Raw genomic sequence first — 50,350 nt, forward strand, 5'->3', positions numbered from 1 at the left:
CGACGCCGCTGTGGCTGTTGCTGATGGTGTTGCCGTTCGCGTTTCTGCTGATCCGCCACCCTGATTCGATCGATTCGTTCTTCGCCTACGGCGGTAAGGACGGTGCGGGAGTGAGCCTTTCCGGTGCGCTGCTGGCCGCCGGCGTCTGTCTCTCACTGATCGCCCAGATCGCCGAGCAGATCGATTATCTGCGGTTCATGCCGCCGAAAACCCCGGAGAACGCGCGCAGATGGTGGGGCTGGATGCTGCTGGCGGGGCCGGGCTGGGTGATCTTCGGTGCCGTCAAACAGGTCGTCGGCCTGTTCCTCGCGGTCTATCTGATCGCGAATCTGCCGGGGGCGCAGGACATCGCGAATCAGCCGGTGCATCAGTTCCTGGAAATCTACCGCGATATGGTTCCGTCCTGGCTGGCGATGACGCTCGCGGTGGTGCTGGTGGTCATCTCACAGATCAAAATCAATGTGACCAACGCGTATTCGGGTTCGCTGGCGTGGACCAACTCGTTCACCCGCGTGACGAAGACCTATCCGGGCCGGCTGGTATTCCTCGGCGTGAACCTGGCGATCGCGCTGATCCTGATGGAAGCCAATATGTTCGACTTCCTCAACGACATCCTCGGCTTCTACGCCAACTGCGGTATCGCCTGGATCGTCACCGTCGCAACGGATATCGCGGTCAACAAGTATCTGCTGAAGCTCTCGCCGAAACAGCCCGAATTCCGGCGCGGCATGCTCTACAACTTCAACCCCGTCGGCCTGGTCGGTTTCGGACTGTCGGCGGTGCTGTCGATCATGACATTCTTCGGTGTGTTCGGCGCGGCGTTGAAACCGTATTCGCCGATCGTCGCCGTCGTGATCGCCTTCGTCGCCACCCCGCTCACCGCCGTCCTCACCAAGGGCAAGTACTACCTGCGCCGGGGCGACGACGGAATCGAGCTGGACATGTTCGACGAACACGGCAACCCCTCGGGTGAAACCCTCACCTGCCACGTCACCGGAATGGACTTCGAACGCCCCGACATGATCGCCTCCGCGGTTCCGGGGCCGGAGGGCGAAATCCGATACATCAGCTCACTGGCGCTGTCGACGGACAAGTCGGGCGCGCACGTGCTGCCGCCGGGCTGACCTACCTCGGGTCGGCGACATGCGCGGCGGCCGGTTCGGAATATCAGGACTCCGCGGGCTGCGGAATCGAATCCTGCGGCAGGGGGAAATTCATATACGCCCGCGAGGGCGTGGGCCCGCGCTGACCCTGATATTTCGAGCCGGCCGCCGCGCTGCCGTACGGATGTTCCGAGGGACTGCTCAGGCGGAACAGGCACAGCTGGCCGATCTTCATCCCCGGCCACAGCGTGATCGGCAGATTCGCCACATTCGACAACTCCAGCGTGATGTGCCCGCTGAAACCCGGATCGATGAATCCCGCCGTGGAATGGGTGAGCAGCCCGAGCCGCCCCAGGCTCGATTTACCCTCCAGGCGTCCGGCCAGATCATCGGGCAGGGTGCAGACCTCGAGCGTGGAGCCGAGGACGAATTCACCCGGATGCAGGACGAACGGCTCGCCTTGATCGGGTTCGACCAGAGTGGTCAGCTCGTCCTGGCGTTGCGCGGGATCGATATGGGTGTAGCGGGTGTTGTTGAACACCCGGAACATTCGATCCAGACGCACATCGATACTCGACGGCTGAACCAATTTCTCGTCGAACGGTTCCAGCCCGAGCCGCCCGGCGGCCAGCTCGGCACGAATGTCGCGATCGGAAAGCAGCACGGCGGTCAGCCTAGTAACCCGTGTTCGCGGGCTCGCAGCCGCACAGCGAGCCGGGACGAAATTCGTCCCATCCGCCGGACCGGTCGACGCGAACTCCTTGTCGCCAACGACGAGATATGCGACCGCCGGGTCGTCCGAGAGAAAGCGATGAACCGATGAGAAGTATGAAGCGCGCCGTTGTCACCGCAGCGCTGGTTTCGACCACGGCCCTGCTGGGAGTGTCGGCCTGTTCTTCCGACGACAACTCCGGTTCGGGATCGACGCCGACCACGATGAACGGTAACGCGACGACCAGCCCCATGATGTCGCCGAGCGGTTCGGCCGCCGATGCCATGGCCGGCCTGGTCGGCCCCGGCTGCAAGGCCTACGCCGAGCAGGTGCCCACGGGCCCGGGGTCGGTCGAGGGGATGGCACAGGATCCGGTGGCGACCGCCGCCTCACACAATCCGATGCTGACCACGCTCACCGCGGCGGTGTCCGGAAAGCTGAATCCTCAGGTCAACCTGGTCGACACCCTGAACGGCGGCCAGTTCACCGTGTTCGCGCCCACCGACGACGCGTTCGCGAAACTGCCGCCGGCCACGGTCGACAGCCTGAAGACCGACAGCGCCACCCTCACCAAGATCCTCACCTACCACGTGGTGCCGGGGCAGATCGCGCCCGACGCCATCGCGGGTGAGCACAAGACGGTCGAGGGCGGCATGGTGAACGTGACCCGATCCGGCGACACGATCAAGGTCAACGACGCGTCGGTCGTCTGCGGAGGTGTGAAGACCGCCAATGCGACGGTCTATCTGATCGATACCGTCCTGATGCCGCCCGCCTGAGTTGTCACGACTGCCGTTCGCGCTGGTCGGAGAACGTCCTGGTCGGAGAATGTATCGGCGCGGTTCGGTCGATGTAGCGCACCCGGGCGAAAACGTTCCGAAATCCGCACCCATCCGGCACGCTGGTCATGTCGAACCTCTTCCCATGTATGCAGGGACGCGCTCATGACCGGCGATCCGGAGTTCACCTCGATCCGCCTGGCAGACACCTCCGACACCCCGTCGTGTCCGCCGGGTGGAGGCGAGCGAGCGGAAACACAACGTGAGCTCGCCACCCTGCTCGCGGCCGCCGCCACCGGAAACCGCGAGGCGTTCACGCGCTTCTATCGGGCGACCAGCGCGAGGGTGTTCGGTCTGGCCCTGCGCATCCTGCGCAATCACACCGCCGCCGAGGAGGTCACGCAGGAGGTGTACCTGCAGGCCTGGACGGCCGCCGAACGCTACGACCCCGCGCTGGCCAGCCCGATCGGCTGGCTGATGATGCTCACCCATCGGCGTGCCGTGGACCGCGTGCGCCTCGAGGAATCGGCGACGGTGCGCGATCGTGTCTACGGCCACGCCCACCTCGGGCGCGACCACGACACGGTCGCCGAGACGGTCGGTCAGCGACTGGAGGAGCAGGCGGTGCTGCACTGCCTGGACACTCTCACCGCGACCCAGCGGGAGGCGATCGCGCTGGCCTACTACAGCGGACGCACCTATCGAGAAGTCGCCGAACATCTCGATGCGCCACTGCCCACCGTCAAGAGCCGTATCCGGGATGCGCTGAAACGGCTTCAGACCTGCCTCTCGGGGGTGGCCGCCCATGCCTGACACATCCGACCACGAGTTGCTCGACCTGGCCTACCCCTACGCACTGGACGCGGTCGGTGATTCCGAGCGCGACGAGATCGAACAGCGCGTCGCCGATGCCGGACCGGACACGAGCCAGGCCTTCTCGGTGGTGGTTCGCGCGGTCCGCGAGACGATGGGTGCTTTGTCGGTGCTCGATGCGCAGGAGCCCGCGCCGGAATTGGAAGCGCGCATACTCGCCGCACTCGACCGGGCGCGGCCCACCGATCCGTCCGCTGCGGTTCCGCTCACCCGACCGTCCAGGAGGCCTCGGCTACGGTGGCTGGCCGCGGCGGCCGCGGTAGTGGTGGCGGCCGGAATCGGCGGCGGTATCGTCGCCCAGCAATACGCCGGGCAGACCGCGAATCCCCCGATGGCGGAACAGATCATGCGGCAACCGGATGCACACACCGCGAGCGCGCCGCTCAGTACCGGCGGTGTGGTGACGGTGCACGCGTCCACCGAAATGGGTGCGGCCACAGTGGCTTTCGACAGCGTGCCGCCGGCGCCGCAGGGCCATGTGTACCAGCTGTGGGTGGTACCGCCGACCGGTGCGCCACGCTCGGAAGGGGTGATGGACCGCATGCCGAGTGCGTCCGCGCCGATGGTGGCCACTTATTCCGGCGGCGACGCACTGGCCATCACCGTCGAACCCGCGGGCGGCTCCCCGGCCCCGACCACGGCCCCGATCGCCTCCATGTCGATGAGCTGACGATCGGCGCCGTCCGCGCGGACCGGCGTCACGAATTCCTCATCCCACCTGGGAATCGAGGAGATCATGATCGATACGGGTACGCGCGAGCCCACCGCGCACCGCGGCACGCTCGGATTCGCCGCCGCCGCGCTCGCCGGAATACTGGCCGGTGCGGCGGTGCTGGGCATCGGCGAACTCGTGGGTGCGATCCTGGATCCACGCTCCTCGCCGTTCTTCGCCGCCGGGGCGACGGTCGTCGATCACACGCCGCAGCAACTGCGCGAGGAGGCGATCCGGCGGTTCGGCAGTCACGACAAGGACGTGCTGTTCGCCGCCATGGGCGCGGCGATGGTGGTGCTTGCCGCACTGTGCGGTGTGCTCGAACGTCGCCGTCGCATCGGCAGTGCGGTATTCGCCGTTCTGGGTGTCGCGATCATCGCTGCGGCACTGCATCGCCCGAATGCGCAGTGGTGGTTCGCGATTCCGACCGCGGCGGGTGTGGCGGCGGGGCTGATCGTCTTACGGCTACTGCTCCCACACGGCGGCCGACACGACGAGTTGCGGGGCCGCGAAGGGGCTCGGGACCGCGTCCCGGACCACGGCGATATCCCGAGTGCCACTCGATTGGCCCGGCGGCGTTTTCTGGCGATGGCGGCCGGGGCCGGCGCGATCGCGGTCGGTGCCGCGGCGGCAGGACGATTCGTGGCGCAACGGCTGCGGGACGTGGCCGCGGACCGGGCGCGATTCATCGTGCCCGGAACAGTTTCGGAGGCCGCGCCGATCACCCCGGCCATGACCCGCTCGGTGCCGGGACTTACCGCATTCGTCACGCCCGGCGCCGACTTCTACCGGGTCGACACCGCGCTGCAGGTGCCGGCCGTCAGCAGTACCGAGTGGAGCCTGCGCATCCACGGAATGGTCGACCGCACAGTGGAATTCACGATGGACGAGTTGCGTCGGCGCCCCGCGATCGCGCGCATGATCACGCTGACCTGTGTGTCCAACGAAGTGGGTGGCGATCTCGCGGGCAATGCGGTGTGGACCGGCTACCGGCTGGCCGATCTGCTACACGAGGCGGGTGTGCGTCCGGATGCCGATATGGTGCTGTCCCGCAGCGCCGACGGATTCACCGCCGGGACGCCGATCCAGGCGATGACCGACGGGCGCGACGCCCTGCTCGCCGTCGGCATGAACGGCGCGCCGCTGCCGCTCGAACACGGCTACCCGGCGCGGCTCGTGGTTCCCGGCCTCTACGGCTACGTCTCCGCCACCAAATGGGTGGTCGACCTCGAAGTGACCAGATTCGATCGCGCACAGGCGTATTGGACGACCCGGGGGTGGGCGGACCGGGCTCCGATCAAGACCGCGTCCCGGATCGATGTCCCCGCCGCCTTCGCCACCCTGTCCGCCGGCCCGGTCACAGTCGCCGGAGTCGCCTGGGCTCAGCATCGCGGTATCGCGTCGGTGGAGGTGCGGGTCGACGACGGCCCCTGGCTCGCCGCCGACCTGACCACCGAATACTCCCCCGACACCTGGCGCCAATGGACCTACCGCTGGCAGGCCACCCCGGGCACCCACACCCTGCACGTCCGCGCCACCGACACCACCGGAACCACCCAGCCCGCACAGCGCCGCCCCCCGATGCCGGACGGCGCGACGGGGTGGCATTCCCGGACGGTCGGTGTGCGGTGAGATGTTTCGTGCGCCGTGGGCGGGTAGCCACCCTGTGACACCGACCGACCGACACCGACCGAGTCGGATTCCGTCGTACGAGGAGTGGTGACCGATGACATCGACCAACATCCAGCCGATGAGCGCCTCGGGTCCCGACGCCGAACCGTTCGAGACGGTCGACGCCTATACCGGCGAAACCCTCGCCGAACTGCCCTATCTGGCGACCGAACAACTCGATGCCCTGCTCGAACGTGCGGACGACGCCTATCGGTCATGGCGTGCCACGCCGGTCGAGCAGCGTGCGCGGGTGGTGTCCGCCGCAGCCGATCTGATGCGCGAACGCAAGGACGACCTCGCCCGGCTCATCACCCGCGAAATGGGCAAACGCATCTCCGAGAGCGAGTTCGAAGTCGACCTCGCGGCGAGCATCCTGCAGTACTACGGCGAGAACGGCCCGCGCATTCTGGAGCCCACCGCGCTGCCGGTCGAGGAGGGTGAAGCTCAGGTCGTCAACGCACCACTGGGGGTGCTGCTCGGCATCGAGCCGTGGAACTTCCCGCTCTATCAGGTGGTGCGGTTCGCGGCGCCGAATCTGGTGCTGGGCAACACGATTCTGCTCAAGCACGCCAAGATCTGCGCGCTCACCGCGCTCGAACTGCAGAAGATCTTCACCGACGCCGGCGCGCCCGAAGGGGTGTACACCAACGTCTTCCTGCGGATCTCGGACGTCGAGCACGTCCTGGCGCACCCCGCTGTCCAGGGCGTATCCCTCACCGGCAGCGACGCCGCCGGTGCGTCGGTGGCCGAGATCGCCGGGCGGCACGTGAAGAAATGCGTGCTGGAACTCGGCGGCAGCGACCCCTTCATCGTGCTCGACGCCGACGATCTGGACGACACGATCGATGCGGCGACCACCGGGCGGCTGGCGAACACCGGTCAAAGTTGTGTCGCCGCAAAACGTTTCATCGTCCCGGACGAACTGTGCGACCGCTTCGTGGCCGGTCTGGCCGAGCGGTTCGGCGCACTGCGCCCCGGCGACCCGTCGGATCCGGAGACCACACTCGGGCCGCTCTCCTCCCCGAAGGCCGCCGACGACCTGCTGGAACAGGTTCGAGATGCCCGCGAGAAGGGCGCCACGGTGGTCACCGGTGGCGGCCGCCCCGACGTACCCGCACCGGGACGCCGCGACGCATTCGTCGACGCGACGGTGCTGACCGATGTCACCCCCGAGATGCGGGCCTATTCCGAGGAGCTGTTCGGGCCGGTCGCGGTGGTGTACCGCGTCGGCGACGAACGCGAGGCGATCGAGTTGGCGAACACCTCGAAGTTCGGACTCGGCGCCACGGTGTACAGCAGCGACCCGGACCGCGCGCGAGCGGTGGCCGAGCAGATCGACAGCGGCATGGTGTGGATCAACCACCCGACCTCCTCGCAGGCCGATCTGCCCTTCGGCGGGGTGAAGCAGTCCGGTTTCGGTCGCGAACTGTCCGAACTCGGCATGTTCGGTTTCGCCAATCGCAAGCTGATTCGCTCGCTGCCCCGCAAGACCGCATCCGCCGGTGTCGCGGGCTGACCGTTCGAAGGAGGAGATGCGCATGCGTGCAGCGGTGCTGCGGGAATTCGGTGGTCCGGAAGCACTCACGGTTCGAGACGTCGATACGCCACGTCCCGGCCCGGGTGAGGTGCTGGTGCGAGTCCGGGCGTCGAGCGCGAACCCGGTGGACGGAATCATCCGCCGGGGACTGGCGAATCCGAACCTGGCGCTGCCCGCCGTGATCGGCAGCGATGTCGCCGGAGAGGTGGAACAGGTCGGTGACGGTGTCACCGACGTGGCGGTCGGCGATGCCGTGTACTACACCTCGGAACTGGCCTCGGGTGGGGGCGCCTATGCCCAGTACCACGTGGCGGCCGCCTCGATCGTCGCGCCGAAACCCACGAGCCTGTCGTTCGCGGAGGCCGCCGCGATTCCGCTGGCCGGCGGAACCGCGTGGGAGGCGATCGTGCGCCGGCTCGCCGTGCGGCCGGGACAGACCGTGCTGGTACACGGTGGATCCGGCGGTGTCGGCACGTTCGCGGTGCAGTTCGCCCGCGCGGCCGGCGCCTCGGTGCTGGCCACCGCCGGGGCGGACCATCAGCAGCTGCTGCGGGATCTCGGCGCGACCCCGATCGACTACAAGAGCGAGGACTTCGTCGAGGTGGCCCGCACGCACACCGACGGCACCGGCGTCGACGCGGTGCTCGACACCGTAGGCGGTGAGAATGTCGGCCGGAGCTGCGCGGCCACTCGCGACGGCGGACGCATCGCCACCATCCTCGGACCGGAGGGCCGGCTCGACGATCTCTACCAGCGCAACCAGACGCTCTACGGCATCTTCCTCAGCCGCGAACGCCGCCGGCTCACCGAGATGACCCCGCTGTTCGAGCGCGGACTCGTCCATCCGCGGATCGCGAAGACCATGCCGCTCGACGACATCGTCGCGATCCACGAACGGCTGGACGAGGGGCACAACGCGGGCAAGCTCGTCATCGACGTGCCCTGATACCCCGCCTCAGTTCTGCCGCGGCAGCAGTTCGGTGACGAACCGGTCCACGAATTCCGCCGATATCGCGCCGTCGGCCGGCACCACGACGAATTTGCTCAGACCGGCCGCGAGGTACCCGTCCACCAGCCGGTGCAGGTCCGCCCAGCTCCCGGCGATCACGTCGTTCGGATCGGCACCCGCTCGCTGCGCGCCGATCCGTGCCGCCAGCTGGGCGGGGATGCCGTTCTCCGCGAGCAACAGCGTGATGCCGAAGTGATCGGCTTCGATCTCCCGGCCCGCCGCGGCGGCCGCCGCGTTGATCGCCGACACCCCGGCCGCCGCCTCGGCCGGGGTCACGAAACTCCCGAGCCAGCCGTCGCCGTATCGGCCGATGCGGCGGAAGGCGCCCGCTACGCGACCACCGAGCCAGATGTCGAGCGGGCGAGCCGGCCGCTTGCCCACCGTCGCCCCGCGAACGGTGAAGTAGTCGCCGTCGAAATCGACATCGTCGGCGCGCAGCACCGCCCGCAGCAGGCGCAGCGATTCGTCGAAGACCGCGCCGCGCGGTCCCGGCACCGGAAACAGGTCCTGTTCGCCGGGCCCCGCGGGTCGCAGTCCGAATACCGGCAGCACCCGCTTCGGAGCCAAGGCCGCCAAGGACGCCAGCTGCTTGGCGACCAGCACGGGATGGCGCCCCGGCAGAATCGCGACCGAGGTGCCGACTTTCAGACGGCTGGTGCGGGCCAGCGCGAACGCCATCCCCACCGTCGGATCCACGGCCGGTGCGAAGACCAGTTCGGAGAACCACAGCGAATCGACCCGCGCGGCCTCGAGCCGATCCACCAGCGCCGCCAGACCTGCCGGATCGGCCGCCGAACCCGTACCCACCCCGAACCGGATCTTCACCTCGCCATTGCTCACAAGCCTGCACAACAGCCGCGTCGGGATCGATATTTCGGCCGAGTCCGGCGCCTTCACCCGCGGCGGGTGATCCGGTTGTGCCCTGCGCGACGGCACAGTCGGTCGGATGAGGACTTCGTCGCGGTCGCGCTGTGCCCGCATGCTGGGCGTGCTCCTCGCGGTATGGGCCGGGGTCTGGTCGGCGCCGTCGGCCGGTGCTCAGGCCGCGCCCGATTCACCGCTGTGCGCCTGGCGGTTCATGTCGAACAGCACGGTGCTCAATGTGGCGTTCCCGGATGCCAACGCCACCTACTGGGTGCTGCCGTATGCGCTCGGTCCGGGCGACTCCATCGAATTGTCGGGCAGCTACCCCGCCGCGCGCTACTTCTCGCTCAATACCTACGGCACGAACTTCGATACCGTGGATACGTTGCGGGACAACCAGATTGCCCCCGATCCGGGCAGTGCCAATCCGTTCGCCGCACCGACGGCAGCGCCGGAAACGCAGCGGCGCTGGCACGCTCGACTGGTCACCGGAGCAGCAGACCACGGCCGCAACGAAATTCGGGCGTTGCCCGCCGCGCAGAACGCGCCCATCGGATTCCTGATCATCCGGGTCTATGTGCCGACCGACCCGACTTCGGCCGGCGGTGGGGTACCACTGCCCGATGCGACGCTGACCGTCGCCGGCGCGACCGTCACCAGGCAACCGTGCAGCCGGGTCTTCGACCCCAGCGCCTATCCCGGCCCCCTCGCCCAGGCCGCAACCGCCGGATTCGACCAGGTCATCGCCGGGGCGGCGGCGGGCGCGTTCCCGGGCAACGTGCCCGAGGCCACGTTCGTGAATCCGGCGAGCACCTCGGGGCTGTTCCCGAACGGCGACAACAAATACCTCGGGGCGGGACTCACCTATCAGCCGGGCCGCCTGGTCGTGGTGCGCGGTAAGGCGCCGAATTTTCCGGATTCGCGAGCCGGACAGCCTCCGACCGACCCGGCTCAGCAGGTCCGATATTGGTCGATGTGCCAGAACGACCTGGTGACGCCCTATCCGGTCGTGGCCTGCGCGGCCGACTTCCAGACCCGGCTCGACGCCGACGGCTACTACACCTACGTCGTCGCGGCGCCGGAAGACCTACCGGCACAGATGGATTCGAGTGTCACCGTGCTGCCCTGGGGCAGCACGCAGGTGGCGAAGAAGGTTCTCTTCCTGCGGAACATGCTGCCGAGCGAGAGCTTCTACCCGCAGTCGATCCAGGCTTCGCAGGATCGCGGCGGCGATCCGGCCACCACGATGGGCCCCTATTACCCGGTGGCCACCTACTGCACCACCGCCGTATTCGCCGCCACGGGAGCGGCCGGATGCTTCGGAGCGGGCCGCTGAATCGCCGGTCAGTTCTTGTCGTCGAGGCTGTCCAAGGTGGTCAGGATCGCCTCGACCGGGATGCGGCCGGCGGCGACGGTTTCGGCGCCGTTGCGCCGCAGAGCCACCGACAGTGGTGCGGCCCAGGTGTTTTCGTAGATCAGAACGGCGGCCGAACGCCCGGGGTGCAGGGCGGCGCCCGCCTCCCGCAGATCACCGTCGTCGAGTACGCCCGTCGTCTCCTCGGCGAACAAGGCCACGCTCGCTTCGCACTCGAGCCCGATATCGGCGATATCGATGCCGGTCAGCGACCCGTCGCCCTCTTTCCGGAGGAACGCCAGATTCAGCACGCGGATGATGCCCCGGCCGACCAGATCGCGCAGCACCGGCAGGGCCGAACCGTCCGGGGGGCGGCCCGCGGGGAACTCGATGACGAGATAGTCGATCGGACCCATCTCATCGATACCGGCAGCACTGGTCATCCGAGCACCTCATCCCTGGCCGGATCACCGGCGTGATTCGGCGAGACAGCAGCTGACGCCACGCGGTAAACGACGAGCACATCGGCCACCGGCGTGACACCTAATGATTCGAAGCCGGGCCGCTCGCGGATAAACCGGAATCTATTCCTGCACGCAAGCCGGTCGGACACGGTGTCTCATCCACGTCCCGAATCGCAAGTCCGCCCGGTGAATCCGCCGGGCGGACGCCGCCCGTTCACCCGGCTCGGCGACACCGCGGAATTTCGCTCACGGTGAGTCTGGATGGTGGCAAACCGCGTGTGGCGGCGAAGAATTCGCGTGACCGTAGTGTGGAAGGGGTAGTGGTGACGACGTCCGTGCCTGTGCGACTCGAGCACGCCGAAGACATACATCCGGGCGTCGACGTGCCGCTGCTCCGCGACGCCGTGGTGGCCGAGCGCATGCTGTGGACACCGGCCGAACTACACGAGCTCACCGCGGTGGTGGCGAGCGAACTGGCGACACCGCTGCTGGATATCGTGCGGTTCGACACCTCGCGGCGCTGGTGGACCCGGCTCGCGCTGACGATGGGCGTGGAACTGTGGCTGCTGTCGTGGGCGCCCGGGCAGGGCACCGAACCGCACGACCACGGGGGCGCGTCGGGGTCGTTCACCGTCTCGATCGGCGAACTGGACGAGGACTACCGCTACCCCACCGGCCCGGTACGCTCGGCCGGGCGCCGCGCCGGCGACACGATCGCGTTCGGGCCCGAACGCGCCCACCAGCTGCACAACCGCAGCGCCCGGCCGGCCACCACGGTGCACGCCTACTCGCCACCGCTGCGACCGGTCCGCGAATACCGGTCGCTGCGGGATTTCACCGGTGTGTGACCATGCCGGTAGCCCCCATCGCCCGATCGCCGAGGAGTGACGGTATGAGCGCCGAGGATCTGCTCACACAGGCACGCGCCGGATTGAACCGCGTCGAGCCCGTCACCGCCGCGCACCGGTTGGCCGAGGGCGCGCTCGTGGTCGATATCCGCCCGCACGCCGACCGCCTCGCCGAGGGCGAGATACCCGGCGCGGTCGTCGTCGAACGGATCGTGCTCGAATGGCGGCTCGACCCCGGCGGTTCGCATCGGCTCCCGGATCTGACGCCCGACACCGAGGTGATCATCGTCTGCAACGAGGGCTACGCCTCCAGCCTGGCCGCCGCCGACGCACAGCGTCTCGGACTGGCTCGCGCCACCGATCTGGTCGGCGGGTTCCGGGCGTGGAAGGCGGCCGGCCTGCCCGTGGCTCCCGGCGGCACCCCCGCCGTTCCGTAGCACCACCGACCGCCCCCCGCCTCGCCCGCACGGTTGCCACGACAACCACACGTCCGCAGCACCGCGTCTACCTCCCGGTTCCCGGAATTCTTTCACCTGCAAACGATCTGGCTGAGAATGTAGAGGGGCAAACGGAATTACGAGGAGTGCGATGACCAGGTGTGCGCATTATGTCGGAAGTGTTCCAGCCGAGTTGATGACCGGGGATGCTGCGGTGCTGCAGTGGTTCGCCGACCGCAGTGCGGGCCATCCCGTGACCGGACTGCCGTGTGACCTGGATCCGGACTGGATCCTCGACTACCTCCGCCGGCGCAGAGAGCACGAGGACGTCTTCGATGTCGTCCGCACCGGCGATTACTCCGACTACAGCGATTTCCCGAGCTACGGCCTCCGACCGGGGGCGAAGCTGGAACCGCGGCACGTGGCGATGGACCGGCTCGACCGCATCGGTGCCGTGGTAGCCGCCTTCGACGAGGTGCGTGCCGCGCGGCCCGAGCTGGACGGGACGAGATTGCAACTGAGCCAACCCAATCCGCTGGATCTTGCGATGTTCGTCTTCGCCGGTGCGGCGGTGTCGAACGGCTTCCCGCTCGGCCCGGCACTGCGCCGCTCCGATCTCATCGTGGCCGCGCTGCGGCATCTGCCGGTCTTCACCGAGGCCGCACTGCAAGAGATCGCGGAGGTGAACGCGCGCTACGGCGATCGCGTGGTCTGGCAGGTCGAATCACCGTTCGCGCTGCTGGGCATGGTCAAGGCCGACCAGCTGGGCGCGAAATGGGCGGCGGCGCCGCTGCTGGCCCGCCAGCTGGCCGGGGTACTCACCGGCATACACGAGATCGGGGCACAGGCCGTGGTCCACCTGTGCTACGGCGATTACCAGCACAAGGCGCTGCTCAGCCCGCGTTCGCTGGCGCCCGCGGTCACCCTTCTGAAGCACACCGCACGCCGGCTGCGCGCAGACGGCACTCCCCTTCCGGCAGTGCACATTCCGTGTGCGTTCGGTGCCGAACCCGCGCCCCAGGACGCCGCGTTCTACGCGCCCCTGCGCCGGCTGGACCCGGACTGGAACGTCATCGCGGGGGTGGTGTCACCGGATTCCGCCGAAGACAGCGCACACGCCCTGCGACTGTTCGAGCAGGCGGCCGGTCGTACCGCGTTCGGTGTCGCGACCGCGTGCGGTCTCGGCCGCTGCAGTGTTGCGGACGCCCAGCGGGCTGCCGAGACGACCGCGGCACTGACCGCGGAGACGACCACCGGATAGCGCCCACGGCACGAGTCGCGGTGCCTGCGTCAGGGCCCTGACGCCGGCACCGCGGCCTCGCGTGGACGCCCGTCGCATCGCCGGTGTGCCGCAATATCGTTCGGCCCCAAGGATTCTCCCGCACATGCCCGGCGACCAGGGCATACCCCGAAGGAGCCGTCGGAATCCGGCGGATGCCACGCGGGAACCGGACAAAGGCCTTACTCTGATTGAGTCGGTGGAAGTGGGGTGATGCCGGGCGTGACCAACCGGGACTGCGAACCCGCATCGGTCCGTCGTCACCGTGTCTATGGCTTTGCTCGCCGAAAACGGCACTCACGTAACGCAACGTCGCGTCCCCTGTCGTGACCCCAGCCGCGCATCACAGACAGCGGCATTTTCGTACCTATAGCAGCTATCTTCTAGCTACGCTCTGTCTGTATGAACTTGCGTCGAAACTTACTGTTTCCCTTGATGATTCAAGTACTACTGATAAACTGATTCCCCGTGCGCCGAGTTCGAGTTAACAAGCGGCTACGGAGGTTTCGGAGTTTGTCGTAGGGCATGCCATCCCGACTCGGTCCGGCAGCCGATCAGGCGCACCGTCCGTTCGTACGCAGTTCCAGGGAGTTGCTATGGGGAACAACGAAATTCCGCGCGTTCTGGTGGTAGGCGGCGGCCCGGCGGGGTCGACCGCAGCCGCACTGCTCGCACGGTCCGGAGTGCAGGTGACCCTCCTGGAGCGGGATACGTTCCCGCGCTATCACATCGGAGAATCACTGCTGGCCTCGTGCCTGTCCACGCTGCGGGTTTCCGGCGCCTACGACAGGGTCGCCGCGCACGGCTTCCAGATCAAACGCGGCGGCTACTTCCAATGGCAGAACGACACCTGGCTGCTGGACTGGTCCAAGCTCGTCGATGCCGAGGCATGGTCCTGGCAGGTCGACCGGGCCACCTTCGACGATCTCCTGCTGCGCAATGCCGCCGACCAGGGCGCGGAGGTCATCGAACAGGCGACCGTCAAGAACATCCTGTTCGACGGTGAGCGTCCGACCGCGGCGGAGTGGGTCAAGGCCGGCGACGACACCGTCCACACCGCCGAGTTCGATTTCCTCGTCGATGCCACCGGCCGAGACGGGTTGCTGGCCAAGCACTTCGGCATGCGTCGCCAACATCCGGCCTTCCGCAACGTGGCGATCTGGTCCTACTGGAAGGGCGCACACCTGCACCCGGACAGCCCGGAGGGCGCGATCAACGTGGTGTCGACCCAGGAGGGCGGCTGGTTCTGGAACATTCCGCTCGCCGACGGCCGTACCAGCGTCGGTTATGTGGTCTCGGCGCGGCTGGCCGCGGAAAAGCTGCGCGCGCACGATTCGCGCCAGTCGTACTACCTGGAGACCATCCGGGAGAGCAAGCCGATGTGCGAGATGCTCGAGGGCGCCGAGCAGATCGCCGACGTACGGGCCGAACAGGACTACTCCTACGTCGCCGACCGGTTCTGCGGACCCGGCTACGTCCTCGTCGGCGACGCGGCCTGCTTCCTGGATCCGTTGCTGTCCACCGGAGTTCACCTGGCGACCTATTCCGGGCTCGTGTCCGCGGCGGCGATCGCTACCACACTGCGCGGTGAGATGTCCGAAACCGATGCGCTGGCGTACTACGAGTACACCTACCGCCGCGGCTACACCCGGTTCCTCTCGCTGGTCTCACGGATGTACGAGCACTACATCGGCTCCGAGGAATACTTCGCGCACGCGCACAAGCTCACCGACGTCCACGACGGCGATTCGCCCGAGCAGTCGTTCACCCGGATCATGGCCGGCCTGACCGATGTCAGCGAGACCACGGGCGATCAGGACCGCACCGGCACCGAGGTCATCGTCGCCGAGGCGGAGCGTCTGCACACCGCCCCGGAGACCGACGGGGTCAACATCAAGTACATGGGCGGCCTGGATATGTCGCCGGTCTGGGACCACTGGCGCGATCCGCTGTCCGACACCACGATGGGCGAGATTCGCATCACCACGGAACCGGTGTTCGGCCTGACCACCCGCCCGCGCTCCGACGCCGAGCGCGAGGCTATGACTCTCCCGGTCCAACCGCCCCGCAAGGGTGCCGGCGCCGCTCTCTAGCGGTGACGTCACCAGGACTCCCGGTGCGAACCGAGACGTGGAGTCGACAGTGACCGTCACAGGATCCGTCCCAGGCCCGCTGAGCGAACCCACGCCCAGCGGGCCGGGTCCCCGGACGAACCCGGCCACGCAGATCGAGCGATTCCACCACCCCACGACCCGAACCCTGCTGTCGGGCACCGGCTTCACGACCACGGCGCTCGAACATATCCTCGAGACGACGCTGAGCGTGCACGTCCTGCGCCAGCAGCAGGTTCCGCCCCGAACACTGCCCACATTCATCGTCGACGAACTCCGGCTGCAGGATGCCGACGGCGCGCTGGTTCGGCGCTCCCGCCTGGTCACCCCCGCGCTGGCGACCGTCTCGCTCAATTACGTAGTGGCCGTGCCACAATCGGCTGCCGCCAGCGGCATCGACGATGTCCGGATGCCGATCGGCCACGGCTTGCTCACCCGCGGCCTACCCCAGCACCGCCGCCTGCTCTGGGCGGGCATCAGGCGGTGGCCGGACGGCCGGCCCAGTGCGTCCAGGGCGTACATCATGACGCTCGGCCGCCGCCCCGTGTGCTACATCCGCGAAGTCTTCCATCCCGCGGTCGTCCCGCCCGCACACACGACGGGTCCGCTGCCGGAACCGGCTCTGCCGGATGATGTTTTCGAGGAGAACTGAGTGCCTGCTCCCACCATCACGGTCCTACTCGACTTGGTTCTCATCATGGCGGCCGCGCACCTGCTCGGATGGCTGGCCGAAAAGATCGGGCAGCCACCGGTCATCGGTGAGATCGCCGCCGGGATCCTGGCCGGTCCCACCGTCATCGGACACCACCTGTCCGCCACCCTGTTTCCCGAAGCCGGACGCTCGTATCTGACGCTGCTCGCCAATATCGGTGTGGCAGTGTTCATGTTCGTCGCCGGACTGGAACTCGATCGGGAGATATTCCGCGGCGCCCGGCGCTCGATCCCCGCGGTTTCCGCGGCGGCCTACGCGATTCCCTTCGCACTGGGCAGCGCGGTCGCGATCACCGTCCTGGCACGTCACACCACCGGGAATCGGTTGCACTTCGCGCTGTTCGTCGGCTGCGCGATGGCCGTGACCGCTTTTCCGGTACTGGCCCGAATCCTGCACGACCGCAATCTCGTTCGCACCGAGATCGGACAGCTCAGTCTGGCCTGCGCGGCGCTGGTCGACGTCGTGGCGTGGTCGGTCCTCGCCGTCGTCCTCGCCCTCGCGCACCCCGGTGGTGTCCAGTGGCGGCTCGTTCTGCTCCTACCGCTGGTCGGTCTGCTGTGGTGGTTCATCCGACCGTTGCTGGCCCGGATCTCGGAATCCGGCACCCAGCAGACGATGATCGTGCTCGGCGTGGGTGGGGCGCTCGGGCTCGCCGCGATCACCGAATGGATCGGATTGCATCTGATCTTCGGCGCTTTCGCCTTCGGTGTCATATTCCCGCGCGAACGCCGCCGGACGGTCGAGGCCGGTGTGCGAATCCTGTGCATCCTGCTGATGCCCGGCTTCTTCGTGATCGCCGGGCTGGCCGTGGATCTCGGCTCGGTCGACGCGACATCGATCGGCGAACTGATCGCGGTCATCGGGGTCGCGGTGGTGGGCAAAGTCGGCAGCGTCTATCTCGCAGGGCGGTTGACCGGGATGCAGTCGCGAGCGGCCGCCGCGGTGGCAGCGCTGCTCAACACCCGAGGTCTGACCGAGCTGGTGATTCTGAACGTGGGCCTGACCACCGGACTCATCGGCACCCAGTTGTATTCACTGCTGGTGATAATGGCCCTGGTGACCACCGCGTCGACGGCGCCGATGCTCCGTCTGCTCGGCATATCTCGCGGCGACCGGCCGTCCCGTCCGCCGCACACACCGGACTCGGAGCGCGATCCGGACGCGGGCGCCGTGGCCGCGGCTGCGTCGCCCGATATGAGCGGAAAGCTCTGACCCACAAGCACATCCGATCGACTCCGGATGCGGGTGGCGGCACCCTACTCCCACGTTCGCAGACACCGTCGCCGCGTCGCTGCTATGTTGCTTGCGTGGGCGAACCGCCAGGCACCGTGAGCGCGACATGTGCCGCGCCCGCCGAGCTGTCGTCGAATTCCTGTTCCACCCGTCTGGAGTCCCGTCTTTGACCACACCACAGTCACCCCTTCCCGAGCCCTACATCACGGCGACCGGAATATGTCCCGTCCAGCACGGCTCGCCCTTCGATGCCGACGACGACCGATTCCCGATGTACACAGCCGAATTCGTCGCCGATCCACATGCCGCCTATCGAGAGATGCGACGGCAGTACCCCTCCCTCGTTCCCGTCGAGCTCGCCCCCGGTGTGCCTGCCACCCTGGTCATCGACTACGCCGTCGCGGTTCGCATCCTCAACGATCCGGACCACTTTCCCTCCGATCCGCGCACCTGGCAGAAAACCATTCCGCAGGATTCACCGGTGCGCCCGATGATGGAGTGGTATCCGGCAGCCCGGTACAACACCGGTGCGCCGCATGCCCGTTACCGCGCTCCGTCGGTCGCCGCGATCGACCACATCGACCTCCACAGCGTGCCCGCGATCGTGGAAAGGGTTGCCGTTCCGCTGGTCAACTCCTTCTGTGAGCAGGGATCCGCCGATCTCGTCATGCAGTACTCGTTCCCGCTGGTCCTCGAGGTCCTCAACCGGATGGTCGGCTGCCCGGCCGATATCGGGACCCGCGTCGCCAACGGCATGGCCGCCCGGTTCGACACCGTCAGAGGTCAACAGGGCATGGACATGCTCAAGGAAGCGCTGATGGAACTGATCGCGTTCCGGCGCGAGCAGCCGGGCGACGACGTCACCTCGCACCTGGCTCATCACCCGAACGGCCTCAACGACGTCGAGGTGTTCGCCCAGCTGATGTCCTTCTACGGCGCCGGCTTCGAGGCCCAGCGCAATCTCATCAACAACGCGCTGATGCTCATCCTCACCGATGAGCGATTCCGGTTCGGCGACATCCTCGGCCGCAACCTGTCCACCACCGACGCCCTCGACGAAATCCTGTTCAACGACCCGCCGATGGCCAACTTCTGCACCACCTATCCACGGCAGCCGATCATGATCGACGGTGTGTGGCTGCCCGCCGATCAGCCGGTCCTGATCAGCCTCGCGGCGTGCAACAACGATCCGAAGATCCGCGGCGAAGCCTCGAGCAGTATCGGCAACCGTTCGCATCTGGCCTGGAGCACCGGCCCGCACAGCTGCCCCGCCAAATCGGTGGCCTACCTGACGGTCCAGAACGCCATCGACCAACTCTTCGACGCGCTGCCGGAAATTCAGTTGGCCGTCCCGGCCGCACAACTGGAATGGCGGCCCGGCCCGTTCCACCGGGCCCTGACCTCGTTGCCGGTCGTCTTCCCCAAATCGCCGCCCCTGCCCGTGATGTAGCCACCCTCATCGCCCGGCTCGGGCGACCGCCGCGACGGTCGCCCGGTCGGGTGGCGACTCGCCCATTCGGGTCGGGTCGTTCTAGATGGGAAGTTGTGATCTCCGGGACGGGCTCTGCTATCTTCTCTGCAGTGCCTCACGCACCGGCCGGTGTAGTTTAGTGGTAGAACATCAGCTTCCCAAGCTGAGAGTGCGGGTTCGATTCCCGTCACCGGCTCTCTTTCTCTCTCCCCGCGATACCGTCCTTCGGCTGCGCGATACCGCCTGCGGGCTCACGAACGAAATCCTTTGTCGCCCATAAACATCGGTCACCGGCGAACAACCGGCGGCCGATGTCCCTCGTCCGGGGTCGTCAGCTGACGCCGAGGTTGATACCGAACGCCAACTCGATCCACCGCACGGCGGCGGTGAACGCCGGGTACCACCTACCGCGGAGACCGAAACGAAGGGTCCGTACCGGGTCGATTCCGGCGGAGAGGTTAGGCGGGGCGAATCGTGGCTACCCCTCCGGAGGTGCCGGGTGCCGTGGACGACTGCCGGCCGGGTTGATCGGCCGGTCCACGGCACGTGACTGTCGCACCGACCGTGACCTGTGACGACGGCGGAAGGAAACCGGACAGATGCTCATGCTCACGCCCACTGCCATCGAGGCCGTTCGCACCATCACCTCCGCGGACGGAATGCCCGACGATGCCGGATTGCGCATCTCCTCGAACGACGGCGCCGAGACGCTGCAGCTCGCAGTAGCCGCGGGGCCGTCGGAGCAGGACCAGGTGCTCAACGCGGAAGGCCCGCGCGTCTTCCTCGACGAGCAGGTCGTCGACTTCCTCGACGACAAGATCCTCGACACCGGGCTGGGCCCGGACGGGCAGGGCACCTTCGTGCTCGCCCAGCAGGACCCGAACACCGCGGGGCGCTAGGCCGACGCCGATTCGGCTTCCGCGGCCGAATCGGCGCCCTCCCCCGCCCGACTGCCGGACCGAGCTAGTCCGGCCAGATCGGCGTGCGCTTGTTCAGAAAGGCATCCATACCCTCGCGGGCGCCCGGCAGCTGGGATGCGGCGGCCATGACCTCGAGCGCGATCGCGTAGGCGTCGTCCTCCGGGCGGTCCAGCTGGGCGTACAGCGTGCGCTTGCCCAGCGCCTTACTGGCCCGGCTGCCCCGGGTCGCCCTGGTGAGCAGCTCGGCGACCGCCCGGTCGAGATCGGCGTCGGGGACGGCTCGGTTGATCAGCCCCCAGTCGGCGGCGGTGTGGGCATCGATCGGGTCGCCGGTGAGGGCGAGTTCCATCAGGCGTTTGCGGCCGATCGCCCTCGCCACGGGAACGGCCGGAGTGTGGCAGAACCAGCCGCCCTTGCCGCCCGGGAGGGCGAAGCCGGCCGATTCGGCGGCGACGGCCAGATCGCAGGAGGCGACCAGCTGGCATCCGGCTGCCGTGGCGAGGCCGTGAACGCGCGCGACAACGACCTGGGGCACGGATTCGATGGTCGACATGACCTCGGTGCACAAGGTCAGCAGATCGCGCACGCCGAGCAGGTCACGGGCGGCGACATCGGCGAAATCGTGCCCGGCGGAGAAGACGGGACCGTTCGCGGCCAGAACGATCCCGCTCGCATCGCTGCCGCCCGCCCAGCGAAACGCGGACAGCAGCTCCCCGAGATGATCGGCCGAAAGCGCATTGCGCCGGTCCGGCCTGTTCATGGTGATCCGAACGGTCTCACCGTTGCGCTCGACGAGCAGGTGCTGGTACTCCGCTGTAGCCATATCCCCACGGTAGATCGGTCCGGCCGCGGTGGGGGCCTGCGAACCGGTCGAGCGCCCGGTGAGCGTGCCGTGGATCTACTGCGGGGCCGCGACGCAGGTCGTGGCGATCTTCTGGGTCGCCGCACGCGCCTTGTCGGAGTCCTCCTTGCTCAGGCCACCCATCGAGCCGTCGGTCACCTGGGCATTGCTGCCGGGCTTGGTCATCTTGCGCAGGCCGTCCTGCGAAATGCCTTCGTCCACATAGAGTTTGGCGGCGCAATCGGCGAGTTTCGCATCCTTGAGGCCGCTGGACTGCAGAGATTTCGACAGGTCGGCCTGGGTGATGGTCGGCTCCGAATCCTTGTCGGAACCGCACGCACCCAGAAGCGGCAGGGCGATGCAGACGGCGGCGATCAGCGAAATCCTCAACTGTTCCTCAATTCTCAGGCGTATCAGCTATGGCGCGTTCCGGTGGAACCGGACACGAACCGCGCAGGTGATACTGCCGCATCAGGCGGCCGGACAACAGTCCGAGTCCTGCGAACACGGAGCGTTCACAACGGCGCCGCTCACCGATCCTTCGGCCGCGGTTACGGCGACCTCTGTTGGCGTAACGCCAATGATTGCTAGGGTGTCCCCGTTCCTCGTCGGCGTCCGATCTCGGTGCGGGAGTTTCGAAATGATGTTGAACCATCACCGGGTCGGCACCGGTGAACCGCTGGTCCTGATCCACGGCGTCGGCAGTCGCTGGCAGGTGTGGGAACCGGTCATCGACACGCTGGCGGCCCACTTCGACGTGATCGCGGTCGACCTTCCCGGTTTCGGCGGGTCCGACCCGCTACCGCACACCACGGTGGACACCCTCACCGACGCTCTGCACGCGTTCCTCACCGAACAGGGCCTGGAACGACCCCACCTCGCCGGCAATTCGATGGGCGGTCTGATCGCGCTGAACCTCGGCGCGCGCGGTGTGGCGAGTTCGGTGACCGCGTATTCACCGATCGGGTTCTGGTCCGATGCCGGGCGCATCTGGTGTCAGCAGGCGCTGGGCCGCGCGGCCACCCTGGGCCGGGGACTGCGCACACAACTGCCCGCCATCCTCGGCACACCGGCCGGGCGGACCGCCTTCCTGAGCATCGTCTTCGGCCGGCCGTGGGCGCTGGACACCCGGACCGCGGTCGAGACCGTGGACGGCGTTCTCGATGCCCCCGGATTCCGTTCGGCCCTGGCCTCTTTCGACCAGGCGCGGCTGCGCGACGGCGGCCGCCTGGCTCGCATCCCGGTCACGATCGCCTGGGGCAACCGCGACATCCTGCTCACCTATCGGACCCAGAGCCGGCGGGCGCGGCAATGGCTTCCCCAGGCCCGGCACATCACCCTGGCGGGCAGCGGCCACACCCCGTTCTACGACGACCCGGCCGGTTGCGCGAAGATAATCCTCGAGCAGGTGCCTACCGGCGGGTAACCGCGGGGGCCGACCCCGATCAGCACGGAGTGAGCGATGAGCGACGTATCCCTGACCTTCGACGGTGATCGTGCCTACGTCGAACTCGACCGGCCCGACAAACACAACGGGCTCACCATCGACATGTTGAACGATCTCGTCCGGGTGGCGCGGGTGATCGGAAAGCGCGACGAGATTCGCGCCGTGATCCTCGCCGGCAACGGGCCCAGTTTCTCCAGTGGCCTCGATATCGCGAAGGCAACCGGCGACCCGTTGAGTATCGTGCGCAATTTCCTGCCCCTGCCGTGGCTGGGCACGAATGCTTTTCAGGAGGCGTGCTGGGCGTGGCGGCGGCTGCCGCAGCCGGTGATCGCGGCGGTGCACGGCCATTGTTTCGGCGGCGGACTGCAATTGGCCCTGGCCGCCGATTTCCGTTTCGCCACACCGGATTCCGATTTCGCCGTGATGGAAGTCGCGCACGGCCTCGTTCCGGATATGTCGGGCGCGGTCACGCTGTCGCGCCTGATCGGCGCGGACAAGGCCCTCCTGCTGACCATGACCGCCGATCCCGTCGACGCCGCCTATGCCGCACGAATCGGACTGATCACCGAGGTGAGCGAGGATCCGCGCGCCGAAGCCGAGAAATTGGCCGATCGCATCGCGGCCCGCCCGGCACCCGCCGTCGCCGCCGCCAAACAATTGTTCGAGCGCACCTGGCACGCGGGCACCCGCCGCACTCTGGGAATCGAACGGGCGACGCAGATACCACTCCTGGTCCGGCAAGCGCTCGGCCGTCGGTAGATTCGACAAAGGGACACACCGCCGACCCGGGAGTTACCCGAAAACGCGAGAAGGAAACCCATTTACCCGCGATTCGCTGTTAGCATTTTCACACTTTGCCAGCGAAGCCGGTGAACGGGGGCGCATCGGCGAGAACGGGAAGGGCTGCATTTGTCCAAGACCGTATCCGTCCTGCTGTCCGCGATCGCGGGCGTCTCGGCCGTCCTTCTGACCGTGACCGCGCCGGCGGCCGCCAACCCGAATGCCATCAATCCGATTCCGGTTCTCAACGGCACCACCGGATTACCGAATCTGGTCGGGCGTTCGCGAGCGATATTCCAGGTCACCGGAATGGCCAGCCCGAACGCCACCGAGAACTACAACGTCCTCGGCACCGACCTGGGAATCATGTGGGACAACGGCCGCGGCGAGATGCTCACCGCCTTCGGCGATACCGCCGGCGTGGGGCTGCCGAATCTGCTGGCCGGCAGTTTCTGGGCGTGGCGCAGCAATATCCTGGTGCGCAGTCACACCCAGGATCCTTCGGACGGCATCTATTTCGACAGCGCCGTGCGCGACGTGTTCGGCCAGGCGCGGGATCTGATCCCCAGTCCCAAGATTCCGTTCATCGAGATCAGCCGCATCCCGACCGCGGGAATCTCGGTGAACGGCGTGCAGTACATGAGCCTGATGTCGGTGAAGAGCTGGGACGACGTCGGCCAGTGGACCACCAACTTCTCGGGTCTGGCCGCCTCCGCCGACAACGGGGAAACATGGGCCGACCTCGATTTCACCCGCCGGCCCGACGAGGGCGGCAATGCCAACTTCCAGATGAACGCCTTCGTGAAGAGCGGCGGCTGGGTGTACGAATACGGCACGCCGTCGGGCCGCAATCACTTCGCCTACCTCGCGCGCGTGCGGGAGAACGACATCCAGAATCTCGCCGAATACGAGTACTGGGACGGCGGGGCGTGGCGTAAGAACGATGTGAACGCCGCCCGCCCGATCACCGGCGGGGTCGGCGAGATGTCGGTGATGTGGAACGACTACCTCGGGCAATTCGTCATGCTGACCACCGATCCGTGGAATTCGGTGGTGATGCGCCGGGCGTCTTCCCCGGAGGGGCCGTGGAGTCCGCCGGAGGTGCTGATCGATACACGTGAATTGCCCACCGCCTACGCCCCCTCGATCTTCCCGTACCAGACCGGGCGCGATCTGTATTTCCTCACCACGGTGCACAGTCAGTACAACGTCGTTCTCATGCGCACGACGCTGTAGGTCGCCTCGGATACCCGGCGCCCGGCCCCCGTTTCACTCGGCCGGGCGTCGCGCTGTAGCTGGCTAGACTCGCCCCATGGACGCCGCCGAGTGGGACGAGCGCTACGCGCAGAGCGAGTTGGTGTGGGGTGCACCGCCGAACGCGACGGTGGTGGAACACATCTTCGGTTTGGAGCGGCACATTCGGCTGGTGCCCGATGTGCCCGGTGAAGCGCCACCCGAACTGCCGCGTGCCCTGGACCTGGCGTGCGGGGAGGGACGGCACGCGCTCTGGCTGGCCACGCACGGCTGGCAGGTGCGAGCGGTCGACTTCTCCCAGGTGGGCATCGACAAGGGCCGCACGGTCGCCTCGCGGCTGTCACGTTCGGTGCGCAGCAGGATCGATTGGGAATGCGCGGACGTCACCGATCTGGCCGGTGCGGGGATCGACGGCCCGTTCGAACTGATTCTCGCCGTCTACATTCATCTGCCCGCCGACCAGCGGCGCAGCCTGTTGCTCGCGGCGGCCGAGCGGCTGAGCCCGGGCGGCACCCTCCTCGTCCTCGGCCACGACACCACCAATATCGCCGACGGTTACGGCGGGCCGCAGGATCCGGCGATCCTGTTCACTCCCTACGACGTGGTGGCGGATCTCGCTGCGGCAAAACATATTCGGATCGACACGGCGCAGCGGGTGCTGCGCGAGACCGAGGGACGCGACGCCATCGACGCCCTCGTGGTGGCCACCGCGATCGTTCCCGATCTGGAAGAGCAAGCGACGGCCACCCCGGACGCGTGATCCGGGGTGGCGACGCCTCACAGTCCGGCGCTGCCGGTGGGTAGCGGCGCCGGTCCGTGGGACTGTGCGGGCGGATCCGTCCGATCGTCACCGAATCGGTCGCGGCCGAACCGGTCACGGCCGAACCGGTCGTAACCGAAGCGGTCGTAACCGAGCGAGTCGTATCCGGACCGGTCGAAGCCCGAGCGGTCACGGCCGAACCGGTCGTATCCGGACCGGTCGAAGCCCGAGCGGTCGCGCCCGAATCGGTCGACACCCTGGGCGTTGAACCCGTCGGAGCCGAAGCCGTCGGCGCTGCACGGCGGGGCGGCGCCACACGGAACGCTCGCCTGCGCGGCACCCGCTCCGGCGACGGCGATACCGGCCGCTGCGAGGACAGCCAGTGCGACACCGGCCGCGGGACGACGAGCGGCGCGAATCGGGCCTGCGATCATGGATCTGTCTCCTCTCGAAATCCCGACCACAGCCGAAATTACCTCCGCAACGGCGGCCCGGCATCGGGGTATTCCCGGAGATGGAACCTGAGATTCGATGATCCACAGGCCTTTTCGCACCGATCAATCCATGTCCGCCCAGCGTCGCAGCCACGGCTCCACCGTCCCGGCGATGAGATCGAAGCCACTGCGAAACGAATGGGCCTGGCCCGGAATCACTTTCACCTCGGCCGCATCGGCGGAGTCCGGAATTCCGAAGGGATCGCGTTCACCGTTGATCACCACCACATCGGTGTGCGCGGACGCCGCCAGCAGCTCCTCTCGCCGCGTCTTCTCCGGCTTACCTGGCGGGTGCAGCGGAAACGACAGCGCCAGTATGCCTTTGGCGTCGGCTTCGACGGCGGTCCGGCAGGCGACCCGGGCGCCATTGCTGCGCCCGCCCTGGATCAGCGGTATCCCGGGCGCCTGCTCGCGCAGGGCCGAGACGATCTCCAACCACGCCGCATCCTGCACCGTCGCCGAACCGGGTGCCCGCCGACCGGCGACCCGGTACGGCTGAATCACCCGCGCGACCACCCCGCCCAGCGCCACCGCGCGATCGCGGACCGCCAGCAGATCCCCGGCCTCCACCCCGCCGCCGGAACCGTGGGTGAGCAGCAGCAGAAACCGGTCGCCGGCCTCCCGGTCGATCTCCACCTCGGCGTCCCCCGCAGCTGTCTCGATGCGCACGGTGTCCACGGTAATCCCCGCTCAGCGGGGGCCTGCCACGCACCGGAAGCCGATATGACTCATCCCGGTGTCGACCATCTGCGGGCGACGCGCGGCGGGCCGGTACCGGCGGCAGTAGCTGTCGGCGCAGAGAAACGAACCGCCCTTGATCACCTTGCGCGGCACCCGGAACTGCGGCTGACGCGGGTCGAAACTCCGCTCCTGATCCCCACCGCGCGGATTACGCGGGACGCAGCATCCGCCGCCGCCCGGATGGCGCTCGGCGTACCAGTCGCCGGTCCATTCCCACACGTTGCCGGCCATATCGGACAGGCCGTAGTCGTTGGGCGGATAGGAACCGACGGCAGTCGTGTGTCCGTAACCGCGGTCGGGACGCCACGGGAAGTCGCCGTGCCAGTAGTTCGCGAGGCGCCGGTCTCCGGATTCTCCCTCCTCGCCCCAGGTGAATTCGGCACCCTCCACCCCGCCGCGGGCCGCGGCCTCCCACTGCGCCTCGGTCGGCAGCGCCCGGCCCATCCATGTCGCGTAGGCGGCGGCGTCCTCGTACGCGATATGCACTACCGGATGATCGGGCCGGTCGGCGATCGACGACCCGGGCCCCTCGGGGTGCCGCCACGAGGCGCCGGGCGTCCAGCGCCACCACAGGTTCAGATGCCGCAGGTCGACCGGGCCGGCCGTCCGGGTGAACACCATCGAGCCGGGTTGCAGATTCTCGACCGGTGCTCCCGGAAAGTCGGCGGGATCGAGCGGGCGCTCGGCGACGGTGCGGTACCCGGTGTCGGCGACGAACCGTTCGTACTGGGTGTTGGTGACCTGCCGAGTTTCGATGGCGAAGGCATCCACGGCCACTCGATGAGCGGGCCGTTCCTCCGGATAGTGGCGGTCCGAACCCATCGTGAAGGTCTGTGCGGGTATCTGCCGCACGTCGGTGGCGATCGAAATATTCACGGGCCGTTCCTACGAATCGGGTGTGAAGATCTGCGCCCAGTCATTCTTCATGCTGACCACCGTCCAGTCGTTGCGACGCGCGTGCTCGAGCGCATTCTCGGCGCCGGCGACGTAGTCGAATTCCCGGTCCGCGTCGTCGTGCAGGATCAGCATGCGCAACGACGGCGCGCCCGCGAGTTCGGAGAACGACAGCATGGGCAGATCGCCGTTGGAATTGCCGACCGACAAGATGGGACGGCGGCCGATCCGGCTCCAGATTCGGACCGGTTTCTCCGGCCCGTCGTCGAAGAAATCCATCGCGGATTTGTAGAGCAGGTCGCTGCGGCCTTCCCGTTCCCGATAGGTCAACCCGAGCGCACTGCCGATCACCCGCTCCGGCGGCACCCCGTAGAGATCCCCCGCGACCGGGCGCATGAAATCCCGATCACCACCGGAGGCGATGTAGGTGGTGAATTCGCTGTCGCGCAGATACCACAGCAGTTCGACCATCGGAGCGAAACCGCAGCCGTGATACGGGCGGCCGAGGGTCGGGTGGTCGGCGTGGGAGAAGAATGCCGCCACCCGCGCGTCGTAATCCTCGACGCTGATCTCACCGAACGCGCGAGTTACCGCGCCCATCAACAACTTCAGATCGGTGTCGTCACCGTGGTAGTGCTTGACCATCGCCGCGCCGAGCCACTGCAGGTCCTGCTCGTAGGCCGCGCGCCACGGCTGTTGCGTGCGCAATCGCGGTTCCTGCTCGGCCATTTCGGCCAGTCGCCGGATGGTGAAGTCGAGCTGAATCGGCATCGGCTTCTCACACCACAGGGTGCCGTCGTTGTCGAATACCGCTATCCGCGCGGACGGTTCGACATAGTCGGGCCCGTCCCGATCGGTGACGCGAGCGACGAAATCGACGATGGCAGAAATGGTTTCACCGTCGTTCCATGATTCCAGCGACACCGCCATGGTCAGTCCCGGGCGAGGAAGTCGTGCAGTTTGGCGACCGCCTGGTTGATGGTGAAGGTGGCCGGTTCCTGACGCGGCGGAAATTCCTTGAACGTGTCGAGGAACGCCGTCGCGATGGCCGTCCCGTAGAAGGCGATGTAGTCGTGGTCGAGGAACCAGTCCCAATAGGTATTGGAGGTGACGTCGGCTCGCTCGAACGGGTCGGTGCGCAGATTGAACAGTTTCGGCACCCGCAGCGGGGTGAAGGGTTCGGCCCAGATTCCGAGCGTGCCCTGTTTGCGCTGCTCCATGAACACGATCTTCCAATTCTCGAACCGGATTCCGAGCACATCGCAGTCGTCGGAGAAATAGACCATGCCGCGCCGCGGGCTGTGTTCGACCTCGCCGGTGAGGTAGGGCAACAGGTTGTAGCCGTCGATGTGGACCTTGAAAGTCTTGTCCCCCACCGCATGTCCCTGTTCCAGCTTGTCGACGATGTCGGGTTCGCCGGCCGCGGCGAGCAGCGTCGGCAGCCAATCGTGATGCTGCACTATGTCGTTGGAGATGGAGCGGGCGGCGATGTGGCCCGGCCAGCGGATCACCTGCGGCACTCGGAACGCACCCTCCCAGTTGGTGTCCTTCTCGCTGCGGAACGGGGTGGTCGCGCCGTCGGGCCAGGTGTTGGCGTGCGGGCCGTTGTCGGTGCTGTAGATGACGATCGTGTTGTCGGCCAGGCCGAGTTCGTCGAGGGCATCGAGCACGCGGCCCACATTGCGGTCGTGGTCGATCATCGTGTCGTGGTACGGCGACTGCCAGAATCCCGCCTGCCCCACACTTTCCAGCTTGGTGTGCGTGCGCAGATGCATGTGCGTGAAGTTCAGCCAGACGAAGAACGGCGTGCCCGCCCGCTGCTGACGGGTGAGGAAATCGACGCAGGCCTCGGCCACATCCTCGTCGATCGTCTCCATCCGCTTCTTGGTCAGCGGCCCGGTGTCCTCGATGCGTTGTTTGCCGACGCGCCCGAAGCGCGGGTCCTCGGTGGGGTCGTCCTCGTCGGTCGCCCACGAGTGCAGCACCCCGCGCGGGCGTTGCAGGTCGTACAGCCGCGGGTAGGCGTCCTTGTGCGGATAGTCCGGCAGCTCGGGTTCCTCCTCCGCGTTCAGGTGGTAGAGGTTGCCGAAGAACTCGTCGAACCCGCGCACCGTCGGCAGGAATTTGTTGAGGTCGCCGAGGTGATTCTTGCCGAACTGCCCGGTCGCGTAACCGAGCGGTTTCAGCAGTTCGGCGATGGTCGGATCCTCGGGAGACAGACCGATGCCCGCGCCGGGCACTCCGACCTTGCTCATCCCGGTGCGGTAGACGCTCTGCCCGGTGATGAAGGAGGCCCGCCCGGCCGTACAGCTCTGTTCGCCGTAGGAGTCGGTGAACCGCATGCCCTCCTCGGCGAGCCGGTCGATATTGGGCGTGCGATAGCCCATCAGGCCGTCGCTGTAGCAGCTGAGATTGGTGATACCGATGTCGTCACCCCAGATGACCAGGATGTTCGGCTTCGAATCCGGCACAGCGGCCTCCTTCGGCGCAGGTGAACTACCCTGCCGACACCCTGCCCGCGACCACCCGCGGACACCTCACCCGCGACGGGTGATTGCGGTGAGCCGGCGGCCGCGTGTTCATCTCGTCACATCGCCCGGTCAGCGCTTTCCAACCCCATTACTCATCGGTAATATACGCTGTAAGTTACCCGCGAGTAGAAGGCGGATATTCCGTTCGACTACCCGGTGTGGAGACACATGGGCGGGAACGGCACACACCGACCCGCACCGACTCAACGGAGAGTGAGTAACAGAGATGGGCCATTACAAGAGCAACGTCCGCGACCTGGAGTTCAACCTCTTCGAGGTGCTGGGCATCGGCTCGGTGCTGGATTCCGGCGCCTACGGTGACCTGGACACCGACACGGTCAAGAACATCATCGACGAGGTACGCCGCCTGGCCGAGGGCCCGGTCGCCGAGTCCTTCGCCGACGCCGACCGCAACCCGCCGGTGTTCGACCCCAACACCCACAGCGTCTCTATTCCGGAGTCGTTCAAGAAGTCCTTCAAGGCCTACGAAGAGGCCGGCTGGAACAAGGTCGGCCTGAACGAGGAACTGGGCGGCCTGCCCGCGCCGCGTTCGGTGGTCTGGGCCCTCAACGAGATGATCCTGGGCTCGAACCCGGCCGTCGCGATGTACGCCGCCGGTGGCCCGTTCGGCCAGATCTTCTGGAACAACGCCACCGACGAGCAGAAGAAGTGGGCCGAGATCGCCGTCGAGCGCAACTGGGGCGCCACCATGGTGCTGACCGAGCCCGACGCCGGCTCCGATGTGGGCGCCGGCCGCACCAAGGCCATCCAGCAGGAGGACGGCTCCTGGCACATCGAGGGTGTCAAGCGGTTCATCACCTCCGGTGACTCCGACGACATGTTCGAGAACATCTTCCACCTGGTGCTGGCCCGCCCCGAGGGCGCCGGCCCGGGCACCAAGGGCCTGTCGCTGTTCTTCGTGCCGAAGTTCCACTTCGACTTCGAGAACCGGACCCTGGGCGAGCGCAACGGCGTATTCGTCACCAACGTCGAGCACAAGATGGGCCTGAAGGTCTCGGCCACCTGTGAGGTCACCTTCGGTGGCCACGGCGTCCCGGCCAAGGGCTGGCTCGTCGGCGAGGTCCACGACGGCATCGCGCAGATGTTCGACGTGATCGAGAACGCCCGAATGATGGTGGGCACCAAGGCCATCGCGACCCTGTCGACCGGTTACCTGAACGCGCTGGACTACGCCAAGCAGCGCGTGCAGGGTGCGGATCTGACTCAGATGACCGACAAGACCGCGCCGCGCGTCACCATCACCCACCACCCGGACGTGCGCCGCTCGCTGATGATGCAGAAGGCCTACGCCGAGGGCCTGCGCGCGATCTACCTCTACACCGCCGCCCACCAGAACGAGGACATCGCTCAGCTGGTCTCCGGTGCCGACAAGGACCTCGCGTTCCGCGTCAACGACCTGCTGCTGCCGATCGTCAAGGGTGTCGGCTCCGAGCGGGCCTACCAGTACCTGACCGATTCGCTGCAGACCTTCGGTGGTTCCGGCTTCCTGCAGGACTACCCGATCGAGCAGTACATCCGCGACGCGAAGATCGACTCGCTGTACGAGGGCACCACCGCCATCCAGGCGCAGGACTTCTTCTTCCGCAAGATCGCTCGCGATCGCGGCGTGGCGCTGGCCCACGTGGCTGGCCAGGTGCAGAAGTTCATCGAGTCCGAGGCCGGCAACGGCCGCCTGAAGGGCGAGCGCAAGCTGCTGGCCACCGCGCTCGAGGATGTGCAGGCCATGGCCGCCACCCTGACCGGTCACCTGATGGGTGCGCAGGAGGACGCCAAGGAGCTGTACAAGGTCGGCCTGGGTTCGGTCCGCTTCCTGATGGCGGTGGGCGACCTGCTCATCGGCTGGCAGCTGCTGCGTCAGGCCGAGGTCGCCATCAAGGCCCTCGACAACGGCGCCACCGGTTCCGACGAGGCCTTCTACAACGGCAAGGTCGCCGTGGCTCAGTTCTTCGCCCGCAACGTGCTGCCGGAGCTGACCTCCACCCGCACCGTGCTGTCCAGCCTGGACAACGACGTGATGGAGCTCGACGAAGCGGCCTTCTGATCGCCTCCTCGTCCACCACGTGAACACAGCGGCCCCGCCTCCCGCCGTCGGGAGGTGGGGCCGCCGCCGTTCCGGGTCCCGAATGCGAAGGCCCGGGCAGCGATCCGGACGGCACGCCCGGACCGCCGGTCCTGCACCGGAATCGAGACCGGGTAATAATGTCGGCACTGGAGTGCCCCGGGGTCTGGTGCGCCATACATAAACCGAGACAACCGAGACAACGCCGTGCCGTGCCGATGTGACGAGAGTTTCGTCGGCATGTAGCACGCCGTCCGCCGAGGGCAGGCACAATACCCACGGCGTGACTCATGGAAGGAATTCGGAATATGAGACGACTGTCCGCACTGGCTGGAGCTTGCGCGGCGGTCGCGCTGCTGGGCCTGACGGCATCGCCGGCCGGAGCCGACCCGAACAACATCAATCCGATTCCCGGACTGAACGGCATCAACGGATTGCCGCAGCTCCCGGGCCCGACACAGGCGGTCTACCAGGCCACCGGGATGGCCTCGCCGAACCGGACCCAGAACCAGAACGTGCTGGGCACCGACCTCGGCATCATGTGGGACGACGGGCGCGGGCAGATGATCACCGCCTACGGCGACACCGCCGGCCTCGGCGTGCCGAACGTGCTGGCCGGCAGCATCTGGGCGTGGCGCTCGAACGTGCTGTTCCGCAGCCCGGCCGACGCGGACCCGGCGGCGGGCGTGAACTACACGAGCTTCGTGGACAATCCGCTGCCCAGCCCGAAGATTCCGGGCATCGAGATCAGTTTCATTCCGACCGCGGGCATCTCGGTCAACGGCGTGCAGTACATGTCGATGATGTCGGTGCGGGAGTGGGGCCCGGACGGACACTGGGACACCAACTTCTCCACCCTGGCCGTCTCCGGTGACGACGGCCAGTCCTGGGCGCAGCTGCCGACCACCCGCCGCGGCAACGAGAACGGCTTCCAGAGTTTCCAGCAGAACGCCTTCCTGAAGGCCGGCGGCTACGTCTACAAGTACGGCACCCCGGCGGGCCGCAACCAGCCCGGATTCATCTCGCGGGTCAAGGAAGCCGATATCGCCAATATCGACGCCTACGAGTACTGGGACGGCGGCGCGTGGAAGCCGAAGGACGCCAACGCCGCCAAGCCGATCGTCGGCGGCGTGGGCGAGCTGTCGGTGCAGTGGAACGCGCATCTGGGCCAGTACGTGATGCTGACCACCGATCCCTTCGACTCCGTGGTCATGCGGACCGCGCCGAACCCGGAGGGCCCGTGGAGTGCGCCGCGCGTCCTGGTCGACGTGCGCGATCTGCCGACCATGTACGCGCCGATGATCTACCCGTATCAGACGGGCAGCGACCTGTACTTCCTGCTCACCATGCACAACCAGTACAACGTCGTGCTCATGAAGACGCCGCTGTAGAAGTGCGGGAGCCGGAGGCCGCGAGGACATGAAGACGGCTCCGTGCGGTTGCCGGGTCGGGGGTCTGGCAACTGCACGGAGCCGATCTGATTATCGGGACCGGGCTCGGGGTGTTACACGATTCGTTTCGACACCGGAGAAATTTTCGATCGGGGCAGCGGGGACAATCGAGAGCGGTGGCGGTGCAGGGCGCTGGTCTCCCGCCGCGGTACAGCAGCAAGCAGAGCTCGGACCTGCCGAAGCTCGGACGACTCTAGGAGAAGAGTATGCAGCTGGGAATGATCGGGCTCGGCCGAATGGGTGCCAACATCGTGCGGCGCATCGTCAAGGACGGTCACACCGCGGTCGGATACTCCCGGCACGAGGACCAAATCAAGGAATTCACCGACGAACTGGGCGACAGCTTCCAGGGCGCGACCGACTACCCGGCCTTCGTCGCGCTGCTCGAGAAGCCGCGCGTGATCTGGGTGATGATTCCGGCCGGTGCGACCGGCGCGGTCATCGACCGGATCGCCGAACTGCTGGAACCGGGCGACATCATCATCGACGGCGGTAACAGCCGCTACCACGAGGACATCGAGCGGGCCAAGGCTCTGGCGCCCAAAGGCATTCACTACCTCGACATCGGCACCTCCGGCGGCGTGTGGGGGCTGGACCGCGGCTACTGCCTGATGATCGGCGGCGAGGCCGAGCAGGTCGCCCATCTGGAACCGCTTTTCCAGTCGATCGCACCGGGTGTCGACGCCGCCGAGCGCACCCCCGGTCGCACCGGTGAGCCCTCTCCCGCCGAACAGGGCTACCTGCATTGCGGTCCCGCCGGTGCCGGACATTTCGTAAAAATGGTGCACAACGGCATCGAATACGGCGCGATGGCCGCCTACGCCGAAGGCCTGAACATCCTGCACAAGGCCAATATCGGCAAGGAACTCGACGACGCGCATTCGGCCGAGGTGTCCCCGCTGGAGAATCCGGAGTACTACCAGTTCGACATCGACGTGCCGGAGGTCACCGAGGTGTGGCGGCGCGGTTCGGTGGTCGCGTCCTGGCTGCTGGATCTGACCGCGGCCGCGCTGCACGCCGATCCCGACCTGACCAGCTTCGGTGGGCGAGTGTCGGATTCGGGCGAGGGACGCTGGACCATCCACGCCGCGATCGACGAGGGTGTGCCCGCCCCGGTGCTCTCGACCGCGCTGTACGAGCGGTTCTCCTCGCGCGGTGAGGCGCTCTACGCGGACAAGGTGCTCTCGGCCATGCGCAAGGCGTTCGGCGGGCACAACGAGCTGCCGGGCACGTAGCCGCAGGCGCAGTTTTCGCGCCCGGTTCAGCTCAGGCTTTCGACGGCTCGGCCGACCATGTCCAGCGCCGCCAGTGGTCCGAAGGTGAGCAGGTAGCCCAGTCCCCAGAGGAATGCCATGATGTCTCCGCTCAGTCGAATTGCCGGTCGAGCCAGTCGATGGTCTGCATGCCGAACAGGTCGGTGCCCCAGCCGTAGAGGTCGGTGAGCATGGTGACCATCGAGCAGTCCGTGGGCTGGTAGGTGACGTCGGTGCCCTGCGCCCGGTAGGTCTCGGCGAGATCGCGCGAATCGGCCGCCGGGACCAGCGACATCGGCGAATCGTCCTTCGCGCACGAGGCGATCAGCACCTTGGACTTCGGCGCATCGGACCGGCCGAGCCGGTTGTCGTCGAACACCGGCCGGAACGCCGGCTCGTCGGCGGGACTCAGCCCCGAGTCGAACATCGCCCGCAGCGGAACGAACGGCATGCTGAAGTACGCGTCCTGGCATTGACCGCGGAATACGTCGGCCACCGCCCGGCCGGCCTGGTTCAGCTTCGAATCCAGCCGCATCTCAGGATATTTCGGCTCCAGCCCGAGCAGGGTCGCGAACGCGAAGCCCGAACCCACCGATCCGTCGGCGACTCGCATGAAGTTGCGCGGGTCGACCACCATGCCTTCCAGCACAGTGGATTTCACATTCAGCTCGGGCGCGTAGGAGGGTTGCAGTTCGGCCGAGAAGCCGGCACCGACACCGCCACCGGCGATCCCGAACAACGCGATTTGAGCCCGCGGGTTCAACCCGGCCTCGGGGAAGTTCAGCGCCGCGCGGGTGCCGTCGAGCTGAGTGTGCGCGGCGTACTTACCGGCGAAGACGCCGTGCGGGGCGCGGTCGGCGTCGTTGCCGACGTCGGAGATCATCACTGCGTAACCCTTGCCGAACATCAGCGCCAGCGGGCCGAGCGCCGACCAGGACGCGCCGTCCAGCGGATCGCCACCGGTCCACTGGGTGCTGGGATGGCAGTTCCAGCCGACGCTGTCGTTGGCCTCCTGATAGGAGACGACGTGTTTCTCGTGCGCGGGCTTGCCGTCTCGCGGAATCATCAGGATTCCGGTGCTGATCGCCGGAGTGCCGCCGTCGCGTTCGGTGGTGACGTACATCAGCTTCCAGGCGTCGAGATTCGCCGGCTTCACACCGGTGAACATCACGTCGACCTTCTTGGCCTTCAGCACCGTGCCGGGCTTCTCCGTACCGGTCAGCGGCGGTTCCCGATAGAACGGATCGTCGGCCCGCAGCGCCTGGAAGGCCTCCTGCGGGCTCGCCGGGGTGGAGCCCTGGAGCGAGCCGACGACGAATCCGTTGAACACCTGATTCGGAGTGGGTGTCTGCGGCGCAACGGGTTCCGCGCCGGCGGTTCCGGACACTCCGGCGCCGGCGGCACAGACCAGCGCAATGGCGGTCGCCGCCGCCACTGTGTACCTTCTCATCAGCCCTCCTGTGTTCTGCGGGACACCCGCACCCGGTCGGGCAGACGAGTGAACTGCGCATGATGACTCATCAGCCCTCCTGTGTTCTGCGGGACACCCGCACCCGGTCGGGCAGACGAGTGAACTGCGCATGATGACTCATCAGCCCTCCTGGCCCGCCGGTGTGACCGTCATTTCCTGTGCCGCCGAACCCAGCAGTTGCGGGATGTTCAGCAGCGGCCGATGGGATTCCAGCTGCACCTCGTACGGGGTTCGCAGCGTGGCTTCCAATGCGGGCCAATTGTTTTCGACCTGCCACTTGTATTTGGGCAGCAGTTCGGTGGTGATGTAGTCCCAGCGGTCGTCGAATGCCGACCAGTTCCAGCTCGGCAGCGGCAGGCCGAGGATCATCGGGCGGCCGTCGGCGCCGGTGAAAGGCACGCGCACGGGCCGGAATTCGCGGGGCGGTACGACACCGGCCACCGATGGCGAACCGGCGGCGCCGCTGAGGTAGGTGATCGCCGCACCGACCGGCCCCTTGTAGTCGCGCACCTGGTCCCACTGCGCGCCGATCGCCCACTGCTGTTCCCGGCGCAGCAGGGCCGCATTGCCGGCGGCGATCCGATCGCGCGTGCCCGAGGCCACATCGCGCCAGGCATTCATGATGTCGGCGCCGAACAGTCCGGCCCGCTCGAATTCCGCGAGCGCGGCGAGACCACCGGTGACGTAGGCGTCGTGCATCGGCATCAGGTCGGAGAAGATGTTCTTCTGCATCACCAGGATCATGCCGAGAATCCAGTGCAGGTCGCCGGGGGTGATGCGCGGTGCCGCGTCGGCCAGCGCACGCAGTCCCTCCGGCAGCATCGCGACCGCCTCCGGGCCGGCCGTGCGCTGGACGGCGCCGAGGACGGTATGTGCGGCATCGGCGATACCGGGCAGGTCGTAGAGGGTTCCCATCAGTTCGGCGTCGACGAGGCCGCCACCGAAGTCGGCGCCGACCTGACCGCCCATGCCGGCCCACTGCAGTTCGCGGTGGCCGAGTTGCAGATTCTCGTAGTAGCGATAGGACTTGATCAGATTGTCGCGGTTGGCCTCGACGCCGGTCCGCGGATCCCAGCTGCGCAGGTCGATACCGGCCTTCTCGGTGGCGTCCACCAGCCAGTACTGATACAGCAGTGCGGCGTACCGAGTCGGCGTCACGCCCTCGGCCCGCGCCTCGTCGAGCAGGCGGCCCAGTTCCGTTCGGTCATAGGGCAATTCCGGATTCACCCCACCGGGCGAGTGGGCGGCATCGCGATTGACCAGCGGCAGGTCGAGATACCGGTCGAGATCGGATGCGGCGGCGGCCGGGGCGGCGCCGAGTGCGCCCAATCCGACGACCGCCGCGAGAATCAATCCGGCGCCGCGCGCAATTGCGCTGATACGCATACGTCTCAGCCCTCCGCTATCGGTTCGATGATGGATCGGCGGATTTCCGCCGGGATCGGTAGCTAATCAATAGCCGAAAGCAATAGGACGCGATTTCGCCCGCTACCAGGGCGGGAACGATCCGCTAATACTCGACAACCAACTAGCGACCGTGAGGTTACCGGGAGATTACCAATCGCGGCTGCTGCTGCCATCCGATCCCGACCGGAGCATGCGTCGAAATTCTGTTTCTATTGCCGGATGGAATTAGCTGGTAGTTGACCGTTTATTCGGACTGCGTCGGTTACGGAAGCAGTCCGAGGCGAACACCAATCGGATGACCGATATCACAATTCGATAACTCCGGTATTACCGGCGGCGGTGCTTTTCAACCATCGACAACGTGGGACGCGGCGGGCGGAACGAGTTCCGGTGGCCCGGGCCCGGTGTGCGGCTTCCGGGGCAGGGGCGCGGTCGGCGACCACGGGTAGGTTCCGGCGCCTCGAACGGCTACGGTCGGTCCATGCGCAACGTTGCCGGGATCGTCCTCGCAGTAGCCGCAGTCGCCCTCGCGGGGTGCTCCGGCGGTGGGGGCTCCACCTCCACCACCACCACGACCGGCCCCAGCGCCGCACCGGGCACGACGGGCGCCACCCCCGCGACCACCACCACCGGTAACCAGCAGGACTGCGCCGCAGGCTATCTCGCGCAGTTCACCACGCGGCAGAAGCTGGCGCAGCTGCTCACCGTGGGCGTCAAGAACGCCGCCGACGCCGAACAGGTGGTGCGCGGGGAACAGGTGGGCGGCATCTTCGTCGGCAGCTGGACCGACCAGTCCATGCTGTCGGGCCAGGGACTCGACCAGGTGAAGGCCGCCGCGCGCACACCACTGATGGTGACCATCGACGAAGAAGGCGGCCGGGTCTCGCGGTTGCAGAACCTGATCGGGCAGGCGCCCTCGGCCCGGGTCGCCGCGCAGACCATGTCGACCGACGAGTACTACCAGCAGAGCCTGGCCCGCGGGCAGGCCATGAAGAAGCTCGGCATCACCGTCGACTTCGCGCCCGACGTGGACGTCAGCGACGAGCCCGCAGACGCGGTGATCGGCGACCGGTCCTACTCGCAGGATCCGCAGGTCGTCACCGAATACGCCGGCGCCTACATCCGGGCCATGCACGATGCCGGTGTCGGCGCGGTGATGAAGCACTTCCCCGGCCACGGGCACGGGTCCGGCGATTCCCACACCGGCGCGGTGCGCACGCCGCCACTGGATCAGATGCAGCAGGTGGACCTGGTGCCGTTCCGGAACCTGATCGACTCCGGCGCCGCGGTGATGGTCGGCCATCTGGACGTTCCCGGGCTGACCACGCCCAACGTTCCGGCGAGCATCAGCCCGCAGGCGATGGCACTGCTGCGCCAGGGCACCGGCTACAACGCCAAGCCCTACGACGGCCCGATCTTCACCGACGACCTGAGCGGCATGGCGGCCATCACCGCCCGGATGGGCATCGAGGACGCGGTGGCCGCCGCCCTGGAGGCCGGCGCCGACGACGCGCTGTGGATCAGCACCGACGCCGTCAGCTCGGTGCTCGACCGGCTCGAGCAGGAAGTTCGCGACGGGAAGCTGACCATGAAGCAGGTCGACGATTCGGTCCTGCGGGTGGCCAAGTACAAAGGCATCCAGCTCCCCTGCTGAGCCCGGCTTCAGCGAATCGGCGGCAATTCGTTGTTCTCCGAAACTTACCTTGGAGTAAGATAGGGGTTTCGATATGGGCTAGGAGTGTGGATGGCAGGCGGAACGAAGCGGCTTCCCAGGGCGGTTCGTGAGCAGCAGATGCTGGACGCCGCCGTCGAGGTCTTCTCCCGAAAGGGATATCACGACACGTCGATGGATGCCATCGCGGCCGAGGCCAAGATCTCCAAGCCGATGCTGTATTTGTACTACGGCTCCAAGGACGAACTGTTCCGGGCCTGCATTCAGCGCGAGAGCGCACGGTTCATCGAGGCCGTAGCGGTGGCCGGCAACCCCAAGCTCACCCCGCACGAGCAGCTGCGGGCCGGGCTCGAGGCATTCCTGTCCTATGTGGACAACAACCGGCTGTCGTGGTCGGTGCTGTATCGGCAGGCCCTCGGGCAGCAGCCGTTCGCCTCCGAAATCGCGAACAGCCGCGAGCGCATCATCGAACTGACCGCGAAACTGCTCGAGTCGAGTGCCAAATACGCCGAGCCCGGAACGGATTTCGACATCGTCGCGGTGGCGGTGATCGGCGCGGGCGAGGCGATCGCCGACCGGATCGCCAGCGGTGAGGTGGATGTCGCCAGCGCGGTCGACCTGCTGGACAATCTGGCCTGGCGCGGTCTGGCCGGTAAGAAGAAGGCCGAGTAGTACCGGCGAATCGCGCGGTCCGAGTTGCGCGGCGCCGTCGGCACCTGCCAGAGTGCGGATTGCAACAGACGGCCGGATTGCCGATGCGGCCGCCGATTCAACGGGGCGGAATTGTTCGGACTTCTCACGCCGTGCGCGCACAGCGCGGCGAAATACGGCCTGGACGCGGCGGATTGGCGCACGCATATGTGCGGCCTGTGCCTGGGCCTGCGCGACGGGCACGGCCAATTGGCCCGCACCGCGACCAATACCGATGCGATCGTGCTGAACGTGCTGACGGAAGCACAGGCCGGCGAGTCCGCGCGAACCGCGGCCGGACCGTGCGCGCTGCGTGGCATGCAACGGGCCTCGGTCGCCGCGGCCGAATCCCCCGGGGTGCGGCTGGCGACCACCGCGTCACTCCTGCTGGGAGCGGCCAAGATTCGCGACCACGCCGACGACGGCGATGCGGGCCCGCTGGTCCGGCGGCCCATGCGGAAGGTGGCCGATCGCTGGTTCGCCTCGGCGCGCGCGAACGCCGCCGATATCGGGCTGGATATCGAACCGCTGATCGCCGCGATCGGCCGCCAGGCGGAACTCGAACAGGCGGTGTGGATTCACACGGCGTGCGGCGGGCAACCGCGTTTGCAGGCGGCACACGGGCGCGGGGCTGCCGCGATCGACTCCCGGGGCTCCGACATCGAAAGCGACACGCGGACAATCGGTTCCACACCGGCCGAGCTGCTCGCCACACTCACCGAGCCGACACAGATGTGTGCCGCGGAACTGTTCGCCCACAGCGCGGTGCTGGCGGGCCGACCGGAGAACACGCCGGCGCTCCGAGATGCCGGATGGCATTTCGGCCGCATCGCTCACCTGGCCGACGCCATCGAAGATCTGGACGACGACCGCCGCCGGAATCGCTTCAACCCGCTGCTCGCCAGCGGAGTGAGCGCCGAAGAGGCGCACGGCCTGCTGCGTGAATCCGACGCCGAAATCCGCCGCGCGCTACACCAGGCGAAGCTCGCCCACGTTCCCGCCGTCCGCTGGCTGCTGCTCGATCCGTTGCGCGGTGTCGTCCGGAAGCTGGGCCGAGCCGCGGCCGTAGCATGCGGCGACGCGAAATCTGCCTGCGGCTGCGGAAAACGCGGCGGCCGAACGCTTTCCGACGGCGCCGATGCCGACGCCGCAGTACAGCTGCTGGGCTATCCCGTGGCGGCCGGGCACATTCGGCCCTCGGCAGCCGCAGCGGCCGTTACGGCGCAGCAGCCCTATCAGCCGAATCCCTACCAGCCCGGGACGTATCCGGCGCCGCCGCCGTATCAGCCGAACCCCGCTGGGCCGCAAATCGATCCGTCACCCTACCCCGACCAGGGACCGTATCCCGCGAGCCCGGTGCAGCCCTACGACATTCCGCCGCCGTTCGGCGATCGGCCGCCGAGCGATCCGTATCCGCCCTCGGACGAGCCGCCGCACGAGCCCCCGCGACGGCCCACCTTCTGGCAGGGCGTCGGGATCATCTGCGGGGTGTACTGCACCGGATACGCCTGCTGTGGCGGGCATCGGCGGCCGTGCAGCGGTGAACACCGGGATGCCTGGATACAACGCTGCGACTGCGATTGTGACGACTGCTGCGACTGCGAGGGCTGTGGCGATTGCTGCAACTGTTGCAACAGTTGCGGCGACTGTGACTGCGATTGCTGCGGCTGCGACTGCAACTGCTGACCCGGCCGCCGATCGCCGGCCGGAACGGCAACAGCCGCCCACCTTTTCGCCTCCGCCACATATCGAATCCCCCATGCGATCCGATATGCGGCCGCCGAGAAGGTGGGCGGCTGTTCGTGCCGTTCGCTGCTCAGCGCAGCGTCGCGGTCAGATGAGGGTAGCCCTTCTTCGGATGTTTCAGCGACAGATCCCAGCCCTCGGCGGTCCGGTCGGCGTAGACGTTGACCGTGGACGGCAGCAGGATCGGCTTACCGAATTTCACCGCGTACGACGTCTTCGCGGGCACCCGGCCTTCGATCACGCCGAGGATCGCGGCGGCCGACCACATGCCGTGGGCGATGGAGCGCGGGAAGCCGAAGGCCTTCGCCCCGAGCGCCGACATGTGGATCGGGTTGCGGTCACCGGAGGCGGCCGCGTAGCGATGGATCATCGCCTGGTCGACCTTCAGCCTGCGCAGCGGCGGCGGAGGCACCTCGTCCGGGGGCGGCGCGGCCTTCGGGCCACCGGACAACGAGGTGCGCTGCTGGTGCAGGAAGGTCGTGACCTGCCGCCACACCAGTTCCCGACCCACGCTGATCTCGCTGATCGCATCGACCAGCAGACCCTTCGGGTGCTCCCGCAGATTCTCCACGTGGGCGCGGATGTCGAGCGGTTCGCTGACCGAGATCTCGCGGGTGCGCTCGATCAGATTCTCCGCGTGCACCGCGCCGACCGCGACGAACGGGAAGTCCCGGGCCACCACCAGCTGCATCACCACGGGAAAGGTGAGCACGAACGGATAGGTCAGCGGCAGGGAGTCGCCGAAGCGCAGCCCGGTCGCGTGGCAGTAGGCGGCGAGGTGGTCGGGATCGACGCGGACGCCGTTCCACTCGACCGCGCGGTCCGGAATCTGGGACTTGCGCGCCGACACCAGCGGCAGCGGAACGGCACCCAGGGCGGCCTTGAGATACAGGCTGCCGGTCTTGGGCGGCTCGTTCAGCGAGATGGTCCGGGTTGCCACGTCAGGCTCCGATCATGGCCTGGCCGCAGACGCGAACGATGTTGCCGTTCACCGCATTCGAGGCCGGGCTGGCGAAGTAGGCGATGGTCTCGGCGACGTCGACGGTCTGCCCACCCTGCAGCAGCGAGCTGAGCAGCCGGCCCGCCTCGCGGGTGCCGACCGGAATGGCGGCGGTCATCGCGGTCTCGATGAAACCGGGGGCGACGGCGTTGATGGTGATGCCCTTCTCGGCCAGCTTGGGCGCCTCGGCGTTCACCATGCCGATGACACCGGCCTTGGAGGCGCCGTAGTTGGTCTGGCCGCGGTTACCGGCGATACCGGCGATCGAGGACACGTCGATCACCCGGCCGCCCTCCTTCAGCGCACCCTTGGCCACCAGGCCCTCGGTAATGCGGTGCGGCGCGGCGAGATTGACGTTGAGCACGGCGTCCCAGCGGGCGGCGTCCATGTTCGCGAGCAGCTTGTCGCGGGTGATGCCGGCGTTGTGCACGATGATGTCGACGCCGCCGAAGCGCTCGGTGGCGAATTCGGCGATCTTGTCCGCGGCGTCGGCGGCGGTGACGTCGACCGCGAGCGCCGTGCCGCCGACCTTGTTGGCGGTCTGGGACAGCGCCTCACCGGCGGCCGGGATGTCGGCGACGATCACGGTGGCGCCGTCGCGGGCGAACACCTCGGCGATGGTGGCGCCGATACCGCGGGCGGCGCCGGTGACCACGGCGACCTTGCCGTCGAGCGGCTTGGTCCAGTCGATGCCGGCCGCGGCGTTGTCGTCCTTGCCGACCCGGAAGACCTGGCCGTCGACGAACGCCGACTTGGCCGAGAGGATGAAGCGCAGGGTCGACTCCAGACCCGTGGCGGCCGCGGCGGCCTCCGGGTGCAGGTAGACCAGGTTGGCGGTGGCGCCGCGCAGGAGTTCCTTACCCACGCTGCGGGAGAAACCCTCCAGCGCGCGCTGCGCGATCTGCGCGTCGACGCTGCCCGCGAGTTCCGGCGTGGTGCCGACGACCAGCACGCGGCCGGAGGGGGCGATCGAGCGCATGGCCGGCTGGAAGAACTCGAACAGCTGCGACAGTTCCTCCACGGTGCCGATGCCGGTGGCGTCGAACACCAGCGCGCCGAGCTTCACGCCCTGGGTGGGGGCGTCGACGAAGGTGTAGTCCGACAACAGGGTGCGCGCGGCGTCGGCGACGCGACCCTTACCGCCGAGCAGGACCGGGCCGGGCAACGCCGGCTCGCCCGGGGTGTAGCGGCGCAGCTTCTCCGGCTGCGGCAGGCCCAACTTGCCGGCCAGGAAGGCGCCGGGGGCGGAATTGACGAACGAACCGTAAAGGTTGGGAGCACCCTTGCTCTTGCTGGCTGCCACTGTTCCTACCTTCTCCTTGTGTCGAATGTGGACGATCTGGACGTCTGCCGTTTCCGTATTTCCCCACTACCCCGCGCGTTGTAGCCCACATCTCCGGGGTACGGTGTCGACAATTAACTTACTCCAGAGTAAGTTTAATGTAAACCGACGGAATCGCCGGCAATACAGTCGGCCGGGTTACCGACTTCGTCCCCAATATGCGGCATTCCCGGCTCCGGCCCCAGAAAACCCGACGAGACAGTGCCTACCCACCCGCCGGCTCCGCAAGCTCCGCCGGCCCGACCGTCCTCCAAGGAGACTCGAGTGACTACCAAAGCCCGTTCGGCGAAGACCGCACCATCGAGCAGCCGGGCCGACAAGGCCAAGCAGGCCAAACCCGTCGCCGTCCTCGGCGGTAATCGGATCCCGTTCGCGCGATCCGACGGCCGGTACGCCCGCGCCTCGAACCAGGACATGTTCACCTCCGCGCTGAACGGCCTGGTCAGCCGGTTCGGGCTGCAGGGCGAGCGGCTGGGCATGGTCGTCGGCGGCGCGGTGCTCAAGCGCGTCGGCGAGCACGGCATGGTCCGCGAGAGCGTGCTGGGCAGCGAACTGTCGCCCTACACCCCCGCCCACGATCTGCAGCTGGCCTGCGGCACGGGCCTGCAGTCGATCGTCACCGTCGGCGACGCCATCGCGCTGGGCCGGATCGAGGCCGGTATCGGCGGCGGTACCGACACCACCTCCGACGCGCCGATCGGCGTCAGCGAATCCATGCGCGAATGGATGCTCGACGCCAACCGGGCGCGCAACAACAAGGATTACGTCAAGCTCGTGGGCCGGCTGCGCCCGAGCATGGTCGGCATCGAGATCCCGCGCAACGCCGAGCCCCGCACCGGCCTGTCGATGGGTGAGCACGCGGCGATCACCGCCAAGGAATTCGGCATCGCCCGCGAGGCGCAGGACGAACTGGCCTACCTCTCGCACAAGAACATGGCCGCCGCCTACGACCGCGGCTTCTTCGACGACCTGGTCACCCCCTTCCTGGGCCTGACCCGCGACGACAACCTGCGCCCGAACTCCTCGCTGGAGAAGCTGGCCACCCTGAAGCCGGTATTCGGCAACAAGCTCGGCAATGGTGAAAAAGACCCGAGTGCCACCATGACCGCCGGCAACTCCACCCCGCTCACCGACGGCGCCTCCGCGGTGCTGCTGGGCAGCGAGGAGTGGGCCGACGAGCGCAACCTGAAGCCGCTGGCCTACCTCGTCGACAGCGAAGTCGCCGCGGTCGACTACGTCTGGGGTCCGGACGGCCTGCTGATGGCGCCGACCTACGCGGTGCCGCGCCTGCTCGCCCGCAACGGCCTCACCCTGCAGGATTTCGACTATTACGAGATCCACGAGGCGTTCGCCTCGGTCGTGCTGGCCACCCTGCAGGCGTGGGAATCCGACCAGTACTGCAAGGAGCGCCTGGGTCTGGACGGAGCCCTCGGTGCGATCGACCGCACCAAGCTCAATGTCAACGGCTCCTCGCTGGCCGCCGGGCACCCGTTCGCCGCGACCGGTGGACGCATCGTCGCCCAGACCGCGAAGCAGTTGGCGGAGAAGGGTTCCGGACGCGCGCTGATCTCCATCTGCGCCGCCGGCGGCCAGGGTGTGGTCGCGATCCTGGAGCGTTGATCCGCGACTTCACTTCGGTGACATAGGAATTCGACAACCGGGACAGCGCCGGTTCGGCTACGGCCGAACCGGTGCTGTCCCGTATTCGGGCAGCACGGTGACAGTCAGCGCGGCGAGTCGCTCGGAATCGGCGACGACGTCGTAGGCGGTGACCCGGTCGCCGCGCACGGTGACGAGCAGGACCGCGGCGAGACGCCCGGCCGGGGCGACGACGACACCGACCGCGCCGTCGATCAGCGCCACACCCGCGACCTGGGAACGGTTGCGCAGCAAGACGGTTTCCTCGGCCACGGCGGCGGCGCCGCGCACGACCGCCGCGATGCCGGGCGGCAGAACCGCCGGGTCCGCGGTGCGCACGACATCGGGCGCGAGGACCGCGAGCAGGGCACCGAGGTCGCCTGCCCGTGCCGCCGACAGAAATGCGGTGACCACCTCACGATGACGGGCGAGCTCGGCCGGGGGCGTCGAGCTGTCGCCCCGCACCCGCTGCCGGGCGCGACTGGCCAGCTTCTTCGTCGTCGCCGTGGTCCGGCCCACGATCGGGGCGATATCGCCGAACGGGACGGCGAACATATCGTGCAGTACGAAGGCGACGCGCTCGTCCGGGCTCAGCGCGTGCAACACCACCAGCATCGCGCGGCCGACCGAATCGGCCAGTAGCGCTTCGGGTTCGGGTTCTGTGAAGGCTCCGGACCGAGAGCCGGCCTCGGTGCCGGCGGAGTCGAGCGCGGCGGATCGGTCCACGGGGTCGACGAACTCTTCCCGCCGGGCGGTCCGGGAACGCAACTGGTCCAGACAGATTCGCGAGACGACGGTGGTGAGCCACGCCGCGAGATTGTCGATCCCGAGCCCGTCCACCGCACTCCCGTCCACCGCACGCCCCTTCACCGCAGACCCGTCCGCAACACCTCGCTCACCGCGCGTCGTCTCGGTCGCGCTCGCGGCCCGATCGAGGCGCAGCCAGGCTTCCTGCACCGCGTCCTCGGCCTCGTGCAGCGAGCCCAGCATGCGGTAGGCGATATCGCGCAGCAGGTCGCGGTGTCGTTCGAAGCGCCGCGCCAGCTCGTCCCGATCGCGCACCGGTCACCTTTCTCGGTCGCCGCACGTCGAACTCGATGTGGGACGGATTCGCCCTGTTCGCCCGCGCAGTGGGCTCGGCCCACACCTTCACCATCGCAGATCAGGGCGCCGAACGAGCAGGAGGGTGTCATGCACACCGCATACGTGACCGTCACGATCGTCGCCGCCGTGGTCGTCTTCGGGGCGACCGTCGTCGACATCGTCAACCCGGACTGGGTGCGCGGAAATATGCGCAGCTACGGGGTGCCGGACTGGGCGTTGATGCCGTTGGCGGCGATCAAGGCCGCGGGTGCGCTCGGGTTGCTGGTCGGCCTGGCGATCCCGGCGATCGGCATCGCCGCGGCCGTCGGCCTCGTGCTGTATTTCGTCGGCGCGGTGATCACCATCGTGCGGGCGCGCTGGTACGCGCATCTGCCGTATCCGATGCCGTGCCTGGTCCTGGCACTCGCCGTCGCCTGCCTGTTCCCGATCGCCTGAACCGGCCGGGCGTTCTACCGTAAAATCTCGTGTCGTACGGGCAACACGTCGCCGATCGATGTGGTGCCCGAACGCTTCTTCACTGAGCTCGACGTGACGGTTGCTGCCGCGTGCAGTGTCAGCGCGGCGCAGAGTAGGCCGGATCGACATCCTGGGCGGACACCGCCGAGGCGATCCGGCCACGATCAGCGAGGAACCGTGGAATGGCACGATATTTGCTGGCCGCGAGTCCCATACCCGGTCATGTTCTGCCGCTGGCCACCGTCGCGGGCGAACTTCGGCGGCGCGGGCACCGAGTCCGATTGCTCACCGGAGCTCGATTTCGCGAATTCGCGATCGAACACGGCGTGCCGGCGGCGGAATTACCGCGCGCGGCCGATGTTCGTCCCGTGGCTTCGAGAGCGGGCCGCGGGCTCGGCCGGCGTCTGCGGATCGGCCGGGCGGAACTGAGTTCGATCTTTCTCGCGCCCCTCACGGCCCAGTACACAGCGCTGTCCTCCGAGCTGGCCCGCGGGCATTTCGACGCCGTGCTGGTGGATTCGATGTTCAGCGGTGCGATACCCCTGCTCGTGTCCGATGCTCCCCGACCGCCGGTCCTGGTGTGCGGAGTCGGACCGCTCACGCTCTCCAGCGCCGATTGCCCGCCGTTCGGTGTGGGATGGCAGCCACGGGCCGGGCGCGACTACACGCGGATGAATCGTTTCGTGCACCACGTACTGTTCCGCCCGTCGCAGGCGAGGTTGAATGCGATTCTTGCCGAACTCGGCATGCCGCCGGCCCCGGTCTTCCTGCTCGATTGGCCGATCCTGGCCGACCGGATACTGCAGTTCACCGTCCCCGGTTTCGAATACCCTCGGCGCGATCTTCCGTCCTCGGTGGTGTTCACCGGACCGATTCCGGCGTCGGCGGACGGGTTCGAGGCGTCCCCCGACTGGAAGTCCGTCGGTGACCACCGCCGGGTCGTACACCTCACCCAGGGCACCTGGGACAATGGCGATCCCGATCAGCTGCTCCGGCCCGCGCTGGCAGCGCTGGCGCGGCGCCCGGATCTGGTCGTCGTGGTCAGCACCGGCGGGAAGGACGCGAGCCTGGGCCCGCTGCCCGCGCATATTCACGTGCGTGATTTCGTTCCGTACGCAGAGTTGCTGCCGCATGTCGACCTCGTGATCACCAACGGCGGTTACGGCGGGGTGCACCATGCGTTGCGTCACGGCATCCCGGTGATCGTCGCGGGTGGCACCGCGGACAAGCCGGAAGTCGCCGCGCGCGTGGCCTATACCGGCGCGGGCATCGATCTCGGTGGCGCCGCGCCCGCACCGGCCGCGGTCGCGGCGGCGGTGGACCGCGTTTTCGGCGACACCGGCTATCGCGTGGCGGCGCGTCGATTGGCGAGGGAAATCGCACAGCACAAGCCCTTCGACACCATCGAGTCCGTACTCGCGGACACGACCACGGGTGTGCGGCCCCGAGGGGAGGCGTTGTGACCCGCACCGAACTCGAGGCGGCCGGCATCACCGATCCGCGACTGCGTGACTCGTACCGATATTGCCGATCTCTCAACGCTCGCCACGGCAAGACGTTCTTCCTGGCAACCAGATTGCTCGCGCCCGATCAGCGCCCCGCCGTGCACGCGCTGTACGGATTCGCCCGCCGCGTCGACGACATACTCGACGAATTCGATCCGGCCTGGACCGTTCACCGCCGCGAGGCGCGTTTGACGCAGTTGGCAGCGCAACTCGAGGCCGGTGACGGCGATGCCGATCCGGTGCTGGCCGCGGTATTGGATACCGCCGAACGGCATCACATCCGCGCCGAACTGTTCCAGGCCTTCCTGGCATCCATGCGCCTCGATCTGACAGTCACCGACTACCCGGACCGGAAGGCGCTCGACCGCTATATCTACGGGTCGGCGGAGGTGATCGGGCTGCAACTGCTGCCGATACTGGGGACCGTCGGCCCCGCGCCGGCAGCCGAGCCATATGCCGCCGCCTTGGGAAAGGCCTTCCAGCTCACCAACTTTCTGCGCGATGTCGACGAGGATCTGGCGCGCGGCCGGATCTACCTGCCCGCGGACGAGCTGGCGGCGCACGGCGTCGACCGCGATCTGCTGATGTGGTGCCGGAAACAACGGCACAGCGATTCCCGGGTGCGTGACGCGCTGGCCGAGCAACATGCCCGCACCCGGGAGATATATGCCTACGCTCGGGACGGGATCGAACTCCTGGCACCCCGTTCCCGCCCGTGCGTGGCGACGGCTCTACAGCTCTATTCGGAGATTCTGGATCGCATCGAACGCGGCGGGTTCGAAGTCTTCGGGCAGCGCGCCACCGTCGGCAAGCTTCGCCGGGCGTATGTCGGTGCCACCGGTCTGGCGCACGCGCAGTGGGCCCGCCGCCGGCCGGAACGCGGACACAGGATCAACGAACGACGGTAGGAGTCGGCATGGCGCATTGGCATTACCTGTTCCTCCTCATGGCCTGTCTGGCGCTGACCGCGCCATTGGAATGCTTCGGCCGCGGCGTGTATCGCCGGCCACGATTACTGGCGGCCGCGCTGATACCGCCCGCTCTGCTCTTCCTGACCTGGGATCTGCTCGCGATCGCCGGTGGCGTATGGAGTTTCGACAGCCGTTACCTGGTCGGCATCACCCTGCCGGGCTCGATACCGCTCGAGGAAGTGCTGTTCTTCCTGGTTGTTCCGATCTGCGGGCTCTTCACCTTCGTCGCCGTCGAAGCGCTGCTCGGCAGCGAACGAGGCCGGCGCCCGGCACTGCGAGGCAGACGATGAGCGTCGGAATATTCGCGTACACCGTGCCCGCTGTGGCGGCGGTGCCGGCGGTGTGGGTCGCCGAATGGACCGTGCTGCGCACCGGATTGCTGCGGCGCCCCGCCTACTGGATATCGATGGTCATCGTGCTCGGCTTCCAGATACCGGTCGACGGGTGGTTGACGAAGCTCAGCGCGCCGATCGTGCTGTACAACCCGGACCACATACTCGGGATCCGGTTTCCCTGGGATATCCCGGTGGAGGACTTCTTCTTCGGATTCGCCCTGGTCACAGCGGTATTGCTCTGCTGGGAGCGGGCGCGGCAACGGCAGGAGGGATCGCCGTCATGAGAACCCGGTCGGCTCACGACGGGCTGGGGCGGGATCCGCGGCGGGTCCGGCTCCCGGCCGCGCCGGGACGAATGGATGTCGGCGCGGGCGGGCAGCCGCGACCACGAGTGGCGG

At 67.5% G+C, this 50,350-nt stretch carries 47 protein-coding genes and 1 tRNA gene; 33 read left to right on the forward strand and 15 right to left on the reverse strand.

What is annotated here, in order from left to right:
- Window positions 1-1,124 (forward strand): purine-cytosine permease family protein (locus tag NN2_RS06710; RefSeq protein ID WP_063011375.1); only part of this gene is annotated, 1,124 nt, incomplete at its 5' end.
- 43 nt (window positions 1,125-1,167) lie between these two features.
- Here the strand turns inward: NN2_RS06710 and dcd are convergent.
- A complete protein-coding gene (gene dcd, locus NN2_RS06715; RefSeq protein ID WP_030514292.1) occupies window positions 1,168-1,767 on the reverse strand; it encodes a dCTP deaminase in 600 nt (199 codons plus the stop codon).
- Window positions 1,768-1,922: 155 nt separating this feature from the next.
- On the opposite strand from dcd, the gene NN2_RS06720 reads away from it, so the two are divergent.
- From NN2_RS06720 to NN2_RS06745, 6 genes are all read left to right on the forward strand, one after another.
- Window positions 1,923-2,594: a fasciclin domain-containing protein gene (locus NN2_RS06720; protein WP_063011377.1), complete on the forward strand. Its 672-nt coding sequence runs from the start codon at window positions 1,923-1,925 to the stop codon at window positions 2,592-2,594.
- A gap of 165 nt (window positions 2,595-2,759) precedes the next feature.
- Window positions 2,760-3,407: an ECF RNA polymerase sigma factor SigK gene (gene sigK / locus NN2_RS06725; protein WP_063011379.1), complete on the forward strand. Its 648-nt coding sequence runs from the start codon at window positions 2,760-2,762 to the stop codon at window positions 3,405-3,407.
- Complete coding sequence (locus NN2_RS06730) at window positions 3,400-4,137, forward strand: anti-sigma factor (RefSeq protein ID WP_063011381.1); 738 nt, start codon at window positions 3,400-3,402, stop codon at window positions 4,135-4,137. Before sigK ends, NN2_RS06730 begins: the two co-directional genes overlap by 8 nt.
- A gap of 66 nt (window positions 4,138-4,203) precedes the next feature.
- Complete coding sequence (locus NN2_RS06735; protein WP_063011383.1) at window positions 4,204-5,811, forward strand: molybdopterin-dependent oxidoreductase; 1,608 nt, start codon at window positions 4,204-4,206, stop codon at window positions 5,809-5,811.
- Between the two features lie 94 nt (window positions 5,812-5,905).
- Complete coding sequence (locus tag NN2_RS06740; RefSeq protein WP_156511242.1) at window positions 5,906-7,366, forward strand: NAD-dependent succinate-semialdehyde dehydrogenase; 1,461 nt, start codon at window positions 5,906-5,908, stop codon at window positions 7,364-7,366.
- Between the two features lie 22 nt (window positions 7,367-7,388).
- Window positions 7,389-8,333: a zinc-binding dehydrogenase gene (locus tag NN2_RS06745; RefSeq protein WP_063011440.1), complete on the forward strand. Its 945-nt coding sequence runs from the start codon at window positions 7,389-7,391 to the stop codon at window positions 8,331-8,333.
- Window positions 8,334-8,342: 9 nt separating this feature from the next.
- On the opposite strand, the gene NN2_RS06750 is transcribed toward NN2_RS06745, so the two are convergent.
- A complete protein-coding gene (locus NN2_RS06750; RefSeq protein ID WP_063011442.1) occupies window positions 8,343-9,221 on the reverse strand; it encodes a TIGR03854 family LLM class F420-dependent oxidoreductase in 879 nt (292 codons plus the stop codon).
- A gap of 121 nt (window positions 9,222-9,342) precedes the next feature.
- On the opposite strand from NN2_RS06750, the gene NN2_RS06755 reads away from it, so the two are divergent.
- Window positions 9,343-10,596 (forward strand): hypothetical protein, encoded by a 1,254-nt coding sequence (locus tag NN2_RS06755; RefSeq protein ID WP_425437606.1) that lies wholly within the window; start codon window positions 9,343-9,345, stop codon window positions 10,594-10,596.
- 8 nt (window positions 10,597-10,604) lie between these two features.
- Here NN2_RS06755 and NN2_RS06760 read toward each other — a convergent pair whose 3' ends face one another.
- Window positions 10,605-11,057, reverse strand: a complete 453-nt coding sequence (locus NN2_RS06760) for a DUF6325 family protein (RefSeq protein ID WP_030514283.1) — start codon at window positions 11,055-11,057, stop codon at window positions 10,605-10,607.
- A 344-nt stretch (window positions 11,058-11,401) separates the two neighbouring features.
- Between NN2_RS06760 and NN2_RS06765 the strand changes: the two genes are divergently transcribed.
- From NN2_RS06765 to NN2_RS06805, 9 genes are all read left to right on the forward strand, one after another.
- On the forward strand, window positions 11,402-11,926 hold the full coding sequence (locus tag NN2_RS06765; protein ID WP_063011444.1) for a cysteine dioxygenase: 525 nt from the start codon (window positions 11,402-11,404) through the stop codon (window positions 11,924-11,926).
- A gap of 44 nt (window positions 11,927-11,970) precedes the next feature.
- Window positions 11,971-12,363: a rhodanese-like domain-containing protein gene (locus NN2_RS06770; protein ID WP_063011387.1), complete on the forward strand. Its 393-nt coding sequence runs from the start codon at window positions 11,971-11,973 to the stop codon at window positions 12,361-12,363.
- Window positions 12,364-12,559: 196 nt separating this feature from the next.
- Entirely contained in the window at window positions 12,560-13,624 is a 1,065-nt protein-coding gene (locus NN2_RS06775; RefSeq protein ID WP_063011389.1) for a hypothetical protein, read from the forward strand.
- A 614-nt stretch (window positions 13,625-14,238) separates the two neighbouring features.
- Entirely contained in the window at window positions 14,239-15,735 is a 1,497-nt protein-coding gene (gene qhpG, locus NN2_RS06780) for a flavin-dependent monooxygenase QhpG (protein ID WP_063011391.1), read from the forward strand.
- A gap of 49 nt (window positions 15,736-15,784) precedes the next feature.
- Complete coding sequence (locus tag NN2_RS06785; RefSeq protein WP_030514278.1) at window positions 15,785-16,405, forward strand: hypothetical protein; 621 nt, start codon at window positions 15,785-15,787, stop codon at window positions 16,403-16,405.
- On the forward strand, window positions 16,406-17,677 hold the full coding sequence (locus NN2_RS06790) for a cation:proton antiporter (RefSeq protein WP_063011393.1): 1,272 nt from the start codon (window positions 16,406-16,408) through the stop codon (window positions 17,675-17,677).
- Between the two features lie 187 nt (window positions 17,678-17,864).
- Window positions 17,865-19,148 carry a cytochrome P450 family protein gene (locus NN2_RS06795; protein WP_082856779.1) on the forward strand — a complete coding sequence of 428 codons (1,284 nt, stop codon included), beginning with the start codon at window positions 17,865-17,867 and terminating at the stop codon, window positions 19,146-19,148.
- 146 nt (window positions 19,149-19,294) lie between these two features.
- Window positions 19,295-19,365, forward strand: a tRNA-Gly gene (locus NN2_RS06800).
- Window positions 19,366-19,768: 403 nt separating this feature from the next.
- A complete protein-coding gene (locus NN2_RS06805; protein WP_030514272.1) occupies window positions 19,769-20,068 on the forward strand; it encodes a hypothetical protein in 300 nt (99 codons plus the stop codon).
- A gap of 64 nt (window positions 20,069-20,132) precedes the next feature.
- Here NN2_RS06805 and NN2_RS06810 read toward each other — a convergent pair whose 3' ends face one another.
- Both NN2_RS06810 and NN2_RS06815 read right to left on the reverse strand, forming a co-directional pair.
- Complete coding sequence (locus tag NN2_RS06810; RefSeq protein ID WP_063011395.1) at window positions 20,133-20,912, reverse strand: enoyl-CoA hydratase-related protein; 780 nt, start codon at window positions 20,910-20,912, stop codon at window positions 20,133-20,135.
- A 75-nt stretch (window positions 20,913-20,987) separates the two neighbouring features.
- The gene (locus NN2_RS06815; protein ID WP_030514270.1) at window positions 20,988-21,320 is read right to left on the reverse strand and encodes a hypothetical protein; all 333 of its coding nucleotides are present in this window, start codon (window positions 21,318-21,320) and stop codon (window positions 20,988-20,990) included.
- A 250-nt stretch (window positions 21,321-21,570) separates the two neighbouring features.
- Between NN2_RS06815 and NN2_RS06820 the strand changes: the two genes are divergently transcribed.
- The 4 genes from NN2_RS06820 (at window position 21,571) to NN2_RS06835 (ending at window position 25,171) form a co-directional block, all read left to right on the forward strand.
- Complete coding sequence (locus NN2_RS06820) at window positions 21,571-22,356, forward strand: alpha/beta fold hydrolase (RefSeq protein ID WP_063011397.1); 786 nt, start codon at window positions 21,571-21,573, stop codon at window positions 22,354-22,356.
- Window positions 22,357-22,392: 36 nt separating this feature from the next.
- Entirely contained in the window at window positions 22,393-23,136 is a 744-nt protein-coding gene (locus NN2_RS06825) for a crotonase/enoyl-CoA hydratase family protein (RefSeq protein WP_030514268.1), read from the forward strand.
- A gap of 150 nt (window positions 23,137-23,286) precedes the next feature.
- Window positions 23,287-24,393 carry a glycoside hydrolase family 183 protein gene (locus NN2_RS06830; protein ID WP_063011399.1) on the forward strand — a complete coding sequence of 369 codons (1,107 nt, stop codon included), beginning with the start codon at window positions 23,287-23,289 and terminating at the stop codon, window positions 24,391-24,393.
- A gap of 76 nt (window positions 24,394-24,469) precedes the next feature.
- Complete coding sequence (locus NN2_RS06835; protein ID WP_063011401.1) at window positions 24,470-25,171, forward strand: class I SAM-dependent methyltransferase; 702 nt, start codon at window positions 24,470-24,472, stop codon at window positions 25,169-25,171.
- Between the two features lie 17 nt (window positions 25,172-25,188).
- Here the strand turns inward: NN2_RS06835 and NN2_RS06840 are convergent, their stop codons facing one another.
- The 5 genes from NN2_RS06840 to NN2_RS06860 form a co-directional block, all read right to left on the reverse strand.
- On the reverse strand, window positions 25,189-25,605 hold the full coding sequence (locus NN2_RS06840; RefSeq protein WP_063011403.1) for a hypothetical protein: 417 nt from the start codon (window positions 25,603-25,605) through the stop codon (window positions 25,189-25,191).
- A 123-nt stretch (window positions 25,606-25,728) separates the two neighbouring features.
- The gene (locus tag NN2_RS06845; RefSeq protein ID WP_063011448.1) at window positions 25,729-26,334 is read right to left on the reverse strand and encodes an alpha/beta hydrolase family protein; all 606 of its coding nucleotides are present in this window, start codon (window positions 26,332-26,334) and stop codon (window positions 25,729-25,731) included.
- Window positions 26,335-26,355: 21 nt separating this feature from the next.
- Complete coding sequence (locus tag NN2_RS06850; RefSeq protein ID WP_063011450.1) at window positions 26,356-27,228, reverse strand: formylglycine-generating enzyme family protein; 873 nt, start codon at window positions 27,226-27,228, stop codon at window positions 26,356-26,358.
- Between the two features lie 63 nt (window positions 27,229-27,291).
- Window positions 27,292-28,230 (reverse strand): HAD family hydrolase, encoded by a 939-nt coding sequence (locus NN2_RS06855; RefSeq protein WP_063011405.1) that lies wholly within the window; start codon window positions 28,228-28,230, stop codon window positions 27,292-27,294.
- Window positions 28,231-28,232: 2 nt separating this feature from the next.
- A complete protein-coding gene (locus NN2_RS06860) occupies window positions 28,233-29,771 on the reverse strand; it encodes an arylsulfatase (RefSeq protein ID WP_030514261.1) in 1,539 nt (512 codons plus the stop codon).
- A gap of 286 nt (window positions 29,772-30,057) precedes the next feature.
- On the opposite strand from NN2_RS06860, the gene NN2_RS06865 reads away from it, so the two are divergent.
- The 3 genes from NN2_RS06865 (at window position 30,058) to gnd (ending at window position 34,597) form a co-directional block, all read left to right on the forward strand.
- Window positions 30,058-31,893, forward strand: a complete 1,836-nt coding sequence (locus NN2_RS06865) for an acyl-CoA dehydrogenase (RefSeq protein WP_063011407.1) — start codon at window positions 30,058-30,060, stop codon at window positions 31,891-31,893.
- Between the two features lie 326 nt (window positions 31,894-32,219).
- A complete protein-coding gene (locus tag NN2_RS06870; RefSeq protein WP_063011409.1) occupies window positions 32,220-33,302 on the forward strand; it encodes a glycoside hydrolase family 183 protein in 1,083 nt (360 codons plus the stop codon).
- 266 nt (window positions 33,303-33,568) lie between these two features.
- Window positions 33,569-34,597: a phosphogluconate dehydrogenase (NAD(+)-dependent, decarboxylating) gene (gene gnd, locus NN2_RS06875; RefSeq protein WP_063011411.1), complete on the forward strand. Its 1,029-nt coding sequence runs from the start codon at window positions 33,569-33,571 to the stop codon at window positions 34,595-34,597.
- A 130-nt stretch (window positions 34,598-34,727) separates the two neighbouring features.
- Here gnd and NN2_RS06880 read toward each other — a convergent pair whose 3' ends face one another.
- Window positions 34,728-36,065, reverse strand: coding sequence for a lipase family protein (locus tag NN2_RS06880; protein WP_063011413.1), 1,338 nt, complete (start codon window positions 36,063-36,065; stop codon window positions 34,728-34,730).
- Window positions 36,066-36,206: 141 nt separating this feature from the next.
- Window positions 36,207-37,472 (reverse strand): hypothetical protein, encoded by a 1,266-nt coding sequence (locus tag NN2_RS06885; protein WP_063011415.1) that lies wholly within the window; start codon window positions 37,470-37,472, stop codon window positions 36,207-36,209.
- A 502-nt stretch (window positions 37,473-37,974) separates the two neighbouring features.
- On the opposite strand from NN2_RS06885, the gene NN2_RS06890 reads away from it, so the two are divergent.
- The 3 genes from NN2_RS06890 to NN2_RS06900 all read left to right on the forward strand — a co-directional run bounded on the left by NN2_RS06890 (window position 37,975) and on the right by NN2_RS06900 (window position 41,541).
- Window positions 37,975-39,147 carry a glycoside hydrolase family 3 N-terminal domain-containing protein gene (locus NN2_RS06890; RefSeq protein ID WP_063011417.1) on the forward strand — a complete coding sequence of 391 codons (1,173 nt, stop codon included), beginning with the start codon at window positions 37,975-37,977 and terminating at the stop codon, window positions 39,145-39,147.
- A gap of 90 nt (window positions 39,148-39,237) precedes the next feature.
- Complete coding sequence (locus NN2_RS06895; protein WP_030514254.1) at window positions 39,238-39,837, forward strand: TetR/AcrR family transcriptional regulator; 600 nt, start codon at window positions 39,238-39,240, stop codon at window positions 39,835-39,837.
- A gap of 111 nt (window positions 39,838-39,948) precedes the next feature.
- Window positions 39,949-41,541: a DUF5685 family protein gene (locus NN2_RS06900; RefSeq protein WP_063011419.1), complete on the forward strand. Its 1,593-nt coding sequence runs from the start codon at window positions 39,949-39,951 to the stop codon at window positions 41,539-41,541.
- A gap of 130 nt (window positions 41,542-41,671) precedes the next feature.
- On the opposite strand, the gene NN2_RS06905 is transcribed toward NN2_RS06900, so the two are convergent.
- Both NN2_RS06905 and NN2_RS06910 read right to left on the reverse strand, forming a co-directional pair.
- Window positions 41,672-42,541, reverse strand: coding sequence for a MaoC family dehydratase (locus NN2_RS06905; protein ID WP_063011421.1), 870 nt, complete (start codon window positions 42,539-42,541; stop codon window positions 41,672-41,674).
- 1 nt (window position 42,542) lies between these two features.
- Window positions 42,543-43,904, reverse strand: coding sequence for a 3-oxoacyl-ACP reductase (locus NN2_RS06910; protein ID WP_082856781.1), 1,362 nt, complete (start codon window positions 43,902-43,904; stop codon window positions 42,543-42,545).
- Window positions 43,905-44,207: 303 nt separating this feature from the next.
- Here NN2_RS06910 and NN2_RS06915 point away from each other — a divergent pair, with 303 nt between their 5' ends.
- Window positions 44,208-45,563, forward strand: coding sequence for an acetyl-CoA C-acetyltransferase (locus tag NN2_RS06915; RefSeq protein ID WP_063011425.1), 1,356 nt, complete (start codon window positions 44,208-44,210; stop codon window positions 45,561-45,563).
- A 57-nt stretch (window positions 45,564-45,620) separates the two neighbouring features.
- Here the strand turns inward: NN2_RS06915 and NN2_RS06920 are convergent, their stop codons facing one another.
- Window positions 45,621-46,643 (reverse strand): sigma factor, encoded by a 1,023-nt coding sequence (locus NN2_RS06920; RefSeq protein WP_063011428.1) that lies wholly within the window; start codon window positions 46,641-46,643, stop codon window positions 45,621-45,623.
- Window positions 46,644-46,772: 129 nt separating this feature from the next.
- On the opposite strand from NN2_RS06920, the gene NN2_RS06925 reads away from it, so the two are divergent.
- The 5 genes from NN2_RS06925 to NN2_RS06945 all read left to right on the forward strand — a co-directional run bounded on the left by NN2_RS06925 (window position 46,773) and on the right by NN2_RS06945 (window position 50,236).
- Window positions 46,773-47,120 carry a DoxX family protein gene (locus tag NN2_RS06925; RefSeq protein WP_063011430.1) on the forward strand — a complete coding sequence of 116 codons (348 nt, stop codon included), beginning with the start codon at window positions 46,773-46,775 and terminating at the stop codon, window positions 47,118-47,120.
- 203 nt (window positions 47,121-47,323) lie between these two features.
- The gene (locus NN2_RS06930) at window positions 47,324-48,604 is read left to right on the forward strand and encodes a glycosyltransferase (RefSeq protein ID WP_063011432.1); all 1,281 of its coding nucleotides are present in this window, start codon (window positions 47,324-47,326) and stop codon (window positions 48,602-48,604) included.
- Window positions 48,601-49,554 carry a phytoene/squalene synthase family protein gene (locus NN2_RS06935; protein WP_063011434.1) on the forward strand — a complete coding sequence of 318 codons (954 nt, stop codon included), beginning with the start codon at window positions 48,601-48,603 and terminating at the stop codon, window positions 49,552-49,554. The genes NN2_RS06930 and NN2_RS06935 overlap by 4 nt, the downstream gene beginning before the upstream one ends.
- An 8-nt stretch (window positions 49,555-49,562) precedes the next feature.
- Window positions 49,563-49,907: a lycopene cyclase domain-containing protein gene (locus NN2_RS06940; RefSeq protein ID WP_030514245.1), complete on the forward strand. Its 345-nt coding sequence runs from the start codon at window positions 49,563-49,565 to the stop codon at window positions 49,905-49,907.
- Entirely contained in the window at window positions 49,904-50,236 is a 333-nt protein-coding gene (locus NN2_RS06945) for a lycopene cyclase domain-containing protein (protein ID WP_063011436.1), read from the forward strand. The genes NN2_RS06940 and NN2_RS06945 overlap by 4 nt, the downstream gene beginning before the upstream one ends.
- The last annotated feature ends 114 nt before the right edge of the window (window positions 50,237-50,350 follow it).

Source organism: Nocardia nova NBRC 15556 (assembly GCF_001613005.1).
In the GTDB taxonomy this organism is placed as follows: Bacteria; Actinomycetota; Actinomycetes; order Mycobacteriales; family Mycobacteriaceae; genus Nocardia; species Nocardia nova.

Excerpts from the sequence above, each read along its gene's own strand:
- NN2_RS06720 (WP_063011377.1), top strand. The coding sequence starts at position 1,923 with ATGAGAAGTATGAAGCGCGCCGTTGTCACCGCAGCGCTGGTTTCGACC.
- NN2_RS06930 (WP_063011432.1), top strand. The coding sequence starts at position 47,324 with ATGGCACGATATTTGCTGGCCGCGAGTCCCATACCCGGTCATGTTCTG.
- NN2_RS06850 (WP_063011450.1), bottom strand. The coding sequence starts at position 27,228 with ATGGGTTCGGACCGCCACTATCCGGAGGAACGGCCCGCTCATCGAGTG.
- NN2_RS06730 (WP_063011381.1), top strand. The coding sequence starts at position 3,400 with ATGCCTGACACATCCGACCACGAGTTGCTCGACCTGGCCTACCCCTAC.
- NN2_RS06865 (WP_063011407.1), top strand. The coding sequence starts at position 30,058 with ATGGGCCATTACAAGAGCAACGTCCGCGACCTGGAGTTCAACCTCTTC.
- NN2_RS06840 (WP_063011403.1), bottom strand. The coding sequence starts at position 25,605 with ATGATCGCAGGCCCGATTCGCGCCGCTCGTCGTCCCGCGGCCGGTGTC.
- qhpG (WP_063011391.1), top strand. The coding sequence starts at position 14,239 with ATGGGGAACAACGAAATTCCGCGCGTTCTGGTGGTAGGCGGCGGCCCG.
- NN2_RS06760 (WP_030514283.1), bottom strand. The coding sequence starts at position 11,057 with ATGACCAGTGCTGCCGGTATCGATGAGATGGGTCCGATCGACTATCTC.
- NN2_RS06885 (WP_063011415.1), bottom strand. The coding sequence starts at position 37,472 with ATGCGTATCAGCGCAATTGCGCGCGGCGCCGGATTGATTCTCGCGGCG.
- NN2_RS06835 (WP_063011401.1), top strand. The coding sequence starts at position 24,470 with ATGGACGCCGCCGAGTGGGACGAGCGCTACGCGCAGAGCGAGTTGGTG.
- NN2_RS06945 (WP_063011436.1), top strand. The coding sequence starts at position 49,904 with ATGAGCGTCGGAATATTCGCGTACACCGTGCCCGCTGTGGCGGCGGTG.
- NN2_RS06775 (WP_063011389.1), top strand. The coding sequence starts at position 12,560 with ATGACCGGGGATGCTGCGGTGCTGCAGTGGTTCGCCGACCGCAGTGCG.
- NN2_RS06745 (WP_063011440.1), top strand. The coding sequence starts at position 7,389 with ATGCGTGCAGCGGTGCTGCGGGAATTCGGTGGTCCGGAAGCACTCACG.
- NN2_RS06855 (WP_063011405.1), bottom strand. The coding sequence starts at position 28,230 with ATGGCGGTGTCGCTGGAATCATGGAACGACGGTGAAACCATTTCTGCC.
- NN2_RS06820 (WP_063011397.1), top strand. The coding sequence starts at position 21,571 with ATGATGTTGAACCATCACCGGGTCGGCACCGGTGAACCGCTGGTCCTG.
- NN2_RS06770 (WP_063011387.1), top strand. The coding sequence starts at position 11,971 with ATGAGCGCCGAGGATCTGCTCACACAGGCACGCGCCGGATTGAACCGC.
- NN2_RS06740 (WP_156511242.1), top strand. The coding sequence starts at position 5,906 with ATGACATCGACCAACATCCAGCCGATGAGCGCCTCGGGTCCCGACGCC.
- NN2_RS06805 (WP_030514272.1), top strand. The coding sequence starts at position 19,769 with ATGCTCATGCTCACGCCCACTGCCATCGAGGCCGTTCGCACCATCACC.
- NN2_RS06755 (WP_425437606.1), top strand. The coding sequence starts at position 9,343 with ATGAGGACTTCGTCGCGGTCGCGCTGTGCCCGCATGCTGGGCGTGCTC.
- NN2_RS06825 (WP_030514268.1), top strand. The coding sequence starts at position 22,393 with ATGAGCGACGTATCCCTGACCTTCGACGGTGATCGTGCCTACGTCGAA.
- gnd (WP_063011411.1), top strand. The coding sequence starts at position 33,569 with ATGCAGCTGGGAATGATCGGGCTCGGCCGAATGGGTGCCAACATCGTG.
- NN2_RS06870 (WP_063011409.1), top strand. The coding sequence starts at position 32,220 with ATGAGACGACTGTCCGCACTGGCTGGAGCTTGCGCGGCGGTCGCGCTG.
- sigK (WP_063011379.1), top strand. The coding sequence starts at position 2,760 with ATGACCGGCGATCCGGAGTTCACCTCGATCCGCCTGGCAGACACCTCC.
- NN2_RS06890 (WP_063011417.1), top strand. The coding sequence starts at position 37,975 with ATGCGCAACGTTGCCGGGATCGTCCTCGCAGTAGCCGCAGTCGCCCTC.
- NN2_RS06810 (WP_063011395.1), bottom strand. The coding sequence starts at position 20,912 with ATGGCTACAGCGGAGTACCAGCACCTGCTCGTCGAGCGCAACGGTGAG.
- NN2_RS06925 (WP_063011430.1), top strand. The coding sequence starts at position 46,773 with ATGCACACCGCATACGTGACCGTCACGATCGTCGCCGCCGTGGTCGTC.
- NN2_RS06735 (WP_063011383.1), top strand. The coding sequence starts at position 4,204 with ATGATCGATACGGGTACGCGCGAGCCCACCGCGCACCGCGGCACGCTC.
- NN2_RS06895 (WP_030514254.1), top strand. The coding sequence starts at position 39,238 with ATGGCAGGCGGAACGAAGCGGCTTCCCAGGGCGGTTCGTGAGCAGCAG.
- NN2_RS06940 (WP_030514245.1), top strand. The coding sequence starts at position 49,563 with ATGGCGCATTGGCATTACCTGTTCCTCCTCATGGCCTGTCTGGCGCTG.
- NN2_RS06880 (WP_063011413.1), bottom strand. The coding sequence starts at position 36,065 with ATGAGAAGGTACACAGTGGCGGCGGCGACCGCCATTGCGCTGGTCTGT.